General features: G+C 55.3%; 53 protein-coding genes and 1 pseudogene. 33 read left to right on the top strand and 21 right to left on the bottom strand.

The features are described from left to right. The first annotated feature begins 324 nt into the window (after positions 1-324). The 3 genes from CMO10_RS10680 to CMO10_RS10670 all read left to right on the top strand — a co-directional run bounded on the left by CMO10_RS10680 (position 325) and on the right by CMO10_RS10670 (position 2,201). A complete protein-coding gene (locus CMO10_RS10680) occupies positions 325-573 on the top strand; it encodes a hypothetical protein (RefSeq protein ID WP_297021738.1) in 249 nt (82 codons plus the stop codon). A 152-nt stretch (positions 574-725) separates the two neighbouring features. After that, positions 726-1,421 (top strand): DsbA family oxidoreductase, encoded by a 696-nt coding sequence (locus CMO10_RS10675; RefSeq protein WP_297021737.1) that lies wholly within the window; start codon positions 726-728, stop codon positions 1,419-1,421. A 123-nt stretch (positions 1,422-1,544) separates the two neighbouring features. Next, positions 1,545-2,201 carry a LysE family translocator gene (locus CMO10_RS10670; protein ID WP_297021734.1) on the top strand — a complete coding sequence of 219 codons (657 nt, stop codon included), beginning with the start codon at positions 1,545-1,547 and terminating at the stop codon, positions 2,199-2,201. 14 nt (positions 2,202-2,215) lie between these two features. On the opposite strand, the gene CMO10_RS10665 is transcribed toward CMO10_RS10670, so the two are convergent. The 3 genes from CMO10_RS10665 to CMO10_RS10655 form a co-directional block, all read right to left on the bottom strand. Further along, positions 2,216-3,562 (bottom strand): MFS transporter, encoded by a 1,347-nt coding sequence (locus CMO10_RS10665; protein ID WP_297021732.1) that lies wholly within the window; start codon positions 3,560-3,562, stop codon positions 2,216-2,218. Between the two features lie 173 nt (positions 3,563-3,735). Next, positions 3,736-4,452, bottom strand: coding sequence for a DUF6064 family protein (locus CMO10_RS10660; RefSeq protein ID WP_297021730.1), 717 nt, complete (start codon positions 4,450-4,452; stop codon positions 3,736-3,738). A 25-nt stretch (positions 4,453-4,477) separates the two neighbouring features. Further along, positions 4,478-5,434 (bottom strand): aldo/keto reductase, encoded by a 957-nt coding sequence (locus CMO10_RS10655; protein WP_297021728.1) that lies wholly within the window; start codon positions 5,432-5,434, stop codon positions 4,478-4,480. Between the two features lie 205 nt (positions 5,435-5,639). Here CMO10_RS10655 and CMO10_RS10650 point away from each other — a divergent pair, with 205 nt between their 5' ends. Then, positions 5,640-6,011 carry a MerR family transcriptional regulator gene (locus CMO10_RS10650; protein ID WP_297021726.1) on the top strand — a complete coding sequence of 124 codons (372 nt, stop codon included), beginning with the start codon at positions 5,640-5,642 and terminating at the stop codon, positions 6,009-6,011. After that, positions 6,008-6,418, top strand: coding sequence for a carboxymuconolactone decarboxylase family protein (locus CMO10_RS10645; RefSeq protein ID WP_297021724.1), 411 nt, complete (start codon positions 6,008-6,010; stop codon positions 6,416-6,418). Before CMO10_RS10650 ends, CMO10_RS10645 begins: the two co-directional genes overlap by 4 nt. 74 nt (positions 6,419-6,492) lie before the next feature. On the opposite strand, the gene cysS is transcribed toward CMO10_RS10645, so the two are convergent. The 5 genes from cysS to CMO10_RS10620 all read right to left on the bottom strand — a co-directional run bounded on the left by cysS (position 6,493) and on the right by CMO10_RS10620 (position 13,188). Then, positions 6,493-7,869 carry a cysteine--tRNA ligase gene (cysS, locus tag CMO10_RS10640; RefSeq protein ID WP_297021722.1) on the bottom strand — a complete coding sequence of 459 codons (1,377 nt, stop codon included), beginning with the start codon at positions 7,867-7,869 and terminating at the stop codon, positions 6,493-6,495. A gap of 67 nt (positions 7,870-7,936) precedes the next feature. Next, complete coding sequence (gene gltX / locus CMO10_RS10635) at positions 7,937-9,289, bottom strand: glutamate--tRNA ligase (RefSeq protein ID WP_297021720.1); 1,353 nt, start codon at positions 9,287-9,289, stop codon at positions 7,937-7,939. Positions 9,290-9,303: 14 nt separating this feature from the next. After that, positions 9,304-10,980, bottom strand: a complete 1,677-nt coding sequence (locus CMO10_RS10630; protein ID WP_297021718.1) for an NAD+ synthase — start codon at positions 10,978-10,980, stop codon at positions 9,304-9,306. A gap of 101 nt (positions 10,981-11,081) precedes the next feature. Beyond that, positions 11,082-11,567 (bottom strand): hypothetical protein, encoded by a 486-nt coding sequence (locus CMO10_RS10625; protein WP_297021717.1) that lies wholly within the window; start codon positions 11,565-11,567, stop codon positions 11,082-11,084. Positions 11,568-11,802: 235 nt separating this feature from the next. Further along, positions 11,803-13,188, bottom strand: a complete 1,386-nt coding sequence (locus CMO10_RS10620; protein ID WP_297021715.1) for a class II 3-deoxy-7-phosphoheptulonate synthase — start codon at positions 13,186-13,188, stop codon at positions 11,803-11,805. Positions 13,189-13,556: 368 nt separating this feature from the next. Between CMO10_RS10620 and CMO10_RS10615 the strand changes: the two genes are divergently transcribed. Beyond that, the gene (locus CMO10_RS10615) at positions 13,557-14,303 is read left to right on the top strand and encodes a sulfite exporter TauE/SafE family protein (RefSeq protein WP_297021713.1); all 747 of its coding nucleotides are present in this window, start codon (positions 13,557-13,559) and stop codon (positions 14,301-14,303) included. A gap of 65 nt (positions 14,304-14,368) precedes the next feature. Beyond that, positions 14,369-14,947 carry an IMPACT family protein gene (locus tag CMO10_RS10610; RefSeq protein WP_297021711.1) on the top strand — a complete coding sequence of 193 codons (579 nt, stop codon included), beginning with the start codon at positions 14,369-14,371 and terminating at the stop codon, positions 14,945-14,947. Positions 14,948-14,961: 14 nt separating this feature from the next. Here the strand turns inward: CMO10_RS10610 and gntR are convergent, their stop codons facing one another. Then, complete coding sequence (gene gntR / locus CMO10_RS10605) at positions 14,962-15,987, bottom strand: HTH-type transcriptional regulator GntR (RefSeq protein WP_297021709.1); 1,026 nt, start codon at positions 15,985-15,987, stop codon at positions 14,962-14,964. A gap of 173 nt (positions 15,988-16,160) precedes the next feature. Here gntR and CMO10_RS10600 point away from each other — a divergent pair, with 173 nt between their 5' ends. From CMO10_RS10600 to CMO10_RS10580, 5 genes are all read left to right on the top strand, one after another. Continuing rightward, positions 16,161-16,751, top strand: coding sequence for a gluconokinase (locus CMO10_RS10600; RefSeq protein ID WP_297021707.1), 591 nt, complete (start codon positions 16,161-16,163; stop codon positions 16,749-16,751). Positions 16,752-16,771: 20 nt separating this feature from the next. Then, entirely contained in the window at positions 16,772-17,800 is a 1,029-nt protein-coding gene (locus CMO10_RS10595) for a TRAP transporter substrate-binding protein (protein ID WP_044827569.1), read from the top strand. 467 nt (positions 17,801-18,267) lie between these two features. Then, the gene (locus CMO10_RS10590) at positions 18,268-18,849 is read left to right on the top strand and encodes a TRAP transporter small permease subunit (RefSeq protein ID WP_297021701.1); all 582 of its coding nucleotides are present in this window, start codon (positions 18,268-18,270) and stop codon (positions 18,847-18,849) included. A gap of 63 nt (positions 18,850-18,912) precedes the next feature. Beyond that, the gene (locus CMO10_RS10585; protein WP_297021700.1) at positions 18,913-20,220 is read left to right on the top strand and encodes a TRAP transporter large permease; all 1,308 of its coding nucleotides are present in this window, start codon (positions 18,913-18,915) and stop codon (positions 20,218-20,220) included. A gap of 60 nt (positions 20,221-20,280) precedes the next feature. Then, the gene (locus CMO10_RS10580; RefSeq protein WP_297021698.1) at positions 20,281-21,483 is read left to right on the top strand and encodes a mandelate racemase/muconate lactonizing enzyme family protein; all 1,203 of its coding nucleotides are present in this window, start codon (positions 20,281-20,283) and stop codon (positions 21,481-21,483) included. 64 nt (positions 21,484-21,547) lie between these two features. Here the strand turns inward: CMO10_RS10580 and gor are convergent, their stop codons facing one another. Further along, positions 21,548-22,909 (bottom strand): glutathione-disulfide reductase, encoded by a 1,362-nt coding sequence (gene gor / locus CMO10_RS10575; protein WP_297021696.1) that lies wholly within the window; start codon positions 22,907-22,909, stop codon positions 21,548-21,550. Positions 22,910-23,149: 240 nt separating this feature from the next. Here gor and CMO10_RS10570 point away from each other — a divergent pair, with 240 nt between their 5' ends. Then, complete coding sequence (locus CMO10_RS10570) at positions 23,150-23,569, top strand: DUF4870 family protein (RefSeq protein ID WP_297021667.1); 420 nt, start codon at positions 23,150-23,152, stop codon at positions 23,567-23,569. 158 nt (positions 23,570-23,727) lie between these two features. Next, positions 23,728-25,143, top strand: a complete 1,416-nt coding sequence (locus tag CMO10_RS10565; protein WP_297021664.1) for a deoxyguanosinetriphosphate triphosphohydrolase — start codon at positions 23,728-23,730, stop codon at positions 25,141-25,143. A 49-nt stretch (positions 25,144-25,192) separates the two neighbouring features. Here the strand turns inward: CMO10_RS10565 and CMO10_RS10560 are convergent, their stop codons facing one another. Together CMO10_RS10560 and CMO10_RS10555 are read right to left on the bottom strand one after the other, a co-directional pair. Continuing rightward, entirely contained in the window at positions 25,193-25,936 is a 744-nt protein-coding gene (locus tag CMO10_RS10560; protein ID WP_082049543.1) for a phosphoadenylyl-sulfate reductase, read from the bottom strand. After that, positions 25,933-26,493 (bottom strand): precorrin-2 dehydrogenase/sirohydrochlorin ferrochelatase family protein, encoded by a 561-nt coding sequence (locus CMO10_RS10555; RefSeq protein WP_297021660.1) that lies wholly within the window; start codon positions 26,491-26,493, stop codon positions 25,933-25,935. Before CMO10_RS10555 ends, CMO10_RS10560 begins: the two co-directional genes overlap by 4 nt. A gap of 253 nt (positions 26,494-26,746) precedes the next feature. On the opposite strand from CMO10_RS10555, the gene CMO10_RS10550 reads away from it, so the two are divergent. After that, positions 26,747-27,796, top strand: coding sequence for a COX15/CtaA family protein (locus tag CMO10_RS10550; protein ID WP_297021658.1), 1,050 nt, complete (start codon positions 26,747-26,749; stop codon positions 27,794-27,796). On the opposite strand, the gene CMO10_RS10545 is transcribed toward CMO10_RS10550, so the two are convergent. After that, positions 27,793-29,061 carry a DUF3422 family protein gene (locus CMO10_RS10545; RefSeq protein WP_297021787.1) on the bottom strand — a complete coding sequence of 423 codons (1,269 nt, stop codon included), beginning with the start codon at positions 29,059-29,061 and terminating at the stop codon, positions 27,793-27,795. The genes CMO10_RS10550 and CMO10_RS10545 overlap by 4 nt on opposite strands. Positions 29,062-29,270: 209 nt before the next feature. On the opposite strand from CMO10_RS10545, the gene tldD reads away from it, so the two are divergent. The 11 genes from tldD (at position 29,271) to CMO10_RS10490 (ending at position 44,494) form a co-directional block, all read left to right on the top strand. Continuing rightward, entirely contained in the window at positions 29,271-30,704 is a 1,434-nt protein-coding gene (gene tldD / locus CMO10_RS10540) for a metalloprotease TldD (RefSeq protein WP_297021655.1), read from the top strand. 255 nt (positions 30,705-30,959) lie between these two features. Then, the gene (locus CMO10_RS10535; RefSeq protein ID WP_297021653.1) at positions 30,960-32,432 is read left to right on the top strand and encodes a hypothetical protein; all 1,473 of its coding nucleotides are present in this window, start codon (positions 30,960-30,962) and stop codon (positions 32,430-32,432) included. A gap of 2 nt (positions 32,433-32,434) precedes the next feature. Continuing rightward, a complete protein-coding gene (locus CMO10_RS10530) occupies positions 32,435-33,877 on the top strand; it encodes a FecR family protein (protein ID WP_297021650.1) in 1,443 nt (480 codons plus the stop codon). Between the two features lie 31 nt (positions 33,878-33,908). Next, positions 33,909-36,191 carry a CHASE2 domain-containing protein gene (locus CMO10_RS10525; RefSeq protein WP_297021648.1) on the top strand — a complete coding sequence of 761 codons (2,283 nt, stop codon included), beginning with the start codon at positions 33,909-33,911 and terminating at the stop codon, positions 36,189-36,191. Between the two features lie 101 nt (positions 36,192-36,292). Further along, positions 36,293-37,315 (top strand): threonine aldolase family protein, encoded by a 1,023-nt coding sequence (locus tag CMO10_RS10520; RefSeq protein ID WP_297021645.1) that lies wholly within the window; start codon positions 36,293-36,295, stop codon positions 37,313-37,315. Between the two features lie 74 nt (positions 37,316-37,389). Then, positions 37,390-38,409, top strand: a complete 1,020-nt coding sequence (locus CMO10_RS10515; protein ID WP_297021644.1) for a threonine aldolase family protein — start codon at positions 37,390-37,392, stop codon at positions 38,407-38,409. A 404-nt stretch (positions 38,410-38,813) separates the two neighbouring features. After that, a complete protein-coding gene (locus CMO10_RS10510) occupies positions 38,814-40,421 on the top strand; it encodes an ABC transporter substrate-binding protein (protein WP_297021641.1) in 1,608 nt (535 codons plus the stop codon). Positions 40,422-40,533: 112 nt separating this feature from the next. After that, positions 40,534-41,544 (top strand): ABC transporter permease subunit, encoded by a 1,011-nt coding sequence (locus CMO10_RS10505; RefSeq protein WP_044827552.1) that lies wholly within the window; start codon positions 40,534-40,536, stop codon positions 41,542-41,544. A 14-nt stretch (positions 41,545-41,558) separates the two neighbouring features. Further along, positions 41,559-42,494 carry an ABC transporter permease subunit gene (locus tag CMO10_RS10500; protein ID WP_297021638.1) on the top strand — a complete coding sequence of 312 codons (936 nt, stop codon included), beginning with the start codon at positions 41,559-41,561 and terminating at the stop codon, positions 42,492-42,494. Positions 42,495-42,497: 3 nt separating this feature from the next. Next, positions 42,498-43,499: a dipeptide ABC transporter ATP-binding protein gene (gene dppD, locus CMO10_RS10495; RefSeq protein ID WP_044827550.1), complete on the top strand. Its 1,002-nt coding sequence runs from the start codon at positions 42,498-42,500 to the stop codon at positions 43,497-43,499. Beyond that, positions 43,499-44,494 carry a peptide ABC transporter ATP-binding protein gene (locus CMO10_RS10490; RefSeq protein WP_297021635.1) on the top strand — a complete coding sequence of 332 codons (996 nt, stop codon included), beginning with the start codon at positions 43,499-43,501 and terminating at the stop codon, positions 44,492-44,494. Before dppD ends, CMO10_RS10490 begins: the two co-directional genes overlap by 1 nt. 114 nt (positions 44,495-44,608) lie before the next feature. Here the strand turns inward: CMO10_RS10490 and CMO10_RS10485 are convergent, their stop codons facing one another. The 4 genes from CMO10_RS10485 to CMO10_RS10470 all read right to left on the bottom strand — a co-directional run bounded on the left by CMO10_RS10485 (position 44,609) and on the right by CMO10_RS10470 (position 47,007). Continuing rightward, positions 44,609-45,256, bottom strand: coding sequence for a LysE family translocator (locus CMO10_RS10485; protein WP_297021632.1), 648 nt, complete (start codon positions 45,254-45,256; stop codon positions 44,609-44,611). Between the two features lie 82 nt (positions 45,257-45,338). Next, positions 45,339-45,842 carry a cupin domain-containing protein gene (locus CMO10_RS10480; protein ID WP_297021630.1) on the bottom strand — a complete coding sequence of 168 codons (504 nt, stop codon included), beginning with the start codon at positions 45,840-45,842 and terminating at the stop codon, positions 45,339-45,341. A gap of 100 nt (positions 45,843-45,942) precedes the next feature. Further along, positions 45,943-46,458, bottom strand: a complete 516-nt coding sequence (locus CMO10_RS10475; RefSeq protein ID WP_297021628.1) for a copper chaperone PCu(A)C — start codon at positions 46,456-46,458, stop codon at positions 45,943-45,945. Between the two features lie 75 nt (positions 46,459-46,533). After that, the gene (locus tag CMO10_RS10470; protein ID WP_297021625.1) at positions 46,534-47,007 is read right to left on the bottom strand and encodes a DUF2946 family protein; all 474 of its coding nucleotides are present in this window, start codon (positions 47,005-47,007) and stop codon (positions 46,534-46,536) included. A 107-nt stretch (positions 47,008-47,114) separates the two neighbouring features. Here CMO10_RS10470 and CMO10_RS10465 point away from each other — a divergent pair, with 107 nt between their 5' ends. Next, a complete protein-coding gene (locus CMO10_RS10465; protein WP_297021622.1) occupies positions 47,115-47,594 on the top strand; it encodes a DUF2867 domain-containing protein in 480 nt (159 codons plus the stop codon). Between the two features lie 54 nt (positions 47,595-47,648). Here the strand turns inward: CMO10_RS10465 and fumC are convergent, their stop codons facing one another. Continuing rightward, positions 47,649-49,040 carry a class II fumarate hydratase gene (fumC, locus tag CMO10_RS10460; protein WP_297021619.1) on the bottom strand — a complete coding sequence of 464 codons (1,392 nt, stop codon included), beginning with the start codon at positions 49,038-49,040 and terminating at the stop codon, positions 47,649-47,651. A gap of 153 nt (positions 49,041-49,193) precedes the next feature. After that, positions 49,194-50,039 carry a DeoR/GlpR family DNA-binding transcription regulator gene (locus tag CMO10_RS10455; RefSeq protein WP_044827543.1) on the bottom strand — a complete coding sequence of 282 codons (846 nt, stop codon included), beginning with the start codon at positions 50,037-50,039 and terminating at the stop codon, positions 49,194-49,196. Between the two features lie 156 nt (positions 50,040-50,195). On the opposite strand from CMO10_RS10455, the gene phnD reads away from it, so the two are divergent. From phnD to glpD, 5 genes are all read left to right on the top strand, one after another. Beyond that, complete coding sequence (gene phnD, locus CMO10_RS10450) at positions 50,196-51,194, top strand: phosphate/phosphite/phosphonate ABC transporter substrate-binding protein (protein ID WP_297021616.1); 999 nt, start codon at positions 50,196-50,198, stop codon at positions 51,192-51,194. 82 nt (positions 51,195-51,276) lie between these two features. Then, the gene (gene phnC, locus CMO10_RS10445) at positions 51,277-52,074 is read left to right on the top strand and encodes a phosphonate ABC transporter ATP-binding protein (protein WP_297021614.1); all 798 of its coding nucleotides are present in this window, start codon (positions 51,277-51,279) and stop codon (positions 52,072-52,074) included. Then, the gene (phnE, locus tag CMO10_RS10440; RefSeq protein WP_297021613.1) at positions 52,071-52,877 is read left to right on the top strand and encodes a phosphonate ABC transporter, permease protein PhnE; all 807 of its coding nucleotides are present in this window, start codon (positions 52,071-52,073) and stop codon (positions 52,875-52,877) included. The genes phnC and phnE (CMO10_RS10440) overlap by 4 nt, the downstream gene beginning before the upstream one ends. Continuing rightward, entirely contained in the window at positions 52,871-53,695 is an 825-nt protein-coding gene (gene phnE, locus CMO10_RS10435) for a phosphonate ABC transporter, permease protein PhnE (RefSeq protein WP_297021610.1), read from the top strand. The genes phnE (CMO10_RS10440) and phnE (CMO10_RS10435) overlap by 7 nt, the downstream gene beginning before the upstream one ends. 1 nt (position 53,696) lies before the next feature. Further along, complete coding sequence (glpD, locus tag CMO10_RS10430; RefSeq protein ID WP_297021607.1) at positions 53,697-55,217, top strand: glycerol-3-phosphate dehydrogenase; 1,521 nt, start codon at positions 53,697-53,699, stop codon at positions 55,215-55,217. An 80-nt stretch (positions 55,218-55,297) separates the two neighbouring features. Here the strand turns inward: glpD and CMO10_RS10425 are convergent, their stop codons facing one another. Beyond that, on the bottom strand, positions 55,298-56,668 hold the full coding sequence (locus CMO10_RS10425; protein WP_297021605.1) for a glutamate--cysteine ligase: 1,371 nt from the start codon (positions 56,666-56,668) through the stop codon (positions 55,298-55,300). Between the two features lie 11 nt (positions 56,669-56,679). Beyond that, entirely contained in the window at positions 56,680-57,480 is an 801-nt protein-coding gene (locus tag CMO10_RS10420; RefSeq protein WP_297021604.1) for a 16S rRNA (uracil(1498)-N(3))-methyltransferase, read from the bottom strand. Between the two features lie 60 nt (positions 57,481-57,540). Here CMO10_RS10420 and CMO10_RS10415 point away from each other — a divergent pair. Then, a pseudogene (locus CMO10_RS10415) lies at positions 57,541-57,671 on the top strand (4-hydroxybenzoate octaprenyltransferase); the annotation flags it as partial.

The raw sequence follows: 57,671 nt of genomic DNA, 5'->3' as shown, positions 1-57,671 counted from the left end.
GATCGATAGTCTCTCTTGGGGCGGCGCTGTTATTACCGCCTCTGTTCTTCCCGCGCGGGGGATATGCCCATATCCGCTGCGGGTCTGGCAAATTGCCGCAAAACAGCCCTTAGCGCAACAGCATTGCTAAATTTGACGCATTCAGGGCAATTTCCACTCTATTTTAAGAAATTACCCACCTTTAGGATAGCAAGCCTGTCCCCTTGAATGATTGTAACCCCCACTACCCGATGATTAACTTTACTAAATCATAGGCTGCGTGATCGCCCTCTTGCCCAAAAACAAATACACACACTGATCGCGCGACGTCCGGGAACAATAAAAATGGTAAATGACGCCACCACCAGCGTTGACATCATGATGCTTGCCGGTCTGACATGGGAACGTACCGGTCGGAATTGCTGGACAGCATCGGATCGCTTCGCCCGCTACACCATTTTCCGCGACATTGACGAACGCTGGTACGGCGACTGGGAACGCGACGGTGAACTGACCCGCGCGGAATGGTCCTGCCCGATCCTGGAAACCTTTGCCGAATACATGGTCGATAACGCCCGGCGGCAACCGAACTGAACATTACGCCCGGCTCACCCCGGAAAAATCAGAAAAAACTGATAAAACGACCGTTTAGGACGCGTAAGGCCAGTCTTTTCCTTGCGTTTGACGTCATGTCGATTATGTGTTGGGGTAGCGTAACGTTACATAACCCAAGGCAATTCTATCCAATGACTAAAGCCATTCCCATGCAGATCGACATTGTTTCGGACGTCGTCTGTCCGTGGTGCATCATCGGTTACAAGAATCTCGAAGATGCCATCAGCCGTCTCGACGGTGAAATTGACGTCACCCTGCGCTGGCACCCGTTTGAACTGAACCGTGATATGCCGCCCGAAGGCCAGGACCTGTCGGAACATATCAACGAAAAATACGGTCTTACCGCCGACCAGAGTGCCGATAACCGTGCACGCATCACCATGATGGGTGAAAATGTCGGCTTCCCGATCCATTTCAGTTCGGATTCACGCATCTACAACACCTTTGATGCGCACCGCCTGCTTTACTGGGCCGGCAAGGAAGGCGAATATGGTCAGCAGACCGCGCTGAAACTCAATCTGTTTGCTGCCTATTTCCAGGGCGGGGACAACACCGCCGATCACGGTGTCCTGAAACGCGCGGCCGAGGAAGTCGGTCTTTCCCCGGATCGTGCGGCCGAAATCCTCGCCAGTGACGAATTCGCCAAGGAAGTCCGGGCCGAAGAAGACGAGTTCGGCGATGCCGGCATCAGTTCTGTGCCAACCTATGTCGTGAATGGCAAATTCGCCATTTCCGGTGGCCACCCGCCAGAGGTCTTTGAACAGGCCCTTTCGGAAATCGCCCGTCAGGGGGATGAAATCCTGGCCGAAGCCCAGAACGACGCCTGATTATCGGCACCCGCCAGACAAACGATCAAAGCCCGGTCCCTTTGGATCGGGCTTTTTCGTTCCGCTCGACAGAATTCAACCACTGATCTAGGCTGACTTTGCCACCACCAAAGGAAACGCCCCATGATCAGTTTCACCGAAATCGGGCAGTATCTTCCCGGGATATTGCTATCTTACGCCGCTTTGCTTGTCGGGCTCATCAGCCCCGGCCCTGCCCTTCTGGGCTTGATGGGCGTTTCCCTTGATCAGGGCCGCCGTGCCGGACAGCATTTTGCCCTTGGCATTGGAACCGGATCGTTCTCGATCGGTCTTCTGACCCTGACCGGCTTGTCGGCTGTGTTGGCGACCTACGCCGATGCAATGACCGCCATTCGGATTTTTGGCGGGCTTTATTTGCTTTGGATGTCTTACCGCGCATTTCGAACCGCATTTCGCAAGGCCCCAAACAGTGCGGACGTCCAGATCGCCGTTGATCCCCGGCAAATCTCGGGACGTGGCTATTACTTTCGCGGTCTTGGCCTGCACCTGACCAACCCGAAGGCCATCCTGACCTGGATCGCCATTATTTCCATCGGGTTTCAGGAAGGTGCGCCGCTTTGGGTCGGGGCTGCAATCGTCATTGGCTGCGGGCTGATTTCGACCAGCACGCATTTGCTTTATGCAACCGCGTTTTCCACCGCACCGGCCATTTCAATCTATCGCCGGGCGGCAAGCTGGATCAACGGCTTGCTTGGTGTGTTCTTTGCCGCTGTCGGTTTGCGTTTGCTGTTTAACCGATAAACCTGCCAACTGACCTAAGCTTTAGGCGTTTCGTCCTTGGTCGCGTCACCCTCTGAGTTGGCGACCGCCTCTTCGGCTGCAGCTTCCTCGGCCGCCGCTTCTTCTGCGGCGGCTTCAGCTTCTGCCTCCGCCTGTTCGGCTGCCCACACACCGGCGGTTTCAACTGCCATCGGTGATGCCGTCGGCAGGACACTGACATAGCTTTCGGTTTCTTCAACCGGCAGGGCTTCACGGCGCGTCATGCGATAAAGCGCATAAACCGCAATCACCGCAAACGTCATTGCCAGAACCAGCCAGAACGATTGCGCACCAAGATGCTCCATCGACCAACCAGCGATAAGCGGGCCCAAAATTGCGCCCACCCCGAAGGTCAGCACCAGACCGCCTGAGGCGGCCGGCATATCTTCAAGCGGCAGGAAATCGTTGGTATAGGCCAGAAACAGCGCATAAAGCGGGGTGGTCATGCCGCCCGCGACAAAGGCCGCCGACATCATAAACATCAGGTTGTTCCCCGATATCCATCCCAACGTACAGGCCGCCATCGCCACCATCGAGGCACCAAAAATCAGTTTGCGGCGATCCATGCGGTCGGAAAGCCAGCCAATCGGGAACTGAAACACCAAGGCGCCGGCAAACAGCATCGCGACAAAGGTCGCGATCTGTACCGTCGTCATTTCGATCTGGGTGCCATAAACCGCCGCCATACCGGTCTGGGTGGCATAGACACAGCCCAGAAGGAAGATACCCACGGTACTTAGCGGCGATCCCGAAAACAGCTCCTTCAACCCCATCGGACGGGCGGCCTCGGTCACCGGCACCGAAGATGCCGAAAGCAGGATCGGTGCAAAGGAAATCGAAACCAGGATAGAGGCGACAATAAACAGCGCCGAGGTTCCGGCATCCCCCAGGGTCAACAGACCCTGCGCGCCAATAATGCCAAGCGTCTGGGCAATCATATAGGCCGACAGAACCTTGCCACGGGTTTCGTTGGTCGAAGAATCATTAAGCCAGCTTTCCGCCGTGACATAAATGCCCGACATGCAAAAGCCCAAAATCACACGTAACGCCGTCCAGGCCCAGGGTTCGGCAATCAGTGGAAAGGCAATCAACCCGGCAGAGGTAAAGCTGCCAAGGGCGGCAAAGACGCGGACATGGCCAACACGCTTGATCATGCGCGGCGTCAGTCGCGCCCCGGACAGGAAGCCTGCAAAATACCCCGATGTCACAATCGCAAGCTCGGCCGAGGAAAATCCTTCGATGCCGCCGCGCAGACCAATCAGTGTGAAATGCATGCCATTGCCCAGCATGATCAGGACAACACCAATAAGAAGTGCCCAGACACTGGTTAAAACCTGGATCATGGCTCGCCCTTTCACGCTTGGGGATTACCGAAAAGTCATTCTTGTCTGTGCTCACTGCGTCTCGGCCTGATGCAGGATTGGTTCAGACAAACGACTTGTTTCAGCAAAAAGTACGAAACCACCGATTGACGGTGGTTTCCAGACTTTTTTGTCCATGAAGGGAATTTTTTGGCCTAGGCTGCCGGGTCTCTGATTTCCGCCTCTGTCAGGCGCTTGGTGGTCACCCCGTTCTTAAGATCAAGCCAGCCGCAGAAAACCGTGATCCAGACCGCCGCCAGCATCACCATTGCAACCTGTTGATCCATCACCCACAGCGTCCCGGCTGAAATCACGCACCAGATCAAAGGTACAGGCAAAAGAACCCAGCGCCACGTCCCGCGCGACAGCAACACAAACCCCAGGGTACCAAGTGCGGTCGGGTCCGCCGCACTGCCAAACAGCTCCGCCTGCAGCAAATCGCGCCCTTCGATCAATCCGATAAACGGGTAGGCAATCAGGGCAAAGGCCACCAATGTCAGCCCGACATAACTGGAAAGATCACCCCGCCAGCCAAAGCGAAGCGGCAATGGCCGTGCGGCAAAGATGGCAAACAACACGACCTGAAGGGCAAAGCCCGGCAACAGATACGGAATGGCCCAGTTGATCGGCTGATAATATTGCCAAAGGAAACCATAACCACACCACGCCCAAACCAGCGCCAACAGCACCAGAATAACCCGGTTGCCTCGAAAACCGTGCCGAAGTGCCAGGCCCGATGCGATCAGGCCGGCGATGACCGCACTGGCAACCACCAGCCACCAGGTGCTGTTCATGGTTTCAAACAGCCGGTAATAGACGCGCGGCGAAAACAGCAACAAATCCGCCAGTCCGTAATCCCACCATTCACTCATGCTGTTTGCCCCGCACTTGCATCGCTCACACCAAAACGCCGATCACGGCTGCGATCTGCTCGCGCATTTTATCATCGGGCAACGGCCCGGTTGCTGCTGCCATGTTTTCCGCCGCATGGGCCGGTTTGGTCGTGGCCGGGATCGGGCACGTTACCGCCGGATGGGCGATCAGATATTTCAAAATCAGCTGCGCCCAGCTTTTGACTTCAAGCTCACGGGCAAATTCCGGCAAGGGCTGTCCTTCCAATCGTTCCGTCAGACTACCACCGCGAAACGGCCGATTAACGATCACAGCAATGCCACGATCATAGGCCAGCGGCAGTAGATATTCCTCAACCTTGCGATCAACCGGGTTATAGGTCACCTGCACGAAATCAAGCCGCTCATTCTTCATCACGGCCATCAGGTCATCGGTCCGTCGCCCATGCGACGTCGTCACACCGACATAGCGCAACTGCCCGGCATCTTTCATGCGAAACAGAAGGGGTAAATTGTCATTGATGCCCAGCAGGTTATGAACCTGCAAAAGATCAAACTGCTCGACCTTCCAGCGATCCGACGTTTCGGCGATCTGATCGGCCCCGTCGCCCGATGTCCAGACCTTGTCGGTCGAAAATACCTTGTCATGCGCACCCAGCGCATCAAGCCCATAACCAATCACATCCTGCGCGGAACCATACATCGGTGAACTGTCGATCATGCGCCCACCAGCCTTGAAAAAGGCCGACATCACATCCGCGCACTGATCGCGCAATTCCATGTCATTGCCGACATTGAACGTGATCCAGCTGCCAAGCCCGACTGCCGGAATTGTTTCACCCGTCGACGGGATTGTTTTCTGAATAATATCCGGAAGGTCGCTTTTGGTACTGGATTGAGCAAAGGCAGGCCTGTTTGTCCCCGCCCCAAGCACACCAAGCCCACCAAGGGCAGCAATAGCCCCCGCCGATTTCAGGAACTTCCGACGATCAAGATCTGACATGGTTCGTTCAATCCTTGTGGTTCGCGGATCATCTTCAATCAGGAATTTGGCAAAAATCTGCCCACCTGTTTCCGGCAATGCAATTTAATGACCAACATCTCTTTGCCCCTGTTCGGGATTGCTGGATTAATGCTTGACCTAGAGTGCACTCTATCACCTAGCTTCCTTCGGGACTGCATACCCCTTCCAAATGATGGTGACCGTCATGATGATTGGTGAAGTGGCTGAAAAGACCGGCTTTAGTGTTCATACGCTTCGGTATTACGAAAAGATCGGCTTGTTGCCGGAAACCTTGCGTGATGCCGGTGGACGACGGGTTTATGGCCCGGATGTTCTGGTTTGGCTTGAATTTGTCGAACGCCTTAAACAAATCGGCATGCCGATCCGCGACCGGGTGCGATATGCCGAGATGCGTGCACTTGGCGACAGTACGATTTCCGAACGTCGGGAATTGCTCCAGACCTATCGCGATGACTTGGCCAAACGTGTGGCCAGTCTCAGTGAAACACTTGATGTCCTTGATGCCAAAATCACCACTTACGAGACGGCTGCCAAATGCAATGGAGCATCCCGATGAGCAATCCCGTCACCACCGTCCGAGCCAGCGCCCTTGAAAAAGGCCGTGATATTGTCGCCCAACTCAACCCGCCGCTTGAGGCGCAACTTGCCGAAAAATATGACGCCCTTGTTCCGGACTTTGCCGAAAGCCTTGTTGAATGGGCCTATGGTCGTCATTACGCCCGATCGGGTCTTGATCTTAAAACCCGCCAACTTTGCACGATTTCTGCACTAACAGTTCTTGGTGGTCAGACTGCCCCGCAGCTTAAGATCAACATTCACCACACACTAGCTGCCGGTGCCTCGCGCACCGAAATCATCGAAGCCGTCTGGCAAATGGCCGTCTATGGCGGACTTCCCGCCGCGATCAATGGCCTCAATGCCGCGCGCGACGTTTTTGAAGAACTTGATGCCAATCAGGGTTAAATCCCGAACAGCCAAAGAAAAAGGGCCGCAGCTTGGAACTGCGGCCCTTTCTGATCTCGATTGTCGCTTCGCGCTTATACACGCTTCCAGCTGGTACCTTCCTTGAAGTCTTCAAGGATGATGCCGCGCGACAGAAGGTCATCACGGATTTTATCGGCGGTTGCGAAATCCTTGTTCTTCTTGGCGTCCGCACGCTGGGCGATCAGCCCTTCGATTTCAGCGGCCTCGTCTTCATCGGCCGACCCGGTAAACCAGGCTTCCGGATCGCATTCCAGAATGCCAAGAAGCTTGGCCGCAGCAAGGATTTCACCTTTGGCTTCCGCGCGTTCGAATTTCTTTTCCGCCTTGTTGAACTTGGTCACAAGGTTATGGAATTCCGAAATCGCAAGCGGCGTATTCAAATCATCACACAGCGCATCCAACACCGCACGCGGCACTGGCATCGCTTCGGGCGTGACATCCGCACTCTGACGAAGGGCGGTATAGAAACGATCCAGCGCCTCTTTGGCCTGACGCAGGTTTTCTTCCGTCCAGTTGATCGGCTGATGGTAATGGGTTCCCATCATCGCCAGACGGATCGCCTCACCCGGCCATTTTTCAAGCAGCTCATGCACGGTTACGAAATTGCCCAGCGACTTGGACATCTTTTCGCCCTCAACCATCAGATGGCCGTTATGCATCCAGTATTTGGCGTAGCTTGAGCCCTTATTGGCGCAGCAGCTTTGTGCCAGTTCGTTTTCATGATGCGGGAACACCAGATCCGAACCACCGCCGTGAATATCAAAGTTTTCACCGAGATAACGCGTCGACATGGCCGAGCATTCAATATGCCACCCCGGGCGACCACGGCCCCACGGGCTATCCCATCCCGGAATGTCATCGCTTGACGGTTTCCACAGCACAAAATCAGCCGGATCTTTTTTATAGGGCGCGACTTCGACACGCGCACCGGCGATCATTTCCTTGCGATCACGGCGCGACAGCTTGCCGTACTCATCGAACTTCTCGACCGAAAACAGCACATGCCCCTCGGCAGCATAGGCAAAGCCCTGTTCGATCAGGCTTTCGCACATGGCGATCATTTCGGCGATATGTTCGGTTGCGCGCGGCTCGATATCAGCCTTGGCGGCATTAAGAGCGCCCATGTCATCCAGATAGGCCTGATGCGTACGCTTGGTGATTTCCGAAATCGGCTCACCACTTTCCTTGGCGCGTGCATTGATCTTGTCATCAACGTCCGTGACGTTCCGAACGTAGGTCACTTTTGGGTAGATATGGCGCAACACGCGCACCAGCGTATCAAACACCACCACGGGCCGGGCATTACCGACATGGGCATAGTCATAGACCGTCGGGCCGCAGACATAGAGGCGCACGTGATCGGGGTCGATCGGCTCAAACACCTGCTTTTCGCGGGTCAGCGTGTCAAAAATACGAAGGGTCTTGGTCATTTCAAACGTCCGTTTGGCTGTGGTATCGGGTCAAATGCGTACATTTTCCGGCGATCAAAGCAGATGCTTAGACCGCCTTCCCACACAACCGGTCACGTGCCTTTTCAGACCCGATCAGAACCAGCATCGTCGACATTTCCGGACCATGTTCACGCGCGGTCAACGCCTTGCGAAGCGGCATGAAAAGCTGCTTGCCCTTGCGCCCGGTTTCTTCTTTAAGCGCCGTGGTCCAGGTTTTCCAGCTCGTACCATCAAGCTCGCCTTCAGGCAGCATTCCTGCCGCCTGCTTCAGGAACTCGGCATCTTCTGCATCGATTTCCGGAATGACGTTTTTGTGGATCACATCCCACCATTCGAGTGCCTCTGCCACGCGCCAGCAATTGCCGCGCACCGCATTCCAGAACATCTCGTCAGCATCTGCCATGCCCGCGGCTTCAAGCTTTGGCTTGGCGGCCTCAAACGACATGTCGTGAATGACTTTTTCATTAAGGCTTGCGAGTTCTGCCGGATCGAATTTCGGTGTGGATCGGCCATAATGATCAAGATCGAATTTATCAAGAACCTGGGAAAGGTTCGCTGGCTCGATCTTGTCCGATGCACCAAGACCGGTCAGAAGACCGACAAGTGCCTCGACCTCAAACCCGTCATTACGCAGCTCGCGCAGCGAAAGACTGCCCAAACGTTTTGAAAGCTGCGAACCACCCGGCCCTGCCAAAAGCGGCATATGGGCAAATTCAAGCGCGCCCGGCTTCCCGCCAAGGGCGAGATACAGCAGGATCTGCGACACGGTATTGGTCACGTGATCTTCACCGCGGATGATGTGGGTAACACCCATCTCAAGATCATCCACGACCGAGCCCAGCATATAAAGCAGCGATCCGTCTTCACGGATCAGAACCGGGTCAGACACGTGTTCGGTATCGAACGAGCACACACCACGCGTCAGGTCATCCCATTCCACCAAGCCATCGGTCAGAAGGAAACGCCAATGCGGCTTGCGGCCTTCGGCTTCAAGGGCTGCGATTTCTTCATCGGTAAGGGTCAATGCCTTGCGGTCATAGATGAACGGCTGATGGCGCTGGCGGGCGGCCTTGCGCTTCCAGTTCAGTTCACCTTCGGTCTCGTAGCACGGATACAGCATTTCGCGCTTTTTGAGGTCTGCAATCGCCGCGTCATATTTATCAAGACGCAGGCTTTGGCGTTCTTCCTGATCCCAGTCGATGCCAAGCCATGTCAGGTCTTCACGGATCGCATCGACATATTCGTCTTTGGAACGCGCCGGGTCGGTATCGTCAAAGCGCAGGATGAATTTCCCGCCTGATTTCCGGGCATAAAGCCAGTTCATCAGCGCCACACGGGCGTTACCGACGTGAAGAAGCCCGGTCGGGCTGGGGGCAAATCGCAGAACAGGTTTTGTCATTTCAAACTTTTCAATCACGTAACAAGGTTCGTGAAGCCATTGGTAATCGGATAGCGACGGTCACGGCCAAAGGCACGCGGGGTAATCTTGACCCCCGGGGGCGCCTGACGGCGTTTATATTCCGCCCGATCAAGCAACCGCCAGACCCGGCGTACTGTTGCCTCGTCATGACCACTATCAACGATATCGCGTACAGACCGCTCACCTTCAATCATCTGATGAAGAATATCATCGAGAACATCATAAGGCGGCAGACTATCTTCGTCTTTCTGATCCGGGCGCAGCTCGGCAGAGGGCGGCTTGGTAATGATCCGTTCCGGGATAACCATGCCCTCCGGGCCCATCGCGCCCGTTGGTTTGTGTTCATTGCGCCAGTGGCACAGATTGAACACGGTTGTTTTATAAAGGTCTTTCAGAACTGAATAACCACCGCACATGTCACCATACAGCGTGGCATAGCCGACCGACATTTCGGACTTGTTGCCCGTGGTCAGCACCATGTAGCCAAACTTGTTTGAAAGCCCCATCAGGATGATCCCGCGCGAACGGGCCTGAATGTTTTCTTCGGTAATGTCGGCATCCCGACCTTCGAATGCGGGTGCCAGCATCTGCTCGAACGCGGCCATGGCCGGCCCGATATTGATGCTTTCAATCCCGGTCCCAAGCATCCCTGCGCAAAGCTCGGCATCCTCAAGGCTCTCGGCCGAGGTATAAGGCGACGGCATCATCACCAGACGCACGCGCGCCTCACCCAGCGCATCGACGGCAACAGCAGCCGAAAGCGCACTGTCGATCCCACCCGACATGCCGATCACGACACCGGGGAAACCGTTCTTGTTGACATAATCGCGCAGGCCCAGAACCAATGCCTGATAAATCGCATCAAGCCCGTTGGGATATTCCGCCTTTGGCGCGTCATCGCTACAATGCCATTTGCCGTTATCAGCCTTCTGCCAGGTGGTCACCACCACATCCTCGGCAAAAGCCGGAAGGGCCACCGCAAGCGATCCATCGCCATTCAGGCCAAATGATCCGCCGTCAAAGACCAACTCATCCTGACCGCCGACTTCGTTGCAATAGATCATCGGCACATGGCTTTCGCGCACACGATCTTCGATCAGCTTGCGGCGCAGCCCACTTTTATCGGCCTCAAACGGTGAGCCGTTCGGCACAAGGAATATCTCCGCCCCGGCATCCGCCAGATGGGCAACCACATGCGGCGTCCAGACATCTTCACAGATCGGCACACCAAGCTTCACACCCTTGAACGAAATCGGGGTTGGCATCGGGCCAGCAGCAAAGACGCGTTTTTCATCAAACACGCCATAGTTCGGCAGATCATTTTTGACGCGCACATCAACGATCTTGCCCTGATCAATCAGCAGGACCGCGTTATGGCGCGTGCCTTCGACTTCCCATGGCGTGGTCAACAGCAAGGCCGGACCACCATCACGTTTCGCCGTATGGTCGCAGATAAACTCCACGGCATCATGCAGATGGCGCATGAAGGCCGGCTTCATCACCAGATCTTCGGGCGGATAGCCCGAGAGAACCAGTTCGGAATACAGAACAATCTCCGCGCCCTTCTCGGCCGCAGTTTCCCAGGCAGCCACAACCTTGTCCCGGTTTCCGGTGACATCACCGACAATCGGGTTTAGCTGGGCAATCGCAATGGCAAGCTTGTTTGTCATGATGTTGGAATAGGATTGCCCCCGCGCGCTGTCAATTGCGGAATGGGCAATGCAGCCGTTTGCGGACGAATTTCCGGTAAAAAGTACGTCAGAGGCAGCGCTTAAAGTGCAAGTGCCGCGTCGATCTCATCCTGGCTCATGGTTTTGGCCGAACCGTGGATAATGCCACTCGCGACATCCATGAATTTCTGGAGCGAGGTCGTCACCGCACTTGCCGTAACGCGCAGAAGATCCTCATCACCGGTCTCGATAATGGCTTCAAGCTGCGAAACCGCGTGTCTCACGATGGTATTGAGATGCTCGATGGTTTCTTCGAACGGACGGCGGAATTTCGGCGGCACATGTTCGTAGGCCTCGATCGCCAGTTCCTTGTCGGAAAAAGCACTATCGCGAAAATGCTCCTGATAGCTTTTCGGCGCCCATTCCTTGCAGTCCTCGATCATGTCGGGCATGTCGGGCACCATTTCGAGCAACATGACGATCTCGTTGAAATGGTTCAGATAGTCGGTCGCCAAAAGCGTGGTCGAGGAAATATTGGTTCCCTCTACCTTCTTTTGCCATGCGCTGAATTCAGCGTCGTCCACCATACCCGTTGCGACCCCTCGCCCTTATTCGATTTGTCAGGAACATCCCGCAATTACCCATACTTAAGAATATTTGATGGTCATTGGTAGATGTTTTTTCGTCAAATCATACTGATTGTGTAACAAAATGCGCCAAAAGCTAATTTAGAAGGCCCTTTTGGCAAACTTGTGCCCCATAAGAAAAGGTGCCCGGCAGTTTACCGGGCACCTTTGATCATCTAATTTGCTGGACCTGTGATCAGGCAGAAGCAGCCATCTGCTCTGCCCGGACGCTGTCGCGTTCCTTTTTGATCATTTCGGCCATCAGGAAGGCAAGCTCAAGGGCCTGTCCGCCATTGAGGCGCGGGTCGCAATGAGTGTGGTAGCGATCCGAAAGCGCCTCTTCGGTGACTTCGCGGGCACCACCGATGCACTCGGTGACGTCGGTTCCGGTCATCTCGAAGTGAACGCCGCCGGCATGGGTGCCTTCGGCCTTGTGCACGTCAAAGAAGTTTTTGACCTCGGACAGGATCGCGTCGAACGGACGGGTTTTGTAACCCGTCGATGCCTTGATCGTGTTGCCATGCATCGGATCGCACGACCAGACGACCTTGCGGCCTTCGGCCTTAACCCGTTTGACCAGACGCGGCAGGTTATCAAATACCTTGTCGGCCCCCATACGCGCGATAAGGGTCAGGCGACCGGCCTCGTTTTCCGGGTTGAGGATATCGATCAGACGGATCAGGTCATCCTCATCCATGGTCGGGCCGCATTTCATGCCGATCGGGTTTTTCACCCCGCGCAGGAATTCAACATGCGCATGATCGGCCTGACGGGTACGATCACCAATCCACAGCATATGCGAAGAACAGTCATACCATTCGCCGGTCAGACTGTCCTGACGGGTGAGCGCCTGCTCATAGCCGAGCAACAATGCTTCGTGCGAGGTATAGAAATCCGTCTCGCGCAGTTGCGGCGCGCTTTCCGCCGTGATGCCACAGGCCTGCATGAAGGCGACTGCTTCATCAATCTGGGTGGTCAGCTTGCTGTAACGCTCTGCCGCCGGGCTGCCATCAACAAAGGACAGGTTCCAGCGATGGATCTTGGTCAGATCGGCAAAACCGCCCTGTGCAAAGGCACGCAGCAGGTTAAGGGTCGCAGCCGACTGGTTATAGGCGCGGATCTGGCGCTGCGGATCCGGGATACGGGCTTCTTCGGTGAACTCGATGCCATTGACCACATCACCGCGATAGCTTGGCAGTTCAACACCATTGATGGTTTCGGTGTCAGACGAGCGCGGCTTGGCAAACTGACCAGCCATTCGGCCAACCTTGACCACCGGGCAGGCCGCACCATAGGTCAGGACAACCGCCATCTGCAGCATCACCTTGAAGGTGTCGCGAATATTGTTCGGATGAAATTCCTTGAAGCTTTCAGCGCAGTCGCCGCCCTGCAGCAGGAAGGCCTTGCCTTCTGCGACTTCTCCAAGCTTTTCCTTAAGCGCACGCGCCTCGCCAGCAAACACCAAAGGAGGATAGCTGCCGAGCTCTTGCTCTACGGCCTTTAAGGCCTGTGCATCAGGATAAGATGGCACCTGTTTGATCGGCAGGTTGCGCCAGCTTTCAATGCTCCAGCTCTTGCTCATTTGCTTCCTCTCAATCCGGCATGTTCTTCATCATGCCGCCATTATATCATATATTCGGCTATGTGGCGGAATTCCGCCCGCTTGACCGGTCATTTAACCGGGCCAAACTTGATACGGGTTTTGCACACGCATTTCCACCCCTTGTCGACATGCGCAGGTGATTTTTCCGCAAATTTTTACCAAACCGTCAAAATTCGACGCAAAATTCCACCCATAACTGCCACATTATACAAGTCTGCCGTTCGATGACCGTATGGTCATACTTAATATCGCGATGCGAATCCGGCCAGTCCATTCATCAGATCATTTGCGTGGGGCAACATTTGCGGGCACACTGCGCACGCCATCACCAAAGCCCCGGAATCTCCATGCCCCTTGAAACGATTGCCATCATTGCCTGCGCCTATTTCGTCGCGGCCTTCGTCAAAGGGGCAACGGGTCTGGGGTTTTCGACATCTGCCCTGCCGATCCTTGCCCTTGGCCTTGGGCTTAAGGCCGGGATGCCGCTTGTGATCATTCCGTCACTGGTCAGCAACTCCATCATCATGGCCCAGGCAGGCCATTTTCGTGAAACCGTCAGCCGGTTCTGGCCGATGTTTCTTGCCACCATTCCCGGCATCCTGATCGGGCTTGCCGTGCTGGAACTGGTCGACAGCATTCTCGCCGGTGCAGCGCTGGGGCTGGTACTGATGAATTACGGCGCGATTACCCTGTTTCGCCATGGCAAACCGATGTCTGACAGGCTTGCCAAAGTCCTCGCCCCCGTGTCGGGCTTTGCCACCGGCCTGATCAACGGCATCACCGGATCGCAGGTTATGCCGGTCCTACCCTTCCTGCTTTCCTTGCGCCTTGACCCCAAACGCTTCCTGACGGCCATCAATATCTCGTTCAGCCTTTCAAGCATCGTGATGGCGCTTGGCTTGGCGCGGCTTGGGATGTTCACGCTTGATACGCTCTGGATCTCGCTGGCCGGGCTGGTGCCGGTCTATCTTGGCACCAAACTGGGCACGCAGGTGCGCGACCGCATGGATGCCGAAACCTTCCGCAAGGTCGTCCTGATCATGCTGATCATTTTTGGCGTCATTCTGGTCGGTAAACTGTTTACGGCAGGATGACCAGAGCCAATCGGCGCACAAGATGTCGTCTGGCACTTCAAGCTGCTTTCTGATAGCAAACCATCATGAAAACCATCGCCCACCCCGCCTTTGCAGAAACCGAAGAAAAGAAATCGCGTTTTCTGGCCGAACTCGTTTTTCATGACGATCTCGCCAACCGGATTGATGAATTGCGCGCCCTTCATCCCAAGGCCAATCACCATGTGAACGCCTATCGCTATCTTAATGACGAAGACCAGCTGATCGAGCACGGCAAGGATGACGGCGAACCATCAGGCACGTCAGGCATTCCGTGCTTAAAGGTGCTTCAGGGGCGTGATCTCATTAATGTGGCCGTCATCGTGACGCGCTATTTTGGTGGCACAAAACTGGGCACTGGCGGGTTGGTGCGCGCCTATAGCGGGGCGGCCAATGCCGTCTGTGACGTTGCCGAGATCATTGACTATATTCCGCAAGGCGAAGCCGAACTGTTTGCCGGGTTTTCCGATGCCGGAACGCTGGAACAAGCCTGCTCACAGGACGGCATCACCATTCTGGATCGTCAGTTTGATACCGATGGCACGCATATCAAGATCACCGGGCCACGCGCCGAACTGGCCGAATTGGCCGAACGGTTTCCATTGCCGGAAGCTGAGCAAGATTAAGTACGGACAAGTCCCTAGCGCTTGCGCGATGTGCTCTCGCGCTGCTGCAATTCAAACCCAACATCAATGATCTTCTGGTCAGGCATTTCGCTATCAAGCGCACTTTGAATCATGGCCACCGCATGCTTACCGATCGCATAGCGGTCTGTACGGATTGAAGTCAGGGACGGGTAGCTTGCCGCCATCATCTCAAGATCGTTAAAGCCGATAATCCCCATATCATCAGGCACAGAAATCCCCGCCTTCTGACAGCCAAACAGCGCACCAAGCGCCAAGTCATCGTTGTTGCAAAACACGGCATCAAGGTCCGGGCGACGTGCGCGCAGTTGCCCGATCAGTTCAGCACCAAGAGTGACACTGGAAGACGTCGTGGTTGTCATGATCAGGTCGGGGTCATACCGGCCCCCTGATCGCATGGCTTCCTTGAAGCCTTCCATACGGCGGTGCGAACGCGGATCCATGCGCGCGCCCAAAAACCCGATGCGTTTATAGCCCTTTTGCACCAGATGAATGCCCGCAGCACGGCCACCTTCGAAATGCGAAAAGCCGACCATCATGTCGATCGGGTCATCGCCGATTTCCATAATCTGCACCACCGGGCACGGCGCGCTTTCAAGAAGTTCGCGCGTGATTTCGGTCTGATCGGTACCGGCGATGATCATCGCCGATGGCCCCTGACCGAGGAAGGTGCGCACAAGGCGTTCTTCCTCTTTCGCGACATAGCGCGAATTACCAAGTTGCACCTGATAGACGCCCTGATCAAAGGCGTCATAAATCGCGCGAAGCGTATCGGCAAAAACGTTGTTGGTGAGTGACGGCACGATCACACCAATAATGTTGGAGCGAGTCGATGCCAGCGCGCTGGCATGGGAATGCGGCACATAATTGAGCTTTTTCACCGCGTTATCGATCTTGCGGCGCAGGTGATCGGACACCTTTGACGGATCACGCAAGGCACGTGAAACGGTGATGGTGCTGACCCCGGCCTTTTCGGCAACGTCAGAAATGGTTGGCCGCCCGGCCCCTTTGCGCTTCCTCATACCCTTACATTTATTACGTCTTTTCCGTAGCGACAAGCACCTTGTGCCTTCCTGTGAAATAGGGTGTTGACGTGATGTTAGCGCTAACATTATGTTAGCGCTAACATCATAACACAACAGGGCTGTCCAAGAGTAAAACCAAGCCCTGAAAACCAGTGAGAACGAAGAACCTTATGAACCGGCAGACCAGATATGTTGTCGTCATGGGCGTGTGCGGATCGGGCAAAACCGAAACGGCACGGCGCCTTGCAGCAGCCACGGATAATGCGTGGCTGGATGCAGACGACCATCACCCAAAGGCCAATGTTGAGCATATGAGCCGTGGGCTGCCGCTTAATGATGAAATGCGCTGGCCGTGGCTGGACGCCGTTTCCACCGCAGCCGAGCATGTTGGCCAATCCACCGATCCGACGACACCGCGCGGCAATCCGTTTCCCGGAACCGTTTTTATCGCCTGCTCGGCGCTCAAGCGTCGCTATCGCGATTATCTGCGTACGCGTCTGGGAGAGGTCAGCTTCGTTTTCCTCAATGGTCCCCGTGATTTGATATTCGAGCGCATGAACAGCCGTGCTGGCCACTTCATGCCCTCGCAACTTCTTGACAGTCAGCTTCACGATCTTGAACCGCCGGGCCCCGATGAAGACCCGCTGGCTGTCTCAATCGAAGGCCCGCTTGAAGACATCGTCCAAACCGCTGTTTCGGGTTTGAAGCAGCGTTACGCAGCATCCGATGCCAGATTGGCACCCGGCACTGACGTAAAATAATCAACCCAGGGAGAAAACAGATGAAAATGTCCTTGAAAACACTGGCTGGCGCAGCGCTTGCCATCACCATGACCACCACCGCACCCTTTGCGGCAAATGCCCAGGATTACGCGCTTAAATTCCAGTCGAGTGATCCGGCCGGCAACCCGAACTTCATCATTCAGCAGGAATGGGCAGAACGTGTTGGTACCCTGACCGGTGGCCGCATTTCGATCGAGATGCTGCCGGTAGGTTCGGTTGTCGAACACAACGAAACCCAGGATGCGATTGCCGCTGGCATTCTTGATGGTCACATCACCGACACCAGCTATTTTTCGGGCAAGGATCCGGCATTCGGCCTGATCGCGAACCCGGTTGGCGCATGGTCCGATCCGCAGGAAATGTTCCGTTTCATGGAATATGGTGGCGGTAAGGAGCTGATGAATTCGCTGGTCGAACCTTATGGCCTGCACTTCATCGGTGCGACCACCCCGGGCCTTGAAGCATTCGTTTCCGCCGTCCCGCTTGATGGCGTTGATGACCTTAAGGGTCTTAAAATGCGCGCCCCGGAAGGCATGGTGAACGAAGTGTTTGCCGCAGCCGGTGCAACCCCGGTCAACATTCCGGGCTCGGAAGTCTTTACGTCGCTCGATAAAAAAGTGATCGAGGCTGCCGACTATACCGTGTTCTCGACCAACCAGGCACAAGGCCTGCACGACATTGCCAAGCATCCGGTCTATCCGGGCTTCCATTCCATGCCGCTGGTTGAAGTTTCGATGAACAAGACCAAGTGGGACAGCATGCCGGCCGACCTTCAGGAAATCCTGACCGTTTCGGTACGCGACCTTGCACAGGATGAAGTTTCCCAGCTGGTTGCCAAGGACATGAAGGCGGTTGCCGAAGCCCGCGCCAAGGGTGACATCACCATCCACAACTGGTCGCAGGAAGAACGCAACAAGTTCCGCGCCATTGCCACCAAACAGTGGGAAAAGGCTGCTGAGCGTTCCGAGAATGCCAAAAAGGTTTATGATACCCTGATGGAATATCTGACCTCGCAGGGCATGATCTAAGACCCGAAGCACCCGATCCGGGCAAGAAACCCTGATCCCTTGCCCGGATCACGGCAGCCTGCGGGGATGACGGTTGTGCAAACTCGAATTTGTCGCCCCGATGCAATCTGGCATCTCATCACGTTTTGAGACGACGTGATTGGAACGCGGCCTCCCCCGCTGCCAGATTGCAGGCTGTTTCGGGGGTCAAGACTTACTAATTTGATTGGAATGGCAGAGTTTATGTTTGTGAAATCCAAGGAAAGACCCGCCGCGCGGGTCGGCATCCCGGGCAAGGGTTTTGACGTCGGAGTTCACAAGCAGAAACTCTGTCCTACGGATCGATCAGATTTGCACAGGCTACTTTGTCGCAAAACCTTGAAAGATCCGCATCTTCCGGCGGCTTTGCTTCGCGTATCTGCACAAATCTGATCGACCATTCAAACCAAATTAGTAAGTCCTGACCCCAGCTCCCAAGGATAATTAAAATGACCCATCCCGCGGAACAGAACGCACCGATCCTGCCAGAACCGGAAACAGCAACCGTCCCGGCGGTGTCGGGCCTTTTTGGCAAAATGGTCGATAAAACCGGCACTATCTTTGCCATCGGCTTTCTGGGCTCGATGAGTGTTCTGATCATTGAAATCGTCATGCGGCACGTCTTTGACAGCCCGACACTCTGGGCCCATGAAACCACGACCTTCCTGTGCGGGATCGGTTTTGTGTTTGGTGGCCTTTTCTGTGCATCGCGTGACAAGCATATCCGTGTGGTCATTATTTATGACATTGCCGGCCCGAAGCTGCGCCGCTTCCTTGATATTGCGATCTCGCTGATCTGTGCGGTGGCGTCGGGCTTCTTTGCCTGGGCGGCATGGCTGATGGTCGGTCGGGCTGCCTTTGCCCCGGATGGCTCCGTTCGACTTGAAACCAGCGGATCGGCATGGAACCCGCCATTTCCGTCGCTGCTTAAGATCTTTTTGCTGATCGTGATGATCGCACTCACCGTGCAGTTCATCATTCTTGCGATCAATTACATGCGCGGCCTTGGCGGCAAAGACGCCACCGAGTAACGCAGCAATCCCGAAATCATTTGAAATTCGACATGCGAACACGCGCACTCAGGAACCGGCTTGATGTTTGATTTACAGTCCCTTGGCATTGAATACGGCACGCTTGCCATGTTCGTCATGCTGCTTGGTTTTCTTATCACCGGGATGCCGCTGGCGTTTGTCACGCTGCTGATCGCACTGATTTTCACGCTGGGCTGGTTTGGCCCGATGGCCGTCCCGCTGATTACCAGCCGCGTCTATTCATTCGTTTCATCCTTTGTCTTTGTCTCGGTGCCGATGTTCGTCCTGATGGCAGCGATCCTCGATCGGTCGGGGATTGCCCGCGATCTGTTTGATGCCATGCGGCTGTTTGGCGGCAGACTTAGGGGTGGTGTTGCCGTTCAGACGATCTTTGTTGCCGTGATCCTGGCCGCCATGAGCGGCATCATCGGCGGCGAGATTGTGCTGCTTGGCCTGATCGCCCTGCCCCAGATGTTGCGTCAGGGCTATGACAAGAACCTTGCCATCGGTGTGGTTTGTGCCGGTGGGTCGCTGGGCACCATGGTGCCACCATCGATCGTTCTGATCATTTATGGTCTGACCGCCAACGTCTCGATCGGCGATCTGTTTACGTCGGCCTTTATCCCGGGCTTCATGCTGGCCGGTTTTTACGTCGCCTATATCCTGTTTCGGTCCTACACCGGCAACAATATCGCCCCGCCGCCCCAGACCGAGAAAATCCCGCACGCGGAAAAGATGCGCCTTCTCAAGGGCCTTTTCCTGCCGATTTTGGTCGTGTTCTGCGTCCTGGGATCGATCTATGGCGGGATTGCCTCCGTGACAGAGGCATCAGCCGTTGGTGTCGCAGGTGTGATCGCATCCACCATTCTGCGCCGTGAATTTTCAGTCTCAATGCTCAAAGCTGCCGCCATTCAGACGCTGTCGACCTGTGGCATGATTGTCTGGATCGGTATCGGGGCATCGGCCCTTGTTGGCGTGTTTAACCTCATGGGCGGGATCAAGTTTGTATCGGGCCTGATCACCGGCATTTCCGATGATCCGACCATCATCATCCTGTTCATGATGCTGATCCTGTTTGTGCTGGGCATGTTCCTTGATTGGGTGGGTATCGCGCTTCTGACCATGCCGATCTTTGTGCCAATCGTTAAACAGCTTGGCTTTGACCCGGTCTGGTTCGGGGTGCTGTTTGCCATGAACATGCAGGTGAGCTTCCTGTCTCCGCCATTCGGACCTGCCGCGTTTTACCTGAAGTCCGTGGCACCACCGGACATATCACTGGGCGATATTTTCAAGGCACTCCTGCCCTTCATCTGCCTGCAGATTTTGGCGGTTGCCCTGTTGATCATCTTCCCGGGCATTACCGGACGCTAACAACCGACATTGTTCAGGACGGAGCCAATCGGCTCCGTCTTTTGCGTTTTGAGGTTTGACATGAAAATCACCGCAATTGAAACCGTGCGCATTGCCGAACGCCCCAACCTGCTTTGGGTCGAAGTTCACACCGATGAGGGCATTACTGGCCTGGGCGAGACATTCTTTATGTCTGAAACCGTCGAGGCCTATTTGCATGAATATGTCGCACCGCGCGTGATCGGGCGCGATCCGCTGCAGATTGATCTGCTGTCTGCTGATCTGGTGGGCTATGTCGGTTTTCGGTCATCGGGTGCCGAGGTGCGCGGCAATTCCGCCTTTGACATCGCGCTTTGGGATATCTTTGGCAAGGCAACCAACCTTCCGATCACCCAGCTTCTGGGTGGGTTCTCGCGATCTGAAATTCGCACTTACAACACCTGTGCGGGCACCGAATACATCAAGAAGGCCACCGGCCAGACCACAGCCAATTATGACCTTAATGCCAAATCGGCCAAGGATTATGACGATCTGAACGGGTTCCTGTATCGCGCCGATGAACTTGCAGAATCCCTTCTGGCGGATGGCATCACGGCGATGAAAATCTGGCCGTTTGACATCGCAGCGGAGAAAACCCGCGGGCAATATATCTCGCTGCCGGATCTTAAATCCTGTCTCGAGCCGTTTGAGAAAATCCGCAAAGCGGTCGGTGACAAGATCGACATCATGGTCGAGTTCCATTCGATGTGGCAGCTTCTGCCCGCCCAGCAAATCGCCAAGGCACTGACGCCCTATCAGACCTTCTGGCACGAAGACCCGATCAAGATGGATAGCCTTTCAAGCCTGAAACGCTATGCCGAAGTTTCCCCCGCCCCGATCTGTGCATCGGAAACGCTGGGGTCGCGCTGGGCATTCCGTGACTTACTCGAAACCAATGCCGCCGGCGTGGTCATGCTGGACCTCAGCTGGTGCGGCGGACTTTCTGAGGCCCGCAAGATTGCGGCCATGGCAGAAGCCTGGCACCTGCCCGTCGCCCCACATGATTGCACCGGCCCTATTGTCTTGACCGCCTCCACACATCTCTCGCTGAACGCACCCAATGCAATGGTGCAGGAAAGCGTGCGCGCATTTTACAACACCTGGTATCGCGATCTGGTGACCAAACTGCCGACCGTCAAAAACGGCATGATCACCATCCCGGAAGGACCGGGTCTGGGCACCGAACTCAATCCTGACCTTGGCAAGGTATTTACGGTTTCGCGCCGAAAATCGGTCGCCGACTGACCCAAAAAGAAACGGGCGGTGCCACATGGCACCGCCCGATTACTTTCAGCTCATGCAAACAGGATCAGTCCGAAACAGGCGTTCGCATGGTGACAAATTCCTCGGCCGCTGACGGATGGACGGCGACGGTCTGATCGAATTGGGCCTTGGTCGCACCCATACGCACGGCAATGCCGATGCCCTGAATGATTTCGGCCGCATCCGGGCCGACCATATGCGCGCCAAGCACCACGTCGGTGGTTTTATCGACGATCAGCTTCATCAGCGTTTTTTCATCGCGGCCCGACAGGGTGTGGCGCATCGGTTTGAAGGTCGATTTATAGATATCGATATCCTTGCCTTTTGCGCGTGCCTCTTCCTCTGACAGGCCGACGGTACCGACCGGCGGCTGGCTAAAGACGGCGGTCGGGATGGCCTGATAGGCCATCGACCAAGGCTTGCCGCCATAGACGGTATCGGCAAATGACATGCCTTCCTTGATCGCGACCGGGGTCAGCTGGACGTGATCGCGCACGTCACCAACCGCATAGATGTTCGGAACGCTGGTCTGCAGACCGGCATTGGTCAGGATCGCGCCCTTGTCGTTTAGTTCAACACCGGCTTGTTCAAGGCCCAGACCATGGGTTTTCGGTTCACGGCCCGTGGCGAACATGATGGCATCGACTTCCTGATGACCACCACCGGTCAGCGTCAGGGTCAGCGAGCCGTCATCGTTTTTTGAAATCGCCGTGACATTGGTATGCAGGCGCAGATCAATGCCTTTTTTGACGATTTCCTCGGCCAGATGGTTGCGGATATCGTTATCAAAGCCGCGCAGGATCTGATCACCGCGATAGAACTGGGTCACGTTGGCGCCAAGACCGGCGAAGATACCGGCGAACTCGACCGCGATATAGCCACCACCGACGACCGCGATGCGTTCGGGCAGGTCTTCAAGATGGAAGGCCTGATTGGAGGAGATCGCATGTTCGATGCCCGGGATATCGGGCATGACCGGAGTGCCACCAACCGCAATCAGGATGCGCTCGGCCGTGACCGTTTTGCCGCCGACATCAAGGGTATGGGCATCCTTGAGCACCGCACGGCTTTCGAACAGTTCGACGTTTGATCCGGCCAGAAGCTTTTTATAGATGCCGTTCAGGCGATCAATCTCGGCATCCTTGTTGGCGATCAGGGTCTTCCAGCTAAAGCTGGGTTCGCCCGGAAGGGTCCAGCCATAAGCCGATGCATCTTCAAAATCCTCGGCAAAATGTGCGCCGTAGACCAGAAGCTTTTTGGGTACGCAACCCCGGATGACACAGGTACCGCCAACCTGGCTTTCTTCGGCGATGGCGACCTTTGCGCCATATCCCGATGCCACGCGCGCTGCGCGCACGCCACCCGAACCGGCACCGACAACAAACAAATCAAAATCATAGTCCGACATGCGGAAATTCCTGCTTTTTCTCAGTGAGACAACATGGCGCCAAATGTAGGGCGAAATTACCAAGAGTCGAGGTAAAACAAGGTCAATTGACCGTAAAATTTATGTGAGCAGACGCTAACATAAGGATCAAACAGGCTTTGGTGATAAAGACACCAAGGGGGAATAGCTTTTTTAAACTTTTGGGTTATATGATCAGACAGACGCGATGGGGATTGCGACAACTTTGATAGGATTTTATCCATGAACGACCATATCCACGGTCAGGATGCGTCTTTTGACAATGCACCGCGCTATGTTGACGAGCGCGGCGGGAATACGGCCCTTGTCTGTTACGGGCTGATGATCGCAACCCTGTTTACCGCATTTGCCACCGGCTTTATCGCGCTGATCGTTTCCTATATCGCGCGCGAAAACGACAATCACTGGACCAACAGCCACTACACGTTCGTGATCCGCACATTCTGGATCAGCATCCTTTATGCCATCATTCTGGGCTTCTTTACCTTTGTGATTGGCTGGATTCCGCTTCTGGGCTGGGCTGTTGTCGGCTTGATGGCGCTTTACACCACCGCCTGGTTTGTCGGACGCAATGTGATTGGTCTTCTGCGCGCGCTTAACGGACGCCCGATCGACAATCCGAAAAGCTGGTTCTTTGGCTAATTGCCCGTAAATTTGGTGCAATCGGCGGCAAATGCCTTTGTCCGATTGCACCGGACTCCCCGGCCCGTTAAAGTTGCCAAAGAACAACATCTGAAAAGAACATTCGATACGGACAGGGGTAAAAAGTGGCGTCGTCTGCACAAGGGTCTGGCGATAAAATGCGCTGGGAAGATCTTCTTTCTTCGCATCGGCTTGAATTCCGGGGTGGCAAGGTACGCCTACCCGAAGGTGCGCCTTATCCCACGCCCGACGGTCGTAGCCCGTTTCAGATCGATGTGGATCGGGTAATCTTCTCATCCTCGTTCCGGCGCCTGCAAAACAAAACGCAGGTCCATCCGCTTTCTGACAATGACCATGTCCATACCCGCCTGACCCACACGATCGAGGTCGGCTCGGTCGGGCAATCGCTTGGTCTGATGGCAGGTGCGCATATTGTCAAAAACCTGCCAAAGGGTTCAGAAACCACGGTGGCTGATATCGGCTATATGGTGCAGGCGGCCTGCCTTGCGCATGATATCGGCAACCCGCCTTTTGGGCATTCCGGCGAAGACGCGATCAATGAATGGTTCACCACATCGCGTCTGGCCAAGGATGAACTGACGTCGCGTCTTTCGGGGCCGGAACTTGAAGACCTGCGCCATTTCGAAGGCAATGCGCAGGGCTTGCGCATCATCAGCCAGCTTGAAATGAAGCGCTTTGATGGTGGGCTTAACCTGACCTATGGCACACTTGGCAGCTTCATCAAATATCCGCGCAGCACGTCCGTGCCTGACGCGCGCCGCAAGGAATATACCGGCCTTAAAAAGCCCGGATATTATCAGGCAGAGCGCGATATCGCGCAGGCGATTGCAAAGGTTTGTGGCCTGTCCCCGCTTGAGGGCTTTGACGGAGCCTGGCGGCGCCATCCGCTGGTCTATCTGGTCGAGGCGGCTGATGACATTTGTTATTCCGTTGTTGATCTGGAAGATGGCTGGGAATTGGGTTGTGTCAGTTTCGAGGAGGTCGAACGCGCGCTTGCCCCGATTGCCCGCCACCCGGAAAAATATGATGGTGACGCCGAACAGCGCTGGAACGACCTGCGCTCTGAAGGCTGGTATGCCGAAAAATCCGAAGACGACCGGATCGGGTTCCTGCGCGGCAAGGCGATTGGCAATCTGGTCAAGGCAGCTGTTGATGCCTTTATCGAGCATGAAGACGCGTTACTCGCTGGCACGATAGAAGGCGATCTTCTCGCCAACACCCCGCTTGGCCCCTATGCCAAGGCCTGCAAGAAACTGGCTGTGCAAAAGATCTATAACGCGCCGCATGTCCTGCCGATCGAGATGGCCGGGTTTGAGGTCATTAACGGCCTGCTGGACAGCTTTGTGCGTGCGGCCATCGACATCGATGAGCATAAAAATCACGGCAAACGCCTGCCGCCACAGGCCGACCGTATCGACAAGCTTTTGTCGGGCAAACTGATGGCAGCCCCCGATCTTTACAGCCGCCTGATGCGGGTAATGGATTACATTTCCGGCATGACGGACCGCTATGCGGTGACCCTGTTCAGGAAGCTTCAGGGCATTACGATCTAACAAAAAACCCGACCAGTTGGCCGGGTTTTTCGTGAAAGCCTGATCGGGCTTAGATGATGTAGTGAATGCCGCACTCGGTCTTATCCTGCCCGGCCCAGCGTCCGGCGCGGACGTCGGTCGTATTGGGATCAACACGTTCGGTGCAGGGCATGCAGCCAATCGACAGGAAGCCTTCGGCTTCAAGCGGATGACGCGGAAGCGCGCGATGCTCAAAGATGTCTTCGATATCTTCGCGCTTGTAGCCCGCCAGCGGATTGATCTTGATCCGGGTGCCAGCCGGTTCGATCACCGGCAAAGCATCACGTTCGCCACCATGAAAACGTTTGCGACCGGTCAGCCAGGCATCATACCCCTCAAGCGCACGCTGAAGCGGCTCCACCTTGCGCAGGTAGCAGCATTTCGCTGTGTCGGAGGCAAACAGCATCCCGTTGGGATCATCGGCCTTAAGCTTTTCCTCGTCCGGGCGCATGATCTTGATATTGGTCAGGCCCAGTTGATCGACGAGCTGTTCGCGATAGGTATGGGTTTCACCAAACAGCTTGCGGGTATCAAGGAAAATCACCGGCAGGTCACGGTCGACCTCCGCCACCAGTGCCAGAAGGGCTGCGGCCTCTGTCCCGAAGGACGAGGTCATGGTGATGCGGCCGTTGAATTCCTCATGCACCATCGGCTCGATCAGTGACACACCCTGAAGATGGCCATATTGATCCAGCAAACGCGCAGCACGATCCGTGGCTTCCTCGACCGACATGGAGCCGCCGGTGACGATGTCTTCTTCACGCATGACATTCATGGCAGCCACCTCCGCTGATCGATATATTCATCGGTCTTGCGCAGAAGGGTCTGCATGTCAGCCCCGTCGGCCTTCCATTTTTCCCGCTGCTTGGACAGCTCTTGCAGGCGTTTGTCCCAGCTTGGCACCAGCCATTTTTCAAGCGCGCGACGAATACGCCCGGCAAGCCGCGGGCTGTGCCCGTTGGTCGATACAGTGATCATCAGATCACCGCGCTGAATGCGCGCGGGCGAGGAAAAATCACAATATTGTTTTACGTCCTCGACATTGGCAATCGTGCCAACCGCCTTGGCGATAGAGGCAAGCTCAGCAGCCTTTTTAAGATCAATGTCGATGATAAACATGATGGAAGCAGCATTCACATCCGCCGAATTCGGCAGATAGCGCTGCAACCGGTCACCGGCCTGTTCGACCAGTTCGGGTATCGGGTCTTCGGAGTAGACGGTGACGTATTTTGCCCCATCACCGTCAAACTGGCGCAGACGGTTCAGGGTTGCCTGACCGTTGCCGACCAAAGCGACCGAAAGTCGCGTCAGGTCCAGATTGATGGGAAACATCGTCGATCCTCTAATGCGGGTTTCTCTCTATTACCCATCACTATGAGTGTGGATATGAAATTATTCAATACATTTTTTATGTGTTTTATATACAAACAACACTAATTATAAGTATTTAGTGCTACTGCCAACACTGATCCAAGTCCCCAGACTTTTCCGTAAAGCTTTTCCTGCAATTTTTGCAAAATCGCCCTATATTGGGCCAAATTTCAAAAACACGTCCGTCAGAAGATACCGTCAAGAGAGCGTCCAGATGTCCAGCAGTGCCTCCCCCGCCCTGTCCGAAGTCAGCCTTGCGCAACCACAAGCCAACAGAAATGTCGCCATCTGGCTGTTTTCCTGTGCAGCGATGGTGTTCATCATGGTGGTGATCGGGGGCCTGACGCGCCTGACCGAGTCCGGGCTTTCGATTGTCGAATGGCGGCCCTTTACCGGCATCATCCCGCCGATGAATGCAGCGGACTGGCAGGCGCTTTACATCAAATACAGCCAGTATCCCGAGTTTCAGAAAATCAATGCCTGGATGTCGGTCGAGGATTTCAAATCCATCTTCTGGCTGGAATTCATCCACCGTCTTTGGGGGCGGTTAATCGGGGTCGTGTTCTTCGTGCCCTTCGTCTGGTTCCTGGCCAAGAAATCGATTGATCGTACGACCAAGTGGAAGCTTTGGGGGCTGTTCATCCTTGGCGGTCTGCAGGGCCTGATGGGCTGGTACATGGTGATGAGCGGTCTGGTCGATCGCCCCGATGTCAGCCAGTATCGCCTGACTGCCCATTTCGGACTGGCGCTGGTGATTTTCATCGCCCTTCTGTGGGTCGGCCTGCAGCAACTTAGCCCGCGTACAGCGACGACCAACTCATCAACCCGGGCCTGGCAACTACTGGGCCTGATCGTGTTTACGGCCCTGTCCGGTGGGTTTGTCGCAGGCCTGAATGCCGGGCATGTTTACAACACCTTCCCGCTGATGGACGGACAACTGATCCCGGATGGGCTTTATGTCTTTGATCCGGTCTGGCTGGCCCCTTTTGAAGACCACATGACCGTGCAGTGGGATCATCGTTGGCTGGCGAAACTGACCTTTGTCATGGTGCTGGTTTTCTGGTGGTGCGCTCGCAAATGGGGCCTTGATACCAAGCAACGCTTTGCCACCCATCTGGTTCTGGCGGCAGCCTGCCTTCAGGTCACCCTTGGTATTTCAACTCTTCTGAGCGTCGTCTGGTTACCGCTTGGTGTCGCGCATCAGGCCGGTGCCGTTGTTCTGGTCGGTACCGCAATCTATGCCGCCTATAGGCTTCGAAGCTAGTCGTCTGCCTTGTGCAGAGCCTTGCGGATGCGGTGCATTGAAAACCAGATCGCACCCAGCACCAGCGGAACGGCTACACCCGTGGCGACCCGGTCATTGATCGGAACGCCGGCATCCTTGATCGCCTTGAACAGATAACCCAGAAGCCCGACCGCGTAGTAGGTGATGGCCGCGACCGACAGACCTTCAACGGTTTGCTGCAGACGCAGTTGCAGCTTCACACGACGGTCCATACTGGCCAGAAGGTCGCGGTTCTGCGCCTCAAGCAGGATATCTACACGGGTGCGCAGCAGGTTGTTGGCGCGCGCGACACGTTTCGAAAGAACCTCCAACCGGTCGCCGATATTCTGACAGGTCCGCATGGCCGGTGCCAATCGACGTTCGAGAAACTCGGCAATGGTTTGCATGCCCTCGATACGTTCTTCGCGAAGCTCGGTCAGGCGCGCCTGCACGATGCGGTAATAGGCACGTGCTGCACTGAACCGATAGTTCAGCGATGCGGCCATTTCCTCGGTCTGGGCGGCGAGATCAGTCAGCTTCGCAAGCGTTTCTTCGTCATTGGTTTGCGTCTTGCTGGCCATTTCGGCGGTGATTTCCGACAGGCGGGGATCGATTTCAGATACCTTTGGCGTCGCGCTATGAGCCAGTGGAAAGGCCAGCAACGCCATCATGCGATAGACTTCTATTTCTTTAAGCCGCTGCACCAGACGCCCGGCCTGAAGATTCTCCAAGCCACAATCCTTGACCAGAATGCGGCCAAACCCGTCGCCATGTAGACGAAAATCCGTCCAGACCTGTGCGGTGCCGCCGAGGATCCGGCTGCCTGTCAGGCCGTTGTGACTAAACAGCCGCGATAGATCGTCATCACTGCGATCTGTTTTCTCGACTACGATGTGCAGCCCGACAATCAATTGGCCTGGCGTTTCATCAAGCCAGTCACGCGGCACAAGATTGATCACCGGGTCTTCGAACGGATTGTTGAACGGCTCGGTCCGTTTGAAAACATAGACCGTGAATTCCGCATGGCGTTCCCAGATCACCGAAAAGCCGTCACAGGCGGCCTCGAAATATTTTTGATCCGGGGCGGGTGGTGTCAGGCTATAGCGATTGCAAAACGCGGTGAAATGGTCGCGCACGGCCTGATCAAGGTCTTCGCCCGTCTGGAAGGCAAGGCAGGAACAGCGCGCAGGACTGGTCACGCCGCCGAAGGGCCGGGCGTGAATTTCATTATGAAGGGCGACGCGCTGGGGATGTTCGACAAACATTGCCACGGGCTTTCATAATTGGTTATTGCAGTCTATATAAACCACTCGGGCCATGGCTTTGTCCTTTGCCCGAACAAGTACCTGTATAGTCGAAAGTTGAAGGCACCAGAAACCCTAAATTGAGTAAGGGATAATACTGCCTCAACCGAGATATCATGCAGGGAAAGACATTTTCTCTGGCCGAATAATCCCGGCCCCAAGGAGGTTCCATGACCGATCTTCGCACCACCGACAATCTGTTTTTCGCCAAGGGTGATCTTGATCGCGACCGGCTTGAATCACAGGTCAATGATGCGCTTGGCACGGCTGAAGACGGGGAACTGTTCCTTGAATACCGCCAATCGGAAAGCCTTGTCTGGGATGATGGGCGCCTGCGCAGTGCGAACTTTGACACCGCACAGGGCTTTGGCTTGCGTGCTGTTGCCGATGAAGCCACCGCCTTTTCCCATTCCAACGAACTGTCCAATGACGCCGTCGCACGCGCGGCCGAAACGGTCAAGGCAGTCGGATCGGGCCGTTCTGGCAAGGTCGATCTGGGATCGATCGGCACAAACATTTCACTTTATTCCGACGTGAACCCGTTGGGTGAGGCGACCTTTGAAGCGAAGGTCGATCTCCTTGCACAGATTGATGCCTATGCCCGGTCACGTGACCCGCGTGTTGTACAGGTATCGGCATCGATTTCCGGCAATTGGCAGGCGGTTCAGATCTGGCGGTCCGGCGGACAGCGCATTGGCGATATTCGCCCGCTTGTGCGGTTCAATGTCTCGGTCGTCGTCAAACAGGGTGACCGCATGGAAACCGGTTCACACGGCGAAGGTGGCCGTATCGGCTATGACGGGTTCTTTGATGAAAAGACCTGGAAGAAGGCGGTTGATGAATCACTGCGTCAGGCGGTCGTAAACCTTGATTCGGTGGCAGCCCCCGCCGGTGAAATGACTGTGGTGCTTGGTCCGGGCTGGCCTGGCATCCTGTTGCACGAGGCCATTGGTCACGGGCTTGAAGGCGACTTTAACCGCAAGGGTACCTCTGCCTTTGCAGGTCTTCTGGGCCAACGGATTGCATCGCCCGGTGTCACGGTTGTCGATGACGGCACCATTCATGACCGTCGCGGATCGCTCTCGATTGATGATGAGGGCACGCCAACACAGCAAACCGTTCTGATCGAGGACGGTATCCTCAAGGGCTTTATGCAGGACCGCCTCAATGCCCGCCTGACCGGGGTGAAGTCCACCGGCAACGGACGCCGCCAGTCCTATGCCCATGCCCCGATGCCGCGCATGACCAACACCTACATGCTGGGTGGCGACAAGGAGCCGGAAGAAGTTCTGGCATCCGTCAAAAAGGGCATTTACGCGGTCAACTTCGGCGGTGGTCAGGTTGATATCACGTCGGGCAAGTTCGTGTTCTCGGCCTCTGAAGCCTATTTGATCGAAGACGGTAAGCTTGGCGCACCGGTCAAGGGTGCCACCCTGATTGGCAATGGCCCGGACAGCCTGACCAAGGTTTCCATGATCGGCAATGACATGGAACTTGATAACGGCATCGGGACCTGCGGCAAGGACGGGCAAGGTGTTCCGGTTGGCGTCGGACAGCCGACGCTTCGCATTGACGGCCTGACCGTTGGCGGCACCGCCGTATAACCGTGGATGGACCTATGGATAAATCCTATACCACCTTTCGGTAATTTTATCATCCGCAAGGATAAAAAACCTATCCCTTAGCGAGCAACCACACCAACCTGCCGAATGGCTATCCCTTGGTTTGCAAAGACCATAATCTGATTTGACAGGTTCCAAACAGGTTATGGTCGCCAATCGGGTTTCGTCACCAATCTTTGCCCGTGACATTCCTTGGACAACGCGACAGCGATGACCTGCCAATGGTAGGAAAGCAGTTTGAAGACAGGCATATGGCAGTACGTGACCACGTCGATGATGACGGGTGTAACGGTGCTTGCAATCGGAATGGCCGAAGCCCGCGCACAGCAAAGTATTGATGTGCGAACAGATGAGGCACGCCAGTTCTCCGAAGATTTCGAACGGCTGACCGACGTAACCGCGCGGGCGAATTTCCTGCTGCGGACTGATGATGGCGGAGACATAACCTACGCCGATATTCTCGCCAATCCTGACGACATTGTTCTGAACTTCCGCTGGGCCAAGGCGCAATTGGCGCGCGGGGAAGTCCGGGGGGCGTCGGCAACGCTCGAACGTATTCTTGTGCTTGATCCGGATCTTGCACCGGTACGGCTGTATTACGCGATTGTGCTTTATCGCCTTGATAGCCTGGACGAGGCCCGCACCCAGTTTGACCGTCTGTTGCAGATGAACATCTCGCCCGAGGTCGAAGCCAACATCCAGCAATATGTCAGCGCCATCGAACGCCGCCGCAAGCGCCTGTCGCAAAGCGTAACCCTGACTCTGGGCAGTCAAATCGACAGCAACCGAAATTCGGCCCCCAACGACAAGATACAGCTCCTGACGGGAACGCCCACCGCCATTACCTCAAGCGCTGACAAACCCAACAACGATATCGCCTATATCGGGGCGCTTCGCTATGACGTCAGCTATGACCTGGGTTATCAGGAAGGCCACGAGATTTTTGCCAGTGTGACTGGCTATGGCAGTGATCAGGTTCAACTGGATGCGCTGGATCTTGGGTCATTTTCTGCTGAAATCGGTACACGTATTCGTGGCGGCTACTGGATGCTGACGCCAACACTCAGCCAGACCGCACAGTCGCTTTCGCGAGAAAAGTACCTGACGGCCAGAACCGGGCGCCTGCGTCTGGACTGGAACGTCCGCCCGTTTTTCAACCTCAATGGTGCGGTCAGCTATTCCGACGAGCGTTATCAGAACACCTCTGAATCGAGCGCCCTTCGCCTGCATTCCGGCCAAAGATATGGCGCACGCGTTGGCGGAAACTATAGCTGGTCACCAAACAACCGCACGACGGTTAACCTGTCTGCCGGGATGAAGGATGCCGCGAGAAACTATTACAGTTACAATAGCTTGAGCGGCGAGCTGATCCATGCTTATCTGTTTGGTGGGGGAAGTTACATCAGCGGCAGCATCCGCTATGGCATGGACCAGTACCGCGATCCGGATTTTTTGACGACCGGCAATTCGCCGCAACATCGAACGGACCGCAGTACAAGAACACGCCTGACCTATGGTGCGCCGCTGTCAACGATATTGCCGACCGAATTGTTTGGGGATAGCGCAACGGCAAATCAGATATTTGACTTTCTGGCACCGATCAACTGGTCGATCACGGGCGAGTATCTGAACACAAAATCAAACATTCCCAACTACGAATACCATAACGCACGTGCGCAGGTATTTCTGACACGCCGCTGGGAGTTCTAGTGATGTACAAGGCCAAGACTTCGCCCCTGACCTGCAAGAAATCGATCCGACGACTTGCGACAACAGCCTTGCTGTGCGCGCCGTTTCTGGCTGCCACGTCGCTTGTCACACCGCAACCGGCACAGGCAGAAGTCCAGGCCGAAATGGCTGGTGTATCTGCTGCTGTGACCGGTGAAATCACACTGGCAAAAGTCACTGGCGAAGTCGGTATTCTGGTTGAAAGCGGCATGCCGGTTTATCTTGGTGATCGCATCACGACATCGGCGGGTGCAGGCATGCAGGTTCTGTTGCTTGATGAAACGGTCTTTACCATCGGCCCGAACAGCGACATCGCGATTGATGAGTTCGTATATGACCCGGCAACGGGTGATGGGCGGATTGTTGCCGACATGGCCAAGGGTGTTATGCGCTTTGTGACCGGCAAAATTCCGCTCAACAATCCATCAAGCATGGATGTGAACCTGCCGGTTGGCTCCATCGGCATTCGCGGCACAATTGGCCTGATCCGGTCGATGACGGCCGAGCAGGCAAATCAGATCGTGCCGGGAAGCTTCGATACATCAAGTCCTGATGCAGCCAATCAGCCGGTCTTCATGGCGGTCAACCAGGGCCCGGGCCTGTCACGTAATGACACGACCTCGCGCCCGGGGGCTTTTGCCGCCTTTAATCAGAATGGTGGCTCACAAAGCGTAACCGGCGAGAATTTCGGCGTTTTTGTCTCAAGCAACAACGTTACACCGCCCACCCGCTTCCCAACCGATGCAGCGACCTTTGACTTCTCGACGAATGTTGTCCGTACCGCATCACGCGGCAGCGATGGTTCCGGCTCGGGGGGCAGCAATGGCTCTTCATCCGGATCGTCGGGCGGCCAGCAACCGGTTGTAACCCAACAGCAGACCGGACAGGCTCAGAACCAGACCGGCTCGACAAGCGCACAAGCCATCAACGTCGCCATGGCACAAATGGGAACGGTCAACAGTGCGTCCAACGTGGCTGAAACCACGTCGATCCTGAACAACAACACAACGCAAAACAGCTCGTCCTCCAGCGGCTTCACTTATGATGGCCTCAGACAAGTCACCAGTGGATCAGCAACGACTGGAACGATCGATATTGATGGTGCCAATGTTGATTACAGCTTCCGTTCTACTGTGAACTATGCAAACCGAACGATCGAAATCTACTTTTCGAATGTTCAAGTAAACGATGCGGGCCCGGTGGGTTCAGGCGGCATTCTCAACGGCCAAGACCTCCCCACCACTTTCGACTATTCCGGCACCAATGGCGATGTGAAGTTTGCGAGCGGTGATTTTTCATACGATAGCAACTGTCAGTCTTTAGGCTGTAGCGCAACAGCAACGTTTAAAGACGCCCACAATGTAGACTTCAACATGGCGACCAGCGGCTATTCCGAAGGCACAGACGGCAGCGCGACACTTGAATAAGCCTGCCGATCAAACGGAAACATAAAACCTGATGCGCCTTAGCAAATCCGGCATGCTGACCGGGCTGCAATATCTTGTTCCACTGGGCATTCTGTTCACCTGCATCGTTTTGCGCTGGCAGAATGTGCCGGTGATTGATCAGTTGCGTTTGACGGTTTTCGATCTTTATCAGCAGATTTCCCCGCGAGAATTTGAAGACGTTGGTGTTCGGATTGTCGATATCGACGAGCGCAGTTTGCAGGAAGAAGGCCAGTGGCCATGGCCACGCACGAAGCTCTCGGAACTTTTATATCGCCTCCGCTCCAACGGGGCTTTGGTTGTCGGCTTTGATATGGTTTTTGCCGAGCCGGATCGTACATCGCCATCACGCGTGATCAAGGATTGGCCTCAAGGCCCGGACAACGACCGCATAGCGGAAATGGCCGAAGCACTGCCGGACCATGACGAGCTTTTCGCCCGCTTCATTGAAGGCACCGGCAATGTCATCACCGCCGTCCAACTGCGTAACGGGAAGTTTGAAGCCCTGCCCCGTCAGGTTGGCAATTTCAGTGCCGCTGGCGAAGCCGGCCGCAAGCTTTCCGACTTTGTCCCGGTTTTGCCAAGTGCGGCCAAGAACCTTGATGTGATCGAGGCGGCGGCAACTGGTAATGCGTTGGTGAATGTTTCGCCCGGTCAGGACGGGGTTGTGCGCCGTGTTCCGTTGCTGGCCGCGATCGACCATGAGCAGCCGGTCATTGGCAAACCCGTCTATCCAACGCTAACCCTTGAAATGCTGCGTGTTTTGCAAAACGCCCCCAAGACCATGCTGGTGCGCATGTCCGGTGCCAGCGGCAGTACGCGCTGGACCAGTTCGGAAGGTATTGCATCGGTTCGCGTTGGTGCCGTGACCATCCCGACAGATCATGCTGGCAATATGTGGGTGCATTTTACCGGTCATCAGAATGATCGCTACTTGTCGGCAACCGATGTCCTTGAAGGCACCGTTGGCCGCAACATTTTGCAAAACAAGATGGTTCTTCTGGGAACCAGTGCTGCCGGCCTGCTTGATTTGCGTTCAACCCCGCTTGACCGGATTATCCCGGGGGTGGAAATCCACGCCGAAATGCTCGAACAGATGCTTTTGGAGCATTTCCTCACCCGTCCCTATTGGGCGGCGGAGGTCGAGATGCTCGTCCTTCTGATCGTTGGCATATTCTTTGTTTTGACCGTTCCACGCCTTGGCGCGGTCTGGCCGGCTGTTATCGGTTTTGCGATCGCGGCCAGTGCGCTTGGCGTTTCTTGGTGGGCATACACACACGAACTTATCCTGATTGATCCGCTTTATCCGATTGTCGGTTTGGCAGCCGTGTACCTTGCGACCAGCTCCCTTGGGTTCATGCGGACAGAGGGTGAGCGCCGTCAGGTACGTGCAGCATTTGCCAACTATCTGTCCCCCGCGCTTGTCGCGCAACTGGCCGAACATCCCGAGCGCCTCAAGCTTGGTGGCGAGACCCGTGACTTGACCTTGATGTTCTGCGATGTTCGCGGATTTACGGCGATCTCGGAGGGCTTCAAATCCAATCCGCAAGGCCTGACCCGTCTGATCAACCGGCTTCTAACGCCATTGACCGAGTGCATCCTCGACCGGGAAGGCACGATCGACAAATATATGGGCGACTGCATCATGGCGTTCTGGAACGCCCCGCTTGATGTTGAAAACCATGCCCACCATGCCTGCGACGGCGCCCTTGCCATGCGAAACGCCTTGAAACAATTGAATGATGTCCGCAAACTTGAAGCCGACGAAGCCAATGAGACCTTCCTGCCACTCAATGTCGGCATCGGGATCAATTGCGGTGATTGCCTTGTCGGCAATATGGGCTCTGATCAGCGCTTTGACTATTCCGTGCTCGGCGATGCGGTCAATCTTGCCTCCCGCCTTGAAGGCCAGTCAAAGAATTATGGCGTCGATGTTGTGTTGGGCGAGGATGTTGTCAAACGGGTCGGCGATGACTTCGCGGTTATTGAACTGGACCTGATTGCAGTGAAAGGCAAAAGCGAGGCCGTGCATATCTTTGCCCTGCTGGGCGATAAGGCCATGGCAGCCACTGATCCGTTCAAAACCTTTGCTGATCTGCATGCGGCGATGCTTGTTGCTTATCGTACTCAAGGTTGGGAAGACGCCGAAGGATTGATCGAAAAATGCCGGGAAGCATCGCACGAATTCGCATCGCTTGATGGCCTTTATAATCTTTATGCTGAGCGGATTGCGCTATTCAAAGACACACCGCCACCAACCGATTGGGATGGTGTCTTTATCGCCACCAGCAAATAGCGAACTTGCCAAGCGGGTAAAATCCAAACACTCTTGGCCCACCACCAAGCATGACCTTCTTGCATCTAAACTCGCTTTTGCCCGATCCCGTTGAGGCCCCAATGAACTTTTCATCTGACAATGTGACACCGATCTGTCCGGAAATCCTTGCCGCGATTGTCGCCGAAAGCGATGCAAGCGCCCTGCCCTATGGCGTAGATGACAAAAGCCAACAGCTTGATGACGCATTTTCAAAACTGTTCGGGACAGAGGTTTGCGTTGTACCGGTTGCAACCGGAACTGCGGCAAATGTTATCGGGCTATCGGGGCTGGTGTCACCATTTGGTGGTGTGGTGTGCCATCATCACGCCCATATCAATGTTACGGAATCAACCGGCGTTGCGTTTTACGGCGGCGGGGCGAAATTGCTTTGCATGGACGGCCCGTCAGCAAAGATCGAGGCTGATGCGCTGGATGCCTATTTGACCAGCCATGTGCCAAACGGCATGCATTCCGTCGATCCCGAATGTGTCGCAATCACTCAAAGTACGGAATTTGGAACCGTTTACAGCGTTGACGAAATTCAGGCGATTGGATCGGTTTGCCAGAACCATCAAATGCGGCTTTTCATGGATGGGGCACGCTTTGCCAATGCGGTTGCAGCCCTTGATTGCCATCCGTCCGAAATTACATCAAAAGCCGGTGTCGACGTCCTGAGCTTCGGCGCGACCAAAAACGGCGCACTCGCGGTCGATGCCATTATTCTGTTTGATCCGGAACTCCGGCGGAAAACGGAACAAAACCGCAAGCGCGGCGGCCATCTGTTTTCCAAGCATCGCTATCTAGCGGCACAACTTCTGGCCTATCTTAAAGATGATCTGTGGCTGCGAAATGCCCGTCATGCCAATGAAGCTGCAACGGCACTTGCCAAATCTCTATCAGGATTGGACGCAACGCCGGCCTTTGCCCCACAGGGCAACGAGCTGTTTATTCACATGGATGGTCGACTGGCTGCAAAGCTGCGCGACGCAGGTATCGTATTTCGTCCATGGCCTTCGCTTGGCCCGGATGCCTATCGATTTGTATGTGCCTGGAACAGCCCGATTGAAATGATCAAGGTCCTGCCAGATACCATTGGTGTTTAGCCCCACCTTGCAACATTGCGCGGTTACGTATGATATCACCGCCCGAATGCCACCGAAAAATAACGAGATTTAAGATGAATTTTGCCTCGGACAATGTATCGCCCTTTTGCCCGGAAGTACTTGAAGCCCTGACAAAGGACGCATCGGCCAACGCCCCGGCCTATGGTAGCGACAATATCAGCCAGAAACTTGATGCTGCCTTTTCCGAGCTGTTTGGCAAGGACGTTGCCGTTATTCCGGTGGCAACCGGCACCGCGGCAAACTGCATCAGCCTATCCGCACTTGTGTCGCCCTATGGCGGGGTCGTCTGTCACCACGAAGCGCACATCAATGAAGATGAAAGCACCGGTGTTGCCTTCTTTACCGGCGGCGCGAAGCTTTTGCCTATGGATGGCCCGGCCGCCAAGCTGGAAGCAGGCGATCTCGATGCCTTTATCTCCGGCCTTGTTGATCGGGGCGTGCATTCTGTCGCCCCGGAATGTGTGGCAATTACCCAGGCGACCGAACTGGGTGCGGTTTACACTATTGATGAGGTCACAGCGATTGGCGATGTCTGTCGCAAGCATGACTTGCGCCTGTTCATGGATGGTGCGCGTTTTGCCAATGCGATGGCCCATCTGAAATGTCATCCGGCCGATATCACCTGGAAGGCCGGTGTTGATGCCATCAGCTTTGGCGCGACCAAAAACGGTGCCATGGCGGTCGATGCGATTGTTCTTTTTGACACAAGCCTGAAAGCCCGGATCGAACAGGCCCGCAAACGCAGCGGCCATCTGCATTCCAAGCATCGTTATCTCGCAACTCAGCTTCTGGCCTATATCAAGGATGATGTCTGGCTGAAAAATGCAGCCCATGCCAATAAAGCGGCACAGGCACTTGCCGACGTTCTCGTCTCACAAGGCGCAGAACTGGCGCACGCGGCAGAGGGGAATGAGCTATTCGTCAAAATGGCGCCAGAACTTGCCAGCAAACTGCGTGATGCTGGCCTGATGTTCCACGGATGGCCATCGCTTGGTGCTGATGTTTATCGATTTGTCGCGGCCTGGAACACGGATATCGTGCAAATCACCAAACTCAAAACCACCCTAGGGTAGAAATTCACACAAAAAGCCGGGGTGAAATCAAACGAATCATTATGTTTCAATAAGATATGAATCGTTTGAAAGCACATTTCAAACACGTGATTTAACGATTTCACCCACCGAGCTTTGAAAAAAATGCACAGCTGCCCCGACGAAAGTGGACAGTGAATTTCATAAAAATAACAAACACTTGACTTAAATTCATCATTTCCGCCCCTCCTCAGGCTACGTAAAATCCCGCAGGAACCGTTGACGATACGTAGAAACCCTGATTACTTTCCCTCGTCGATTGCCAACATTCATACCTGTTGGATCGGGTAAACCCCGTCCGTTGCAAGATGCACCGTCAAGCGTGACCAAAAAATGTCACGCAGACAGCATCGATTTGTTCGGACCAGCCTTGAGGGAGGCATTTAATGAAAGCGAATTTCGTCAAAGTGGCACTTGGTGCAGGCCTGCTTGCAGCCACCGCACTTGCTGCTCCGACTGCCGCTTCGGCAAAAACTCTGGTATATTGCTCGGAAGGTAGCCCGGAAGGCTTCAACCCGTCGCTTTACACCGCAGGCACGACCTTTGATGCGTCCTCGCGTCAGGTTTTCAACCGCCTGGTACAGTTCAAGCGCGGCACCACCACCATCGTTCCGGGTCTTGCGACCAGCTGGGACGTTTCGGCTGATGGTCTGGAATATACCTTCAACCTGCGCAAAGGTGTGAAGTTCCACACCACCGAAGATTTCACCCCGACCCGTGATTTCAATGCTGATGACGTGATCTTCACCTTCATGCGTCAGTTTGACAAAGAGCATCCGTATCACGGCGTTTCCGGTGGCTCTTACGAGTACTTCAACGGCATGTCCATGCCGGACCTGATCAAGGACATCGTCAAGGTTGACGACTACACCGTCAAGTTCGTCCTGAACCGCCCGGAAGCTCCGTTCATTGCCAACATGGCGATGGACTTTGCATCGGTTCTTTCGGCTGAATACGCCGACGCGATGATGGAAGCCGGCACCCCGGAAAATGTTGACCTGAACCCGGTCGGCACCGGTCCGTTCCAGCTGGTCGCTTATCAGAAAGATGCGGTTATCCGTTACAAAGCATTCCCGGAATACTGGGAAGGCAAAGCAGCGATCGACAACCTGATCTTCGCGATCACGCCGGACAGCACCGTTCGCTACCAGAAGCTTAAAGCTGGCGAATGCCATGTCATGCCGTACCCGAACCCGGCTGATCTGGAAGAAATGGACGCAGACGCAGATGTCAACCTGCTGAGCCAGGAAGGTCTGAACGTTGGTTACCTCGGTTACAACACCGAGAAAGAGCCGTTCACCGATCCGAAAGTTCGTAAAGCACTGAACATGGCGATCAACAAAGACGCCATCATCGAAGGTGTTTACCAGGGTGCAGGTTCTGCTGCGAAAAACCCGATCCCGCCGACCATCTGGTCTTACAACAACGACACCGTTGATGACCCGTATGATCCGGAAGCAGCCAAAGCCATGCTGGCAGAAGCTGGTTACCCGGACGGCTTCACCACCGACATCTGGGCCATGCCGGTTCAGCGTCCTTACAACCCGAATGCTCGCCGTATGGCAGAGCTGATTCAGGCTGACTGGGCTGCGATTGGCGTCAATGCCGAGATCGTTTCCTACGAGTGGGGTGAATACCTTGATCGCACCAAAAAAGGTGAACAGGGTACCTTCATGCTCGGTTGGACTGGTGATAACGGCGACCCCGACAACTTCCTTGCAGTTCTTCTCGGCTGTGACGGTGTTGGCGGTTCGAACCGCGCTCGTTTCTGCAACGACGAATTCGAACAGCTGATCCAGCAGGCGAAAACCACCTCGGACGTTCTCGAGCGTACCCGTCTGTACGAAGAAGCACAGCTGGTCTTCAAACGCGAAGCACCGTGGGCAACCATTGCACACTCGATCGTATTTGAGCCGGTCCGTAACGAAGTTGTTGACTACAAAATCGATCCGTTCGGTGGTCACATCTTCTACGGTGTAGATCTCGCTGAGTAATCGCACCAAAATCTAGTCAGAGAGGCCCGGTTTTCCGGGCCTCTTTGCAATTTCGTAAAAGAGAGAGACATCCGGACGGACAAACCGCCCGGAGATAAAAAGGCCCGATGGCATGCTAGGATTCCTGTTTCGCCGTTTGGGGGACATCATCCCGACCTTCTTCGGTGTCACCCTTCTGGTATTTTTCCTGATCCGCCTTATTCCCGGCGATCCAATCTTGATGTTGGCCGGTGAACGTGGTGTCGATGCGGAACGATACGCTGAACTTCAGGCTCAATACGGCTTTGATCAGCCGATTATTGTCCAGTATTTCGATTACCTGGTGGGTGTATTCCAAGGCGATCTTGGCAAGTCCTTTGTGACCAAAAGGCCTGTCCTTGATGAATTCCTGACCCTGTTCCCGGCAACGGTAGAACTGGCCATCATGGGCATCCTGTTTGCGGTGATACTCGGGGTTCCATTCGGGGTTCTGGCTGCAATCCATCGCGGAAAGTGGATTGATCACCTGACGATGTCGTTATCGCTTACGGGCTATTCGATGCCGATCTTCTGGTGGGCCCTTCTTCTGATCATGTTCTTTTCGACCACTTTGGGCTGGACGCCGGTTTCCGGGCGCATCTCGGTCATGTTCTTCTTTGAGCCGGTGACCGGCTTCATGTTGATCGACAGCCTGCTGAGTGGCGAAAAAGGTGCTTTTTCAAGTGCAGTAAGTCACCTGATCCTGCCAACCGTGGCCTTGGGGACGATCCCGATGGCGGTGATTGCGCGAATGACGCGCTCCTCCATGTTGGAAGTCCTTGGCGAGGAATACATCCGTGTTGCCCGCGCCAAGGGTCTGGCACCGATCCGTGTGATCATGGTCCATGCCCTGCGCAATGCCCTGATCCCGGTAATTACGGTGATCGGTCTTCAGGTTGGTGTGCTGCTGGCCGGTGCAATCCTGACCGAGACGATCTTCTCTTGGCCGGGTATTGGCAAATGGATCATTGAGGCCATGAACCGTCGCGACTATCCGACCATTCAGGGCGGCATTCTGATGATTGCCTTCCTTGTCATGGCCGTGAACCTGATCGTTGACCTGCTATACGGGGTCGTGAACCCCCGTATCCGGCACAAGCGTTAAGGGAGCTGCGAAAAATGAGCGAGAATACCACCCCGTCCGCAGCGCACGCCTCAAACGTTGCCGAAGCAGCCGTTGAGCCGATCGGCGCACCGCCAAGCCCGCTGCGCGAGACTTGGGACTATTTCAAAAAGAACCGTGGTGCCCTGGCCGGTTTGATCGTCATTGCGATCATCCTGTTCCTGGCCCTGACCGCCCAGTGGGTCGCCCCGTTTGATCCGGTGGCACAGGACCGTACCGCGTTCCTCAAACCGCCGATCTGGATGGAAGGTGCCGACCCGCGCTACATCCTTGGCACCGATGCCGTTGGCCGTGACATCCTGTCGCGCCTGATCCACGGTGCGCAGCTGTCGGTTTCCATCGGTGTCGTCGTCGTGATCCTGTCGATGATTGCCGGCATCGCTCTTGGCATGGTTGCCGGTTACTTCCGGGGCTGGGTCGAAGTCGGCGTCATGCGCCTGATGGACATCATGCTGGCCTTGCCCAGCCTGATCATGGCGCTGGCGATTGTTGCCATTCTCGGCCCGGGTCTTGAAAACGCCATGCTGGCCATCGCGATTGTTCAGTTGCCGCATTATGTGCGCCTGACCCGTGCGTCAGTCGTATCGGAACTTAACAAGGAATATGTCATCGCATCGCAGATTGCCGGTGCCGGTCACGTCCGTCAGATGTTTGTTAACATCCTGCCGAACTGCATGGCGCCGCTGATCGTGCAAGGCACGCTTGGTATTTCGAGTGCGATCCTTGATGCTGCCGCCCTTGGCTTCCTTGGCCTTGGGGCACAGCCGCCGCTGCCGGAATGGGGCACCATGCTGTCCGAGGCCCGTGAATTCGTGGGTTCGGCTTGGTGGGTGATTACCTTCCCCGGCCTTTGCATCCTTGTCACCGTGCTTGCCTTCAACCTGATGGGTGATGGCCTGCGCGATGCCCTTGATCCCAAGATGAAACGGTAAGTCATGGCTCTTCTCGAAGTAAAAAACCTGACAGTCGAGTTCGGCTCCGAAGACAAGCCGTTTCGTGCTGTTGACTCTGTTAGCTATTCCGTTGATCGCGGCGAAGTCCTTGGCATCGTCGGTGAATCGGGCTCGGGCAAGTCGGTGTCATCCCTTGCCGTGATGGGCCTGATCGACTTTCCCGGTCGCGTGAGCGCAGATTCCCTGACCTTTGATGGTCAGGACCTGCTTACCATGCCGGCCAAGCGTCGCCGTGAAATCACCGGTAAAGACATCGCCATGATCTTCCAGGATCCGATGTCGGCCCTGAACCCGTGCTTCACCGTCGAAGCCCAGATCATGGAAGCCCTTAAGGTCCATGAGGGTGGCAACAAGAAGCAGCGGCGCGAACGCACGCTTGAGCTTCTGAACCAGGTCGGCATTCCCGATCCGAAGTCGCGTATGACCGCCTATCCGCATCAGCTTTCGGGCGGCATGAGCCAGCGTATCGTCATTGCCATGGCGATTGCCTGCAAACCGCGCCTTCTGATTGCCGATGAACCGACCACGGCGCTTGATGTCACCATTCAGGCCCAAATCATCGACCTGCTGCTGAAACTGCAGGAAGACAGCGACATGGGTCTGATCCTGATCACCCATGATCTGGCACTGGTGTCCGAAGCCGCCAACCGCATTCAGGTCATGTATGCCGGTCAGCTGTTTGAAAGCGGCCCGGCCGACAGCATATTTGCCGCACCGCGCCATCCCTATACCCAGGCGCTGCTTGAAGCGCTGCCGGAACGTTCCGAAGGTCATGACAGGCTTCGGACCATTCCGGGTGTTGTTCCCGGTCAGTATGACCGCCCAGCGGGCTGCCTGCTGGCACCGCGTTGCCGTTATGCCAATGAAAGCTGTGTCAAAGCGCGCCCGGAAGTTTCCGACTTCAATGGCCGCGACGTGCGTTGCTTCTATCCGCTAAATGATCAGGGCCAGCCGACTGGCATGGCCACCGGGGAGACTGTGTAATGAGTTTTCTGGATGCCAAACCCGGTGTTCCGCTTCTGGAATCCGATGATCTTGTCCGTCACTACGAAGTCAATCGTGGCCTTGGTAAGCCCAACGCCACGGTCAAGGCACTTGATGGTGTTTCCTTTTCGCTCGAAGCACAAAAGACCCTTGCGGTTGTTGGTGAATCGGGCTGCGGCAAGTCGACCCTTGGTCGTCAGCTGACCCTGATTGAAAAGCCGACCTCGGGTGCGCTGAAACTGAACGGTACCGAAGTTGGTCACCTGTCGGACAAGGAAGCCAAGCAGTTCCGTCGCACGGTTCAGATGATCTTCCAGAACCCGTATGGTTCGCTGAACCCGCGTAAAAAGGTTGGTCAGATCCTGGCCGAGCCGGTTCTTCTGAACATGGATAATCTTGGTCGCAAGGAGCGCGAAGAACGCGTGCGTGCCACCATGGCGAAGGTTGGCCTGCGCCCGGAATTCTATCAGCGTTATCCGCACATGTTTTCCGGTGGTCAGCGTCAGCGTATCGCGATTGCGCGCGCCCTGATCCTTGAGCCGAAAGTCATCGTCGCGGACGAGCCGGTTTCTGCCCTTGATGTGTCGGTCCAGGCACAGGTTCTCAACCTGATGATGGACCTGCAGGAAGAGATGAATGTCGCCTATGTTTTCATCTCGCATGATCTTTCTGTCGTCAGACATATTGCAGATGACGTCATGGTGATGTATCTCGGTCGCGTCGCTGAAAAGGGACCGACTGACGAGATCTTTGCCAAGCCGCTGCATCCTTACACACGGGCGCTTCTGGCATCGGCACCAAAGATCGATCCGACACAACGTGTGAAGGCAGAACCGCTGACCGGCGAGTTGCCATCACCGATCAACCCGCCATCGGGCTGTGCGTTCCATAAACGCTGCCCGTTCGCGACTGAGGAATGCGCAAAAGTTCGCCCGGAACTGCGCAATTTCGAGGGCCGCGAAGTGGCGTGTCATCGGGTCGAAGAAATCGCCTGACAACAGGCGATCGCCCGGAGGGCCTAACAGGTTTTCCAGGTAGACAAGGGAGCAAGGGGGCGCGCTTTGAAAAAAGCTGCGCCCCTGCGCATTTCTAAATGGATGTTTGCGGACCTAGGCCGCTGTGCGCGACCGGTCGGTCAGGGCAAGCAACACACCAGCCCCAACCAGAAGCGATCCCGAAATACGGTTGAGAATACGCATGTGGCGGGCCGACTTGATCAGTCCTTTGACCTGCCCACCCAAAAGCCCATAGCCCAGCAAAACGCTGACTTCCATGGCGATAAAGGTCACACCCATGATCAGGAATTGCTGGCCATAGGCCTCGGCCGGATCAAGGAACTGTGGGAAAAATGCCGTAAAAATCAGGATGGCCTTTGGATTGCCAATGGCTGTCAGAAACTCGGTCTTGGCAAGTTTGAAGGGCCCCGGATTGACCATCAGGGCCGTCTGGCCGAGATCACCGGTATCCTCATTGACCTTGGCGAACCAGCTTTTGATGCCAAGCCAGACCAGATAGACCGCCCCACCCCATTTGATGATCAGGAAGGCCGTTTCACTGGCTGCCAGAACCACGCCAAGCCCGGCTGCAGTCACGCCAATCATAAGCACAAACGCCACAACACGGCCGATACCGCCCACCGCTGCAGATGACACGCCATAGCGCGCGCCATTAAAGATCGCGAGAAGGTTATTGGGGCCGGGTGCCATCGCCAACGCGATTGCCGCCCCGGCAAACAGAAGCCAGGTATCGAACTGCATGGGGCAAATCCTGTATTTCGTGGTAGCGCAAGAATTGGCATTGCCAATCCTTGGTTGGTATCACGAAGATATCGCCCGAAATTCAGTCACGCGTCAATGCCGTAATCATCTCGGATGCCGCCGGCCACTTTGCCTTAAGGGCGGTGCGTTTCCCCATCGAGAAATCGGCAAAATCAAAGCCCGGTGCCACGGTGCACCCCAAAAGTGCGAACTTGCCACCGGGTTTAAGACGCGCCCCCTGCCAGACATTATTCGGCACGACCATTTGTGGCTTTTGCCCCGCCAGCAGGTCCTTGCCAATTTCCACCTTCCGGTGCGTGCCGTCTTCAAACAGCTGAAGCTGTTCGACAGCATCGCCGATGTAGTGATGGAAAATCTCGTCACTGGTCAGGATATGCATGCCCGAAAAAGTATCAGGCGTCAGAAGGTAATAGATCGCGGTGCCCGTGCTGCGCACACCAAGATACCGATTACCGGGATTACAGGTTTCAAACGCCCGGAAAGTCTCGGCGTAGTAGCCACCTTCCGGGTGCGGCTGGAGGCCAAGCTTGGCGATCAAATCGTCAATGTTGATGTCGTCTGACATGATGGGCTCCCTGTAACCAAGTATCTTGTTTAGGCCATCATGACGAAAAAAGGGGGACGGCGCAAACCATCCCCCTTTGGATACTCCCAAACAGCAAATCCTAGTTGCTGTTCATTTGCATCTTGTTCTGTTTCTGGCCATGGCCCATGCCGTGCCCCATACCCGCACCACCGTTCGGGCCCATGGACATGGTGTTAAGCACATCAATGGTCACCGGAATGTCGCCAGCCTTTTCGAATTCAAGGGTGATGTCGATTTTCTGGCCTTCTTCAAGCGCCTTGTTCAGACCAATGAACATGACGTGATAGCTGCCCGGTTTGAAATGAACGCTGCCATGCATCGGCACTTCAACGCCGCCCTGCACTTCACGCATCTTCATGACATTGTTTTCCATGATGTGGGTGTGCAGCTCAGTACGATCGGCAAGATCACTGCGCACACCGACAATGCGATCGGCATCACCACTGTTGATCACATCAAAGAAGGCTGCGCCATTGCGCACCATGCCCTTGGATGCCTTGGCCCAGGCATCCTTGACTTCGATATCAGCGGCAAAGGCGTTGGTAACGACGAACAGCGACGCAACGGTCGCAACAATTGCGAAAAGCTTTTTCATGATATTCCATCCATTTTGCAGCCTGCATCTGCAGGTCTGAGATTTCAGTAGTCGTGTTTTGATCAGTCTGTGAAATCAGATGGAAACCGGGGGTGCCCGGGAATGGCGAACACGCAGAACATCGTTACCCGTGGCAAAAACAGTTGCCTTGGCGTAGCTGACGTCATGGGTAATCGGCTTAGGCGCATTGTAAGGCAGGTCAATCGCTGCCACCGCACCATGATGGTTGGCACATAGCGGGCAAAACGCGTGGGCAGGCATTTCATCCGTCGTATCGGATGATCCCGATGTGACCACACCTTCAAGCGTATCAACCGATACGAGCTTGATGCCCGCAGGCGTACAAATCAGAAGATAATCACCGCCCGGTGCAATTTCGGCAGCCGACGCGGTTGAAATGCCGCTTGCCTGTCCGCTCAGCAATGCCGGAACCAGTCCGGACTGGGTGACGCCCGCAAACAGGACAACAAACGCCACCAGCCATGTCTGAACGACACGGCGAAGCGAAAGCCCGCCTGCCCGGCGGTTATGGCGCTTGTGCGTAATCATAGGTTGGATATGCCCGATTTAAACCATGGCTGCAATGACATTGATCATTGCAATGCTATAGTTACCGGGTAACTATCCGGCGACTTCCATATTACGGAACAAATGATATGCGCCACCGTGCTTCTATGCGTCCCGTTTCTATTCCCCATCCCGCTATGCCCGAGGGTGATTGGGGTGACTGCTTTTCGATCACAACATCAGCTTCCGGCCTGACACCTGAAATCGCGGCCCGACAAATTATGGGTTCAAGGCCCAACTGGGTCGTCCGATTAATGTTGATGCGCGATTTTCTGATGCGCCCTTTCGGGTTGAAATCGGGAATGCACGAGCCCGACAATGCCGATGTAATTGGAATATTTCCGGTGATTGCACGCGACAACACATCCATTACGCTTGGCCTCAATGATCGGCATCTTGATTTCCGGCTGGTGATCGAACTTGAGCCGACCTCAGGTGAACAAACGCATATCCACGCCATAACAATCGTAAAGCGCCACAACATATTCGGTCGCCTTTATCTGGCGACCATTACGCCTTTCCATAACCGGATTGTCCCGGCTATGCTCAATTCGGCGTATGCGGCATAATGGAAAAGGGCCGGATGGAATATCCGGCCCTTTAAAACATTTCAACACACGTGATCAGATCATGTCGCGTGCCTGAACCAATTCGTCAAACCGACCGCCATCAAGGAAACCAAGCGAGATGCAGGCTTCTTTCAGGCTGCTGCGTTCCTTGTGCGCCTTTTTGGCGACCGCAGCGGCGTTGTCATAGCCAATATGCGGGGCCAAGGCAGTCACCAGCATCAGGCTTTGTTCAACATACTGGTCGATCTTTTCCTGATCGGCCTCTAGCCCGGCAATGCAGTTATCAGCAAAGCTGACCGCCGCATCAGAAATCAGACGCACCGATTGCAGCAGGTTATAAATAATCACCGGCTTGAACACGTTCAGGTCAAGATGACCGTTTGATCCGCCAACCGTAACGGCAACATGATTACCCATCACCTGTGCGCAGACCATGGTCAATGCCTCCGCCTGGGTCGGGTTGACCTTGCCCGGCATGATCGATGATCCCGGCTCGTTGGCCGGTAGGACAAGCTCGCCAAGCCCACAACGCGGACCGGAACCGAGCAGGCGAATATCGTTGCCGATTTTCATCAACGACGTCGCCAGCACATTCATCACACCCGACATTTCAACGCAGGCATCATGGGCGGCAAGCGCTTCGAACTTGTTCTCGGCCGTCTCAAACTCAAGACCTGTGATTTTTGAAACCTGCTTGGCAAATTCGACATCAAAGCCATCGGGCGCATTCAAACCGGTACCAAGGGCAGTGCCACCCTGTGCGAGTTTGCGAAGGCGCTTTAGCGCATCTTCAATACGATCCAGGCCAAGTGCGATTTGCGCGGCATAGCCAGAAAACTCCTGCCCAAGTGTCAGGGGAACCGCATCCTGCATGTGGGTGCGGCCGATTTTGACGATATCGCCAAATGCCTCGACCTTGGCATCAAGGGTTGCCCGCAGATGCTTAAGGGCCGGTTTCAGCTTTTCCTCGATCTCGACCACGGCGGCGATATGCATGGCGGCCGGGAAGCTGTCATTGGATGACTGTCCACGGTTGACGTGATCGTTGGGATGGACCGGTTCGCGCTCTCCCATTGGCTTGCCAAGGATCTCGCACGCACGGTTGGCGATCACTTCGTTGGTATTCATGTTGGTCTGGGTACCTGATCCGGTCTGCCAGACAACCAACGGGAAATGATCGAGAAGCTTGCCCTCGGCCACTTCGGTGGCGGCAGCTTCAATCGCCTTGGCCAATTCGGGATCAAGATTATCAAGGGCGGCATTGGCACGCGCAGCAGCCAGTTTCTGAACCCCGAACGCCTTGATCAGGGCATCAGGCATGCGTTCGCCACCAATGCGGAAATTCTGTCTGGATCGCTGGGTTTGCGCCCCCCAATACCGGTCAGCGGGCACATCAATTTCGCCCATGGTGTCCTGTTCGGTACGGGTGGTCACTGGATTGGTCACGATCAAAATCCTCCGTGTCAGAGACAATACTGACCGGGGCGGGAACCCGGCATACAACACAATAACGCGCTGCGACGGGAAATATGGTTTGGAATCAGGGGGAACGCAAACTCAATTGCGAACAAATCTTATTTTCAATAATTCGCTGGTGCGCTAACCCGCGCACTGCCTGTCATCGCGCCACGCCAAAAGCCGGATGCCGGCCCGTTCAAGCTGGGATGCAAATTCCGGTTCCGGCTGGCGGTCAGTGATAATGCCGGTCAGCATTTCAAGCGGTGCGACATTTTCCAGATAGCGTTGATCAAACTTCGTATGATCGACCATCAACCAGGTTTCGTCCGAGCGTTCCATCATCGCGCGCTTGACCGCCACCGCGCGACGATTGACGTCGCTAAAGCCCTGCCGGGAAATCCCCGATGCACCGATAAAGGCGATATTGGCGTGGAAACGGCGCAGATATTCGATGGTGTCATTGCCATAGACCGCATTTTCGCGCCGGTCAAACTGCCCCGGACACATCAGGACGTCATCATGATCGGCAAGCTCGGCCATGCCGTGCACCACCGCATAGCAATTGGTCAGAAAGGTGCGCGGAAGTTTCGTTGTGCGGGCCGCCAGAAACGGCGCAATCTGGGCCACCGTTGATCCGGCATCGATCATCGCAACATCACCGGACCGCACCATGTCAGCCGCCAACATGCCAATCCGCTCAAACCCGGCAACAGCAGAAAGCTGGCGTTCAGCCAGATCGGGCTGATGGCCCATCGGGCGCGCGGATGCGCCACCAAATTCACGTTTGATCAGCCCATCACTGCTCAGCGCATCCAGATCGCGACGGATGGTTTCAGTTGCAACATCGAATCGTTCTGCAAGTGTGGCAACTCTCACATGAGGGTGGACTTGTAACTCTTGCAAAATACGTTGCTGGCGCTCTTTTTTTCCCAAACGCAAAGCCACATCCCCCTCAATTATGGCCGGTTTTGTGCCGAAGACAGCCATCTTAGCAACACTGACTGAAACCTTTTGTTACAGTTTTGTGTTGATTTTCCAACTTTTTCAAATTCATAATGTTGGTTAAAGCAACAATAAAAACAACAAAACCACATTCAAAACGGCGGAAAACCGTCAGTCACAGGGAAGAAAGGTTCGAAAACAGTGTTTTCATATCCGAAAAAAACCGACAGTTTAAAACTCACCACCCTCCTTGCCGCAATCGGCATGGTCGGCATGGCATCCACCCCGGCCGCTGCAGCAGATGACTGCATCGCGCGCGGCGATCTTGACCCGATGTATTGCGACATGGACGGCGACCTTGTTGCCGATGCACCGGCAGCCGACGAGCTGGTTGATCCGGACACCCTTGTCTTTGCCTACACCCCGGTTGAAGACCCGGCGGTTTACGCCGATATCTGGGACCCGTTCCTGCAGCATCTCGAAAAAGTAACTGGCAAGGACGTTCACTTCTTTGCCGTTCAGTCGAACTCGGCAGAAGTTGAAGCCATGCGTTCAGGTCGCCTGCACGTTGCCGGCTTCTCGACCGGCCCGACCCCGTTTGCCGTGAACCTTGCCGGTGCGGTTCCGTTCGCCCTGATGGGTGCGGATGATGGTCGTTTTGGTTACACCCTGCAGCTTTACACCCGCGTTGATAGCGGCATCAACACCCCTGCGGACCTCAAGGGCAAACGCGTTGCCCACACCTCGCCGACTTCGAACTCGGGCAACCTTGCACCGCGTGCACTGCTTCCGGGTCAGGGCATCGTTCCGGAACAGGATTACGAAGTTGTCTATTCCGGTTCGCACGACCAGTCGATCCTGGGCGTTGTTGCCGGTGACTATGACGCAGCCCCAGTTGCATCCGAAGTTGTCGAACGTATGGCCCAGCGTGATCTCTATGATCCGAACGAAGTTAAAATCATCTACGAAAGCAAGCCTTTCCCGACCACTTCGTTCAACTATGCCTACAACCTGAAACCGGAACTGATCGAAAAGATCAAGGAAGCCTTCTTTACCTTTGACATGAAGGGCACCGCCCTTGGTGAAGAATTCAAGGGTGTGTCGAAGTTCCTGCCGGTCACCTATCAGGACGACTGGGCGGTTATCCGTGAAATTCAGGCCGCAAACGGCGTGAAATACACCCCGGACAACCTGAAGTAATTTCTGACTTTCCAATCGATCCGAACTTTGCAGGGCCTGCCTTGGCAGGCCCTGTGCCACCCATTTTATTCGGGGTAACGCAATGCTGCGTATCAAAGAACTTGTAAAACGCTATGGCGACGAAAAGGCAGTGTTGAAGAACCTGAACCTTGAAGTGCCGGGCGAAAGTGTTGTTTCCATCATCGGTGCGTCAGGCGCGGGTAAAAGTACCCTGCTGCGCTGTATCAACCGTCTGGTGGAACCGTCTTCGGGCTCCATCGAACTCAATGGCACTGAACTGACCAAGCTTGAAGGCAAGGCGCTGCGTCTGGCACGTCGCCGCATCGGCATGGTGTTTCAGGGCTTCAACCTGATTGACCGCCTGACGGTCATGGAAAATGTCCAGTCCGGCCGTCTGGGCTATCTTCCGGCGTGGCGCGCCGTAACGCGCAAATATCCGCAGGAAGATATCGACCGCGCCTTCCATCTGATGGAGCGCGTTGGCATCGCCCACTACGCCGACAAACGTGCCGATGAACTTTCCGGCGGTGAACGCCAGCGTGTTGGTGTGGTACGCGCCCTGATGCAGGAACCTGAAATCCTGCTGGCCGATGAACCGACCGCGTCGCTTGACCCGAAAACATCGCGTCAGATCATGGAACTGCTGCGCGCGCTCGCATCCGAGCTGCACCTGCCGGTTCTGATCAACATCCACAACGTCAACGAAGCCAAGGAATATACCCAGCGTATCGTTGGCATGCGCTTTGGCCGCATCATTTTCGACGGCGAACCCGTTGATCTGAACAATGACGCGATGGATGAAATTTATGCCGGCGTCCCGGCCGAAGAACGCGGCGGTGCCGAAAGCAGCAACCACCTGCGCGAGGTCGCCGCACGATGAGCAGCACCGTTCAACCAACGGGCCGCACATGGAAGAAGCCCCCCTTTATAGCCAACCCGGTGTTGCGCTGGGGTCTTCTGATTGCTGTGTTTGCCTATGTCTGGTGGGCCATAACAACCCTGCCATTCGACTGGGATCGCATCCAGGACGGTGTCCCGCGCGCGATCCGTATCTTCAAGGGCGCCTTCCCGCCGAGCTTCATCCGTGGCGAGCTGCTGTTTGACGGCTTTATGGAAAGCATCAAGATCGCCATCGTCTCGACCCTGCTGGGTCTGGCGCTGAGCGTTCCGATTGCCTTTGCATCCGCCTCAAACATCGCGCCCAAATGGCTTTATACCATCGGGCGTGGCGTCATCATCGTTGCCCGCTCCTTCCACCCGGTCATTGTCGCCATCCTGTTTGTCAAAGCTGTCGGCTTTGGCCCGCTGGCTGGCATTCTGACGCTTACGGTCTATTCCATCGGTTTCGTTGCCAAAATGCTGGCCGAACGGATCGAGGAAATCGACTGGGGTCAGGTCGAGGCGATCCGTGCTGCTGGCGGGGCGACGTTTGTCACCCTTCTCTATGCCGTGATCCCGCAGATCATGCCCCGTCAGATCGGTCTTTCGATCTATCAGCTTGATAGTAACCTGCGCGCATCTGCCATTGTTGGCATCGTTGGTGCGGGCGGCATCGGATCGACCCTTCTTAATGCCTTCGGGCGTTATGACTACGACTTTGCGCTGGCGATTACCCTTTGCATCATCGGTGTAATCCTTGTCAGCGAGGCCATCAGCGGCCGGATCAGGAGGAACCTATGGTAGCCACCACCCAACCTACCGGACCGGAAGCAATCGCCAATCGCGAATGGTCCCGCTACAACACCAAGGAACGCTGGCGTCGCTATGGCCTGACCGCACTGGTCGCGCTGGCGGTTGTCTGGTCGCTTTCGACCATCAACATCATCTGGCCATGGCTTTGGGATGCACCCGAACAGATGGGCGATCTGTTTGCCCGCATGTTCCCGCCATCCCTTGAAGGCTGGCAGGAAATCGGCTGGACGCTGCTTGAAACGGTCAATATCGCAACGATTGCGACTTTCTTTGCCGTGTTCCTGTCCCTGCCGATTGCCTTGATCGCGGCCCAGAACACCACGCCGAACCGTTTCACGCTGTGGCTTGGCCGTTTCATTCTGGTGTCGTCGCGTTCGGTCAACACCATCATCTGGGCGTTGCTGTTTGTTGCCGTGTTCGGACCGGGTGTTCTGGCCGGTATCCTTGCGATCATTTTCAGATCGCTTGGCTTCCTTGGCAAATTGCTGGGCGAGGCGATCGAGGAAATCGACCGTGCCCCGATTGAGGCCCTTGAATCTGTTGGCGCATCGCGCTTCAAGATTCTGGTCTATGGTGTCATTCCGCAAGTCATGCCGACCTTCTTTGCCGTATCCATTCTGCGCTGGGACATCAACCTGCGTGAAAGTACGGTTCTGGGTCTGGTTGGTGCTGGCGGTATTGGTATCATCCTTCAGGGGGCAATTGATACCTTTGCCTGGCAGACGGTTGCCACCATCCTTCTTGCAATCATTGGTCTGGTCATTGTCGGTGAAGCCATTTCAGCTTACCTGCGCAAAAAGGTGATCTGACGTGACCAAAACATACGACCTTCTTGTCGTAGGCGGCGGCATCAACGGGGCTGGTATTGCCCGTGATGCCGCCGGTCGCGGTCTTTCTGTTCTTTTGGTCGAACAGCGCGACCTGGCCTCGGCAACGTCTTCCTCCTCGACCAAACTCATCCATGGCGGCCTTCGATATCTTGAACATTACGAGTTCCGGCTGGTGCGTGAAGCGCTTCAGGAACGCGAAGTTCTTTTGGCCGCGGCCCCGCATATCATCTGGCCTTTGACGTTCGTCCTGCCACATCACAAGGGTTTACGTCCGAAATGGATGCTGCGGGCCGGGTTGTTCCTTTATGACCATCTGGCGAAACGCAAACGCCTGCCGGGATCACGTGCCGTTTCCTTCAAGGGCACACCGGAAGGCGAACCGTTGAAACCCGACTTTGCAGGCGGCTTTTCCTATTCCGATTGCTGGGTAGATGATGCCAGACTTGTTGTTCTGAATGCCCAGGATGCACAGGCACGCGGTGCTGAAATCCGCACGCAGACCAAATGTGCATCGCTGGTCCGTCATCATGATCACTGGAATGCGGAACTGATCGGCACGGATGGCACGCCGCAATCTGTCCGCGCCAAGGCCGTGGTCAATGCCGCGGGTCCCTGGGTGACCGAGATGGTTGAAAATGCCGGACTTGGCCAAAAGGCCGCCGGTCTTCGACTGGTCAAGGGCAGCCACATCGTGGTGCCGCGCATTCACGACCATGACCATTGCTATATCTTCCAGAATGGTGACGGGCGCATTGCCTTTGCCATCCCCTATCAGCAGGAATACACCCTGATCGGGACCACCGATGTTGCCTATACCGGGGACCCGGCACAGGTCAAAATCAGTGATCAGGAAGTCGACTATCTGCTCGATCTGGTAAATGGCTATCTCGCCAAGCCGCTCGGCCGCAAGGACGTGGTTTGGGACTATTCCGGTGTACGTCCGCTCTATGATGACAAGAACGCCAATGCGTCCGCAGTCACCCGCGATTACGTGTTTGATCTTGATACGGGGGATAGCGGCAACGCCGCCCCGATCCTGTCGATCTATGGCGGCAAGATCACGACCTATCGCAGGCTGGCCGAACATGCGATGCAAAAGCTGGCCCCGGTTCTGGGCAACGACGCCAAGGATTGGACAGCCAATGCGGGTCTGCCCGGCGGTGACATGCCAGACGGCGATTTTGACGCGTTCCTAGCCAAGACCAAGCTGACCTATGACTGGTTGCCCGAAGCATTGCTCCATCGCTTTGTGCGCAGCTACGGCACTGCGATCCGTCAGATCATTGGTACGGCGGCATCACTTGGTGATTTGGGCACGGAAGTCGCCCCGAACCTGTACGAAGCTGAACTTCACTACCTGATGACCAATGAATGGGCATGCAACGCAGATGATGTTCTGTGGCGCAGAACCAAGCTTGGCATCGGGATGCAGCCTGATCAGGTCGAAGCCATCGAAAAATGGTTTGCCGCCCAAACCCGGCTTGACCGGGCTGCACAGTAATTCTTGCAACGAGCAAACAGCAGACATGAAAAAAAAGGGCAGTGTAATCACTGCCCTTTTTTGCGAACTGATTGACGGCCTTAATAGGCATATTCCTTAAACAGCGGATCAACCGAACCGTTCCATTCGGTTTCATACTTATCAAGGAATTCCTCAGCCAGGGTACGGCCGCTTTCGGCAACGTCATCAAGGCTGTCAAGGAAGTGGCTTTCATCATCGCCATAGCCATCCATGCGGCCACGGTTTTTAAGGCCCTGACGGGAAATCGCCAGAACCTCTTTGGACAGGTCCTGAACCGTGCCGTTCTTGAATTTGGTGGCAAGGGCGGTACGCGGAACATCGTTACGAAGGGCTTCGCGTTCCTCGACCGACAGATCCTTGACCAGATCCCAAGCGGCATCAAGGGCTGCGTCATCATACAGCAGACCAACCCAAAGAGCCGGCAGCGCACAGATGCGTTTCCACGGGCCACCATCAGCACCACGCATTTCAAGGAACTTCTTCAGACGCACTTCCGGGAAGGCCGTGGTCATGTGATCTGACCAGTCATTCATGGTCGGGCGTTCACCCGGCACCACATCAAGCTTCCCATCCAAGAAATCACGGAACGACTTTCCTGCCGCATCAATGTATTTGCCGTCGCGATAGACGAAATACATCGGCACATTGAGCATGTAGTCGACATAACGTTCAAAGCCGAAACCGTCTTCGAACACGAACGGCAGCATGCCGCAACGATCCGGATCGGTATCGGTCCAGACGTTCGAACGTGCCGACAGGAAGCCGCTTGGCTTTCCGTCAACAAAGGGCGACGCTGCAAAGAGCGCGGTCGCCACCGGCTGAAGGGCCAGCGACGTTTTGAACTTCTTGATCATGTCGGCTTCGGAGCTAAAGTCGAGATTGACCTGAATTGTCGAAGTCCGCAGCATCATGTCCAGGCCAAGGCTTCCGACCTTGGGCATATATTCACCCATGATCTTGTAGCGGCCCTTGGGCATCCACGGGATGTCTTCACGCTTCCATTTCGGATTGTGACCGACGCCGAGCATATCAATGCCAAGCCCGTCGCAAATCTCGCGCACTTCGTGCAGATGCGTGTGCACTTCACCACATGTCTGGTGAATGTTTTTAAGCGGCGCACCGGAAAGCTCGATCTGCCCGCCCGGCTCGAGCGACACAGAACATTTGTCCTTGGTGAGCGCAATGACATTGCCGTTCTCAATGATCGGCTCCCAGTCATAATGCTTGGCCAGGGCGTTAAGCAGCATTTTGACCCCGCGTTCCCCTTCATAGGGGATGGGGCGAAGATCGTCGCGGGTGAAGGCGAATTTTTCGTGTTCGGTGCCGATGGCCCAGTCTTTTTTCGGCGTACAGCCGGACTCGAACCATTCGACAAGCTGGCGCCGGCTTTCGATTACCGGGCTATCGCCAGTGGAGGCGCTGACAGTCATAAGGGCTTCCCCTAATCTCTCGCAACGGGTCGGTGCGACCAATCGCCGATACGATCCTGAAATACGGTCAAAGCTGCAATTGCGGCCGTTTCGGCACGCAGAATACGCGGACCGAGACTTACAGGCGTTGCAAAAGGCTGTTTGCGGATACGTTCAAGTTCGTCGGCGCTAAAGCCGCCCTCGGGTCCAATCACGATTGCATGGTTAACAACATTGATATTGTCGATAAACGAGCCAGAGCCCTTTGCCAATAGCTGACTTAGCACTTCACCAATTGGTGACCCGGAACCGGTTTCATCACAAAACAGCAGATGGTGATTTTCCGGTACATTTGCGACCCAGTCTAGAAGGCGCACAGGCTCGCAAACCTCAGGCACAGTCAGGCGCTCACACTGCTCAGCCGCCTCAATGACCTGTGACTGCAAACGATCAAGGCGAACCTTGTCGGTGATGCCATGCTGGGTGATGACCGGTTGCAATCTTTCAACCCCAAGCTCGACCGCCTTTTCAATCAGGAAATCAAGACGTTGTTTTTTGATCGGTGCAAAGACAAGAGTCGGACCGACCTCATTGCCTTGTTCGCGCAATTGGCGCTCGACTGTGACACTACCTTTCTTCTTGCGAAGCTCGCTTATCGTGCCTAGCCACTCCCCATCGAGGCCGTTAAAAATTTTTACCGGCGTTCCGGGCTTGAGGCGCATGACATGTTCGAGGTAATGAGACTGTTCGGGCGCAAGTTCGATTTCACTATCAGCCGTGATAGGATCTCGAACGAAAAGGCGTTGGCGGGCACGCGTGGCATCTGCGGTCATAAAGGTCCCCAAAGCCGTTTTACGGCGTTTTGCAAAAGTTTTTCATCAGATAGGCCAATTATGACACAGGTCAACCAGCCAATACAGAATAGCAAAAACGATATGCCACAGGACGGGTGGATAGATCGTTTCATGCCCGAAGCTGTGCGGCCCTATCTGAAACTTCTGCGCCTTGATCGCCCGATTGGCAC

This window comes from Thalassospira sp. (assembly GCF_002709775.1).
Lineage (GTDB): Bacteria > Pseudomonadota > Alphaproteobacteria > Rhodospirillales > Thalassospiraceae > Thalassospira.
The sequence above is the reverse complement of the archived record's forward strand: the minus strand, read 5'-3'. Positions and strand labels throughout refer to the sequence as shown.

Coding starts and splice junctions, on each gene's coding strand:
- CMO10_RS10680 (WP_297021738.1), top strand. CDS start 325: ATGGTAAATGACGCCACCACCAGCGTTGACATCATGATGCTTGCCGGT.
- CMO10_RS10675 (WP_297021737.1), top strand. CDS start 726: ATGACTAAAGCCATTCCCATGCAGATCGACATTGTTTCGGACGTCGTC.
- CMO10_RS10670 (WP_297021734.1), top strand. CDS start 1,545: ATGATCAGTTTCACCGAAATCGGGCAGTATCTTCCCGGGATATTGCTA.
- CMO10_RS10665 (WP_297021732.1), bottom strand. CDS start 3,562: ATGATCCAGGTTTTAACCAGTGTCTGGGCACTTCTTATTGGTGTTGTC.
- CMO10_RS10660 (WP_297021730.1), bottom strand. CDS start 4,452: ATGAGTGAATGGTGGGATTACGGACTGGCGGATTTGTTGCTGTTTTCG.
- CMO10_RS10655 (WP_297021728.1), bottom strand. CDS start 5,434: ATGTCAGATCTTGATCGTCGGAAGTTCCTGAAATCGGCGGGGGCTATT.
- CMO10_RS10650 (WP_297021726.1), top strand. CDS start 5,640: ATGATGATTGGTGAAGTGGCTGAAAAGACCGGCTTTAGTGTTCATACG.
- CMO10_RS10645 (WP_297021724.1), top strand. CDS start 6,008: ATGAGCAATCCCGTCACCACCGTCCGAGCCAGCGCCCTTGAAAAAGGC.
- cysS (WP_297021722.1), bottom strand. CDS start 7,869: ATGACCAAGACCCTTCGTATTTTTGACACGCTGACCCGCGAAAAGCAG.
- gltX (WP_297021720.1), bottom strand. CDS start 9,289: ATGACAAAACCTGTTCTGCGATTTGCCCCCAGCCCGACCGGGCTTCTT.
- CMO10_RS10630 (WP_297021718.1), bottom strand. CDS start 10,980: ATGACAAACAAGCTTGCCATTGCGATTGCCCAGCTAAACCCGATTGTC.
- CMO10_RS10625 (WP_297021717.1), bottom strand. CDS start 11,567: ATGGTGGACGACGCTGAATTCAGCGCATGGCAAAAGAAGGTAGAGGGA.
- CMO10_RS10620 (WP_297021715.1), bottom strand. CDS start 13,188: ATGAGCAAGAGCTGGAGCATTGAAAGCTGGCGCAACCTGCCGATCAAA.
- CMO10_RS10615 (WP_297021713.1), top strand. CDS start 13,557: ATGCCCCTTGAAACGATTGCCATCATTGCCTGCGCCTATTTCGTCGCG.
- CMO10_RS10610 (WP_297021711.1), top strand. CDS start 14,369: ATGAAAACCATCGCCCACCCCGCCTTTGCAGAAACCGAAGAAAAGAAA.
- gntR (WP_297021709.1), bottom strand. CDS start 15,987: ATGAGGAAGCGCAAAGGGGCCGGGCGGCCAACCATTTCTGACGTTGCC.
- CMO10_RS10600 (WP_297021707.1), top strand. CDS start 16,161: ATGAACCGGCAGACCAGATATGTTGTCGTCATGGGCGTGTGCGGATCG.
- CMO10_RS10595 (WP_044827569.1), top strand. CDS start 16,772: ATGAAAATGTCCTTGAAAACACTGGCTGGCGCAGCGCTTGCCATCACC.
- CMO10_RS10590 (WP_297021701.1), top strand. CDS start 18,268: ATGACCCATCCCGCGGAACAGAACGCACCGATCCTGCCAGAACCGGAA.
- CMO10_RS10585 (WP_297021700.1), top strand. CDS start 18,913: ATGTTTGATTTACAGTCCCTTGGCATTGAATACGGCACGCTTGCCATG.
- CMO10_RS10580 (WP_297021698.1), top strand. CDS start 20,281: ATGAAAATCACCGCAATTGAAACCGTGCGCATTGCCGAACGCCCCAAC.
- gor (WP_297021696.1), bottom strand. CDS start 22,909: ATGTCGGACTATGATTTTGATTTGTTTGTTGTCGGTGCCGGTTCGGGT.
- CMO10_RS10570 (WP_297021667.1), top strand. CDS start 23,150: ATGAACGACCATATCCACGGTCAGGATGCGTCTTTTGACAATGCACCG.
- CMO10_RS10565 (WP_297021664.1), top strand. CDS start 23,728: ATGCGCTGGGAAGATCTTCTTTCTTCGCATCGGCTTGAATTCCGGGGT.
- CMO10_RS10560 (WP_082049543.1), bottom strand. CDS start 25,936: ATGAATGTCATGCGTGAAGAAGACATCGTCACCGGCGGCTCCATGTCG.
- CMO10_RS10555 (WP_297021660.1), bottom strand. CDS start 26,493: ATGTTTCCCATCAATCTGGACCTGACGCGACTTTCGGTCGCTTTGGTC.
- CMO10_RS10550 (WP_297021658.1), top strand. CDS start 26,747: ATGTCCAGCAGTGCCTCCCCCGCCCTGTCCGAAGTCAGCCTTGCGCAA.
- CMO10_RS10545 (WP_297021787.1), bottom strand. CDS start 29,061: ATGTTTGTCGAACATCCCCAGCGCGTCGCCCTTCATAATGAAATTCAC.
- tldD (WP_297021655.1), top strand. CDS start 29,271: ATGACCGATCTTCGCACCACCGACAATCTGTTTTTCGCCAAGGGTGAT.
- CMO10_RS10530 (WP_297021650.1), top strand. CDS start 32,435: ATGTACAAGGCCAAGACTTCGCCCCTGACCTGCAAGAAATCGATCCGA.
- CMO10_RS10525 (WP_297021648.1), top strand. CDS start 33,909: ATGCGCCTTAGCAAATCCGGCATGCTGACCGGGCTGCAATATCTTGTT.
- CMO10_RS10520 (WP_297021645.1), top strand. CDS start 36,293: ATGAACTTTTCATCTGACAATGTGACACCGATCTGTCCGGAAATCCTT.
- CMO10_RS10515 (WP_297021644.1), top strand. CDS start 37,390: ATGAATTTTGCCTCGGACAATGTATCGCCCTTTTGCCCGGAAGTACTT.
- CMO10_RS10510 (WP_297021641.1), top strand. CDS start 38,814: ATGAAAGCGAATTTCGTCAAAGTGGCACTTGGTGCAGGCCTGCTTGCA.
- CMO10_RS10505 (WP_044827552.1), top strand. CDS start 40,534: ATGCTAGGATTCCTGTTTCGCCGTTTGGGGGACATCATCCCGACCTTC.
- CMO10_RS10500 (WP_297021638.1), top strand. CDS start 41,559: ATGAGCGAGAATACCACCCCGTCCGCAGCGCACGCCTCAAACGTTGCC.
- dppD (WP_044827550.1), top strand. CDS start 42,498: ATGGCTCTTCTCGAAGTAAAAAACCTGACAGTCGAGTTCGGCTCCGAA.
- CMO10_RS10490 (WP_297021635.1), top strand. CDS start 43,499: ATGAGTTTTCTGGATGCCAAACCCGGTGTTCCGCTTCTGGAATCCGAT.
- CMO10_RS10485 (WP_297021632.1), bottom strand. CDS start 45,256: ATGCAGTTCGATACCTGGCTTCTGTTTGCCGGGGCGGCAATCGCGTTG.
- CMO10_RS10480 (WP_297021630.1), bottom strand. CDS start 45,842: ATGTCAGACGACATCAACATTGACGATTTGATCGCCAAGCTTGGCCTC.
- CMO10_RS10475 (WP_297021628.1), bottom strand. CDS start 46,458: ATGAAAAAGCTTTTCGCAATTGTTGCGACCGTTGCGTCGCTGTTCGTC.
- CMO10_RS10470 (WP_297021625.1), bottom strand. CDS start 47,007: ATGATTACGCACAAGCGCCATAACCGCCGGGCAGGCGGGCTTTCGCTT.
- CMO10_RS10465 (WP_297021622.1), top strand. CDS start 47,115: ATGCGCCACCGTGCTTCTATGCGTCCCGTTTCTATTCCCCATCCCGCT.
- CMO10_RS10455 (WP_044827543.1), bottom strand. CDS start 50,039: ATGGCTGTCTTCGGCACAAAACCGGCCATAATTGAGGGGGATGTGGCT.
- phnC (WP_297021614.1), top strand. CDS start 51,277: ATGCTGCGTATCAAAGAACTTGTAAAACGCTATGGCGACGAAAAGGCA.
- phnE (WP_297021613.1), top strand. CDS start 52,071: ATGAGCAGCACCGTTCAACCAACGGGCCGCACATGGAAGAAGCCCCCC.
- phnE (WP_297021610.1), top strand. CDS start 52,871: ATGGTAGCCACCACCCAACCTACCGGACCGGAAGCAATCGCCAATCGC.
- CMO10_RS10425 (WP_297021605.1), bottom strand. CDS start 56,668: ATGACTGTCAGCGCCTCCACTGGCGATAGCCCGGTAATCGAAAGCCGG.
- CMO10_RS10420 (WP_297021604.1), bottom strand. CDS start 57,480: ATGACCGCAGATGCCACGCGTGCCCGCCAACGCCTTTTCGTTCGAGAT.